The organism is Dysgonomonas gadei ATCC BAA-286 (assembly GCF_000213555.1).
Lineage (GTDB): Bacteria > Bacteroidota > Bacteroidia > Bacteroidales > Dysgonomonadaceae > Dysgonomonas > Dysgonomonas gadei.
This window is the reverse complement of record NZ_GL891990.1, coordinates 1-43,500: the sequence shown is the minus strand read 5'-3', so window position 1 is coordinate 43,500 and position 43,500 is coordinate 1. Positions and strand designations below refer to the sequence as shown.

Genomic DNA, 43,500 nt, shown 5'->3' with positions numbered 1-43,500 from the left:
CTCTCTCTCTCTCTCTCTCTCTCTCTCTCTCTCTCTCTCTCTCTCTCTCTCTCTCTCTCTCTCTCTCTAACAAAAATAGAGTTAATAGCCAAATTTTCAGAAAGAAAAGATGGCGTATAGTGTATTGTATCTTGTGAAAAATATGACATTTTTTGTCTTTATATCTAGAGAATATTTCGTAAAAGTACATTCAAAAAGAATATTAAACAAATTTTTGAACGAAAATGTTAAAAAAAACACCATTTAAGCCATAAGATTATATGGAAAGGAGACGCTACTCTATTTCTTTTAAATACAGCCTTCACAATATTATTATCCGAAAGATAAATTTATAATCTCCAGAAATCCAGATATTTCTTCGCCACTGTCACGTAATCGTGGTTCGTTTCAACAAATTGACGGCTCTTTCCCGATATCTCCGGAATATCTTTTTTGTTCAATACCAGCCATTCCAACTTATCAAACACATCGTCTTCGTGCGGATGTACGTTTACAATCGGCTGATTGGACGTGTCACCGTATAAGTCATAGATATATGGCTCTCCTCCGCCTACAACTACTTTTCCCTGAGCCATTGCCAATAATGCGTTCATCGCCGGAGTGTGCGAATATAGCTGGTCCAGCACCACATGTGCCTGTGACATCAGTTGCTGATATACATCATAGCTGACAGATTCTACCCGCGTAACGATTACTTTATCCGGATATTTGTCTTTGATTCTGTCCAATGCTTTCTCCATCACATCGGTACCTTTAAACTTCTCTCGGACCTTATTGATTCCGATAAAGAAGTTCACTTTTTCAGGTTCATCGGGTATCGGCTGAAATTCTATTTCCGCCGTGTTCATCGGTAGAGGAATATATCTCAGCTTACCGGAGAAGAAAGGTTCATACGCTTTATAATATTCATACAGGCAGGCTACAATCCCGTCCGCGTCTTTTGCCAATGCCCGGTTAAATGTTTCGAGCGGCGTGCCTATCCATTTATCGATGAACCGTTGATTGAAATCGACATTGATCGCTTTGCCATCTACAAAAAATTCAGAATAGTCGAATATCTTGTTTCCCAAGCATGCGCTTACCCAATACGAATCATCACCGAAAGCACCCATAAAGACTTTCTTATTGTTCTTTTTCAGCTTCTTATACAGGTAATTGTTGACCCGCACATTCTGGGTAGTAAAGCATGGATTTATAAGCTGCACAATGTCATAGCCTTTAAACTTCCTGAATTTACCAAGGACAGATATCATACTGGAAAGAGTATCTATTACCCCCGAACTCTTCCGGCTCAAGTCCACATCACGCGGATAATTTTTAAAGCCATCGCCATCCGAAGCTGTCAGCACCTCATGTCCTAATGAACGTAACCCTTCTGCCAAAGTCAAATGAGCACGACTGTATTCGCCTATCAAAAGAATCTTCATATAGTTTGTATTATATTTAGATGCAAAGATAGGGATTTTAGTTATGAGTTATGAGTTATAAATTATAGATTATGAGTTTTCGGAAGATTTGGCAACTAGCCGGTGATTACCAGATCTTTCTTTTTGATGATAAACGTGTATTTATCATCTATATACAATACCGGGATCAGTGCATCTTCGCGCCACGTAGAACTCCGCCTGTTCAGATCCCTGTTGGTATATGCCCTTATATAAAGATCGGAACCGGTTTCATCGTTATCGATCAGTATTGTTTTTTTCCTGAAGGGAGCATTATGATTGTTCAAAATATCATCCGTAGATATATCTTTTATTTCATCTGTAATATAGTATTTGTTATGCCTGTGACTGTCTTTTACAAATGCGGCATAGGTGTATCCGTCTTTTTCCCCGATAGGTTTGGCCAGACAGATAAGGAAGGAATCGGGCCTGTTAATCGCCGTTTTCTGAATATGCTTCTTCATGGCTTTCAGCAATATAGTACCTACTACGAAGAGTAATAAATATGGGATAATGTACCACGATACCAGCTTGTCGAGGTTAAATAAGTACAATATGCCAACCAACCCGACAAAGAGTAGGCATACAGGTGGTACCATCAGTATATTTTTCCACCATAGGGTACTATTCAGATAATTCTTCTTGAAACTATAATCTTTTTCGAGTTTTGCGTAATCATTCGGTTTCATATTGTAATTGCTTTGTTTTCAGATAATAATTAATTCCATGCAAAAATAGCCTTAAGTATAGTTCCATTTTGATTTTACATCCTTTTTTTTACCGGATTGTTACATTAAATTAATTTCCTTTCACAACTCTTAAGGTCTCAGGCCTTTTTATTGCTTTGGTAAGTATAACAACCAAAGAATGTTATAAACTAAAAGTATATCATTAAATACTTTCTTTTACTTATTTATTGCATGACAAAGTTAAATGCTTTGCCTGATTTTCTGTTGCTTAATGCTAATCAAATTGAGAAAAATGAAAACATACGGCAAAAAAAGACGTTATACTATCAGAAAAGAATTAATTTTACACCCGATTATCAAGAATAATGTATTATCCCTTTAAACACATATAAGCAGTACGGAGCAATGGATAATAACAATAACCCTACATATAATGCAGATGGACTGACCTATTCCAAGTTTAAGCGACTGGTGAAGGGCCTGACGGCAAACCTTACGGCCGAAGAACTGAAAAAACTTCGCTCGGTGGTGAAGAGAGCCATGTCGGAAAATGTCTATCAAAAGGATGAAAAGATAGGCAGTATAACAGATCTGACAGTAAGTACAAGTATTATACTGATGGAAGAACTGGGGCTAAAGAGCGCGTCTATAATCGCGCTGATTCTTTATCGTCCTGTTGTTCATAAAATAATTACAGATGCTGAAGTAAAAAAACTTTTTGGTCAGGATATTGCCGATATCGTTACCGGGCTGATAAAGGTAAATGCACTGGAAATGAACGAGTCGGCAATAGCATCGGACAATTATATAAAATTGCTGATCTCATTAGCTGAAGATATGCGGGTAATCCTTATCAAGATTGCCAGCCGCCTCCATAAAATAAGATGTGCCGAGAAGTACAGTGAACAGTACCGGCTGAAATTAGCGGTTGAGGTGTCGTATCTGTATACCCCTCTGGCTCATAAACTCGGTCTGTACAATATAAAAACCGAACTCGAAGACCTCTACCTGAAATACACCGACCGTGAGGCTTATGATTATATCCTCGGTAAATTGAGTGAGAGTAAGGACGCACGTGATAAATACATCGCGGAATTCATTGAACCCATAGACGCCAAACTGAAAGAAACAGGGCTGAAATATGATATAAAAGGACGTGTGAAATCCATTTCCTCCATTAATAATAAGCTGAAAAAACAGAAGATAGACTTCGAATCTATTTACGACCTTTTTGCCATCCGTATCATCCTTAATTCGGAGATGGAAAAGGAAAAAGCCGAATGCTGGCAAGTATATTCCATTGTGACGGATATGTACACCCCTAATCCAAAACGACTCAAAGACTGGCTGTCCATACCGAAAAGCAATGGTTACGAATCGTTGCACACCACAGTTATGGGACCCGAATCGCGCTGGGTAGAAGTGCAGATCAGGACTAAGAGGATGGATGAAATAGCCGAACGCGGACTTGCTGCCCACTGGAAATATAAGGGAGTGAAAAGCCAGTCGAAGATGGATGACTGGCTGACCAGCCTCAGGGAAATGCTGGAGAATAAGAATCTGGATTCGGGAGAGAAACTTGAGAATTTCAAATTAGATCTCTACGATGAGGAGATTTATGTATTCACGCCCAAAGGCGATTTGCACAAATTACCGTATGGGGCTACTATCCTCGATTTTGCCTTTGCCATCCACTCCCGCATAGGTTCTACCTGTGTATCGGGAAAAGTGAATGGAAAGAATGTATCTATCCGCCATAAGCTCAAGAACGGCGACCAGATAGAAATAGTTACTTCTCCTAACCAGTCGCCGAAACAGGACTGGCTGAACTTTGTCACTACCTCCAAAGCGAAAAATAAAATTCGCCAGAGCCTGAAAGAAGAGGCCAACAAACAGGTGGAGATAGCGAAGGAGATGCTCAAGCGCCGTGTAAAGAATCGTAAAATAGAAATCAACGAGTCTATAATGATGCGCATGATAAAGAAGCTCGGCTTTAAGACCATCACCGATTTTTATATAAAGATAGCGGAAGAAAGCCTCGATATAAATTCGGTGATAGACCAGTACGTGGAACTGGAGAAAAAAGAGACCGAACAACATGACAGGCATGAAGCCGTCAGCGCGGAAAATTACGTTCCCCAAAATCTGGAAATAGTAAAGGAGACGTTAAGCAAAGAGGAACTTATACTCGACAAAAACCTTACAGGTGTGGACTATAAGCTGGCCAAATGTTGTAATCCTATTTACGGGGATGACATATTCGGCTTTGTATCTTCGCAGGGAATTAAGATACACCGCAAGAACTGCCCGAATGCTCACGATATGTTCTCACGTTTCGCATACAGGGTTATCCCTGCCCGATGGTCGGGTAAATCAGGTTCTACCTATACGGTTATCTTACGTGTGATAGGAAATGACGACATTGGTATTATCAATAACCTGACATCTATAATTTCCAAGGAATCGGGTATCAATATGCGTTCTATCAGCATCGATTCCAACGATGGGCTATTTCACGGAAGTATATCGGTTATGTTGAATAATACGGATATGCTGAATGGATTGATTAAGAAACTGAGGACAGTAAAAGGAATAAAAGAAGTGAGCCGGTTGAGTTGATTTTTTGGAAAGAGAATGATATACATATTGTGGGGACGAATTGAAATTCGTCCCTACTTTTTTGAAAGAACTTTATCTATATTATTTAGCTGATAGTTCTTTGATGTATTGATTGGCTCCGCCCCCGACTTTAGCCTTGAATAGTGGGAATAAATAATGATAGAAAAAGTGTTACTTTTGTTACCTTTTGGGAAAAGCTGTAGGGGCGAATTGAATTGTAAATTGACGGAGTCAAAATCGACGAAGCCAAATATCTTTCGCCCATTGTCGATTCGGGCGAATATTTATTCGCCCCTACAAAAGACTGAAAAGATTGTTCCTTTTGTTACCTTTTAACAGTTGCAGGCTGTTTACTATCTCGGTAGCAGGTCTTTATACAGATAAACGTTTTTGTCTACATGGAAAATATATTTTCCATCTTCCACCGCTTTTTTTGCATCTTCGTCAGATACATCATAACCCATTATTTCAGAAATGATGAATATACTGTTCGAGTTGTTTATCAGTGAAGTTTCGGGATCTATATACCGTGTCACAATGGAATCGACAGGAACAGGGCTATTGTTGATAGTCACCAATGGCGTATCGAACAGATTGTGGTCCATCACCAACACTCCATGTCCTCCGCCTTCTACCAGTTCGGCATGATCGGAAAAGTAATAAAGGACAGACGAGCTGTCTTGCTTCATTATCTGATAGATAGAGCGCATCAGCCTGTCGGTATGGTGGATTGAGCGGTCATATTCTCTGGTCTTGGTTTTGCTGCCGGGCAATTCTCTTTCATCCACATCATCGTAACGCTCGCCATAGGGTACATGGCTGCCGTTGAGATGGATAACGAAGAACTGTTTTTTATCCGGCTTGTATGTTTCTTTCAGGTGGTCAAGCAATGTAAAATCTTCCCTTACGATAGCTTTCTCGTACATCGACTGAGATGCGTTTGCCGACACGAAGCCGATGTAACTGTCACTTTCGCCCAGCTTATCCTGGTTGGAGAGCCATATAGTCTCGTATCCCGCTTTATTGGCCATGTCGATAATATTGAAATTCTCGAAAAATGGCTTTATATCGTTTGGTGTGGAAAACGAAAGGATGATACGCAGGGCATCACGGGTAATGGATGCGGGAGAATATACATTGTAGTAATCCAGAACTTTTGGTTGAGCTAAAGCCAGGCTATCGAAAAAAGGGCTGGTCTTTTCTTTGTAACCATAAAGCGAATAGTGTGACCGGGAGGCGCTTTCTCCTATGATGAAGAATATCTTTTCGGGACTTTCTTTGCTTTCGTCGAAAGTGATTCCGGCAGGCATCCGTTTCTCCAGTTTCAGGAACTGTTTCATCTGGTATCTCTCGTGCTGATATGCGATAAATGTGGAAATGTCGATGTAAACAAGCGGAAAGTTGGCTGCGATAACGGCATTGGTCCCGATTACAGGAAATGTTTCTATAAAATTCTCCCATTTCAGGGATTTTACTTTCCAGTAACCGATAGCGGGCATTATTATAACCCAGTAACCGAGTAACAGGATGACAGATATTTTTCGCGAAAATTTGCTTTCTTTCAATTCCCTCTGCGACATCAGTATAAGGAAAGTACTTGCAGCCAGACATCCCAAGGCGACGAATATGGCTTCAGACATTACACCGACCGCTTCCGAAACATTTGTCTCCAGTACGGATGCCATTGTGCCTATCGACATCTGGTTGGAATATACAAAGGCAAAATAGGCATCGAACGAAACGATAATGGACAGTATGAGTGACAGCCACAGGGTATATCTGGTCTTAGCCAGAATATTGAGAACAAGGATGAACGATAATGCATTGATTAAAGCAGGCTTGCTGACTATGTACAGCGCCAGAACGGATATTGTACAGAAGTAAGCAAGACAGAGGATGGTAAACTTATATTTATAAAGAAAGTTGCCTGCCTGTTTTATATAATCAATGGATTTCGACATTCTTATCTTGAAAGAGTTGTGTTATTGCTTATTAATCAAGATACAAAGATAGTATTTAGTCAACGAGTTCAGATATATTGTCATTATTAAAATTTGCTTCATCACTGCCTTTTCCCTTTTTGAAAGGGTATAAGATAGCAGCAGCTATTCCATAAAAAATAAGCCAAAAGCTAGAGAATGACCTCAGACTTTCGGCATTATAAGAATGATATTCATTTTCAGTCAATACTTTCTCTATACTTCCATGATTATGCAATACATATTGTCCATCTATGATGTCGGGTACACCAATATATGCATTCTGGTGCAACCAAAAGCTCAAAAAACCATAAAAGAAACACAAAACGGCAAGTGTTGTAAGCCAAATGGGAGCTCGCCCAAAGATGACTTTTAGAAAATCCAAGGAAAAAAATGTTATTTCATCTTTAACTTTATTTTCTTTTATGGAATAGATTATAGCCGGGAACCATACGATAAATATAAAAATACTAAACAACCATATTTGGGAGAATCTGTCTTCGATGTCAATTCCTGCATATGATACTAAATGTATAATAAGGCTTATCAGCCACCCAATAACGGACATAAAAAAGAAAACTTTTCTCATCAGTATTATTTATTAAAGGTTGTTAGGTTGTGGGTGTAAATATATAATTTCTACGTAAAATAACGGGGGTTATTTACTTAATACTTCTTTGAGATTTTTTACAGCCTCTTTTATATTAATGCTTTCTTTCAGCAAAGTAATGAACTTACTGCCGACGATCGCCCCGCTGGCATTTGCCTGTGCTGCATCCAATGTCGCTTTGTTAGAAATGCCGAATCCGATAAGGCGCGGATTGCGCAGGTTCATGGAATTGATACGGCGGAAATAATCCTGTTTCTTTTCGTCAAAACTTTTTTGAGCGCCTGTAGTTGCAGCGGATGATACCATGTAGATAAAACTGTCGGTATGTTCATCTATCAGGCGGATGCGCTCTTCCGAAGTTTCAGGCGTGATAAGCATCACTATTTTGATATCGTATTTATCGGCAATGGGTTTGAATTCATTGATGTAATCATTGAAAGGGAGGTCGGGAATAATAGCCCCGTCTATACCGGTTTCTTTACATTGTTTGCAGAAGTTTTCAAATCCGTATTGCATAATGGGATTCAGGTAGCCCATCATAATAAGGGGGATATTCACCTCTTTGCGGATATCTATCAACTGGCTGAACAGGATTTTGAGCGTCATGCCATTCTTTAATGCTATTGTTCCGCTATCCTGAATCGTAGGGCCGTCGGCCATAGGGTCGGAGAACGGGATGCCGATTTCGATAAGGTCAATGCCGTTGGCTTCCAGTTCGCGGATAACATCGCAGGTGTCGTTCAGATTGGGAAATCCTGCTGTAAAGTATATGGATAATATGTCTTTCTGTTTCTTTTCGAATAATTGTTTGATCCTGTTCATAGTACTAATGCTTTTATAAATTGCTGTAATTGTGTTATATCTTTCAGTCCCGGCTCTGTCTCGAATTTGCTGTTGAGGTCGATTCCGTAGAACTTCGGGTGTTGTATTTTTTTTATGCTTTCAGTGTCTCCGGCGGAAATCCCTCCACTGAGGAAGAAATTGCGTTTGCCTGTATATGCATCCAGTATCTGCCAGTCGAATTTTAGTCCCGAGCCTCCATGTTGAGGTGTCTTTGTATCGAAGAGAAAATAACTGCACGCATCTTCATATACCTTTGTCTGGCCGAAGTCGGAGATGTCCGAAACATTGAAAGCCTTAATGACGGGTATCGTTTTATCCAGTTCTTTACAGAAAGCGGCAGATTCGGAGCCATGTAGCTGTACGAGGCCGAGATTGTACTTATTCACCTTCTCCATGATAAAATCAATGTCTGCATTGACGAATACACCTACACGCTGGATATGAGACGGCAATATATTTACATCGGCAAATGTCAGCCCATCGGCAAACCGTGGCGATTTATCATAGAATATCATTCCCATATAACAGACCGGAAGTTTGGACAAATCCCTTATATTACCGGGAAACTTCATCCCACAGACTTTTATCTTCATGCCAGTTGCTTTATAAAGTCTTCGAGAGCCTCGCCCGGATTACCGGTTTTCATAAAGTTCTCACCCATGAGGAATCCTTTATATCCGGCCTGCCGGAGATCAATTACTGTCTGAGGTTGTGAAATACCGCTTTCCGATATTTTGACAAACTCGCCGGGGATTTTATCTGCCAGGTTGAATGATATCTGCACATCAGTGGCGAAGGTGCCGAGGTTACGGTTGTTGACACCTACTACATCTACTTTGTCATTGATATGACCTAACTCCTGTTCGCTGTGTATTTCAAGTAATACATCGAGACCTAACTCCTTTGCTTTTACCGCCAGTTGTTTCGTTTCCTGTACAGTCAATGCCGAAGCAATGAGAAGTATCGCACTGGCTTCTGCCAGTCTTGCCTGATAAAGCTGATATTCATCGATCATAAAGTCTTTTCTCAGCAGAGGGGTTTGGGTTAATTCTCTTGCTTGTACCAGATCGGTGAGATTGCCTCCGAAGAAGTCCATGTCGGTGAGGACTGATATAGCACTCGCTCCGTTTTTTGAGTAAAGTGGAATAACATCGGAGATTTCAGCATCCTTAAATATCCAGTCGCGGGATGGGGAGCGGCGTTTAAATTCGGCGATGATCCCGGTCGGTGATTCTGCCAATGCACCCTTAAACGAGTTGATGCGGATATCTGCAATCTTTTTCTCCATTTCACCGATAGAAACCAGCATTTTTTGCCTGGCAACCTCTATCTTTTTGTTGGCGATTATTTTATCTAATATGTTGCTCATTTTATGTCTGTTTTACGTGGTTCAACCTTATCATATTTGAGTATCTTAATAGTCGAAGCTAATACAACTATACATATTCCGAACAGTCCTATCAATGCATAGGAATAGCGGAGGTTTGTAGCACTGGCAATATAACCGATAAGTGGCGGTCCCATGAGGAATCCGAGAAAGCTGACACTGGATACGATTGTCAGGGCAATACTTGTCGGTATCTTAGTCTTTTGTCCGGCAATGCTGTATATGGTAGGGACGATTCCGGCGGTTCCGAAACCGATAATCATAAATGCAATAATGGTAGTTATAAAATGAGGAAAAGCTACCGCAGTAAACAGACCGACAGATATAAGGATTCCTCCTGTTTGTATAACCCTTTTCCTTCCCCACTTCTGAGTTGCTTTATCTATCAGGAAACGACCCGATGCCATGGTTATCATATACGCGGCCAATCCTATTGGCGCCAGATGATTTGGAGTACCTACCACATCGATAAGATAAAGTCCGCTCCAGTCCGACATGGCTCCTTCTGCTGCCATTCCGCAAAATGCGACTATTCCTAACAGGAAAAGGAATGTTTCGGGTTTGTCTTTTTTCTTATTGGCTGCCTGCGCCGGGTCTTTTTCTTTCTTCAGGTCTGCCTGCAAAAACGGTCTGTTAATGATTAGCGTAATAAAGACAAGTAGTCCGATTATCGCAAAATGGTAGATAGGCAATAGTTTGAGTGAGGCCATCAGTAACCCGACACTGGCACCAGTGAGTCCGGCGAAACTCCATCCTCCGTGAAAGGATGCCATAATAGGTTTGTTGTAAGTCGTTTCCAGAGTTACCGCCTGCGTATTGACTGATATATTGCAGAAGTTTCCGAAGAAACCGAAAACAATAAGGCTGATAATCAGTGCATATTCACTGGCCGAGAATCCGATAAATAGCAGGGCTACTACATATCCTATAAGAGCTATAGGTAATATCTTCTTACTTCCGACTTTCGAAATAAGCAGGCCGGAAATTGTCATTCCGCATATTTGCCCTATTGGTATCATCAGCAAGATTGTGCCCCATGCTGCATCTCCCAGTCCTAATGTTGTTTTAATGTCGGGGATGCGGCTCGCCCAACTCGAGAAGCATAGTCCTGTGCAAAAATACAGGCAGAAGATTGCTATCCGTATGCGTCCTTTTGATATTGTTTGTTTGTTATCTTCCATTATTTACGAGCGATAAGCTCTATTTTGTTCAACCATTTTTCCCGCTGTTCGGGAGTCGATGTTTTTATTGTTGCCAGATAAGTAGTCCGGATATTCTTTATTCCGCAGAATGCTCCGATATCTTTCCTAATCATCTTTCCTCCAATGTCTTTTACAATCCATTTATAATAGAAGACAGGAGCGTCCATTGTACTGATTATTTCGGAAGTTTTTCCTGTAAACAGCTTTTTGGGAAACGGCGACTTTTCCTGATACTCGAATGTAAATCCCGGGAGGAAAATACGTTCTATAAACCCTTTCAGTAGAGCAGGAGGTGACGCCCACCATGTAGGGTAAATCCATACAATATGTTCTGCCCATTTTAGCTTTTCCCATGCTTCCAGCAAATCAGGCTCTAACTCTGTCCGCTTACGGTAACCATACATCAGTATAGGGTTAAAGATCATATCCGTAAGGATAATTTCTTTTACTTCATTACCTTTCTCTAAAGCGCCCTTTTTGTAGCTTTGGTGCAATCCGAAACAGAAACTTTCCTTGTCGGGATGGCCGTTAATTATCAGTACTTTTTTCATCTTAATAATATGACTGCTTTATTTCTTTATATAAAGAATCGAACTCGGCTAATTCCTCATTGATAAACGCATTTATCATAGCCCTGTACACTTTCTCTGCCACCACAGGGTTTAGTCCAGATTCTTCGGCCAGAGTTCTCACTTTGGATATTACGGAGCTTACCCTGTCTGGAGCAACAACATCCTGCGCCGATTGTTTGAACCGGGCAGCTTGTGATACAAATTTACTACGTTTTGCAATCAATCGGACCAGTTCCGCATCTATTTTATCAATGTTCATCCTTACTTCGTCGAGAGAGCAATGCCGGACTTCATTCTGTGATTTCATACCAAAACAGTTATGTATTTAACGACAGGAACTTCAAAAACGTTTCCTTTGTTTTTCCGCTCTCTAACGATTCGCGTGCCTCAGCAATTGCTACCCCGAAGGAAAGTTGCGGATTTATCGTTTGTATTGCTGTTGCCGCATTCGCTATCACGGCATTTGTCTGAGCTTTGGTTGCCGCGTTGCTGATAACATTGTCGAATATCTTGGAAGCATCTTCGGGAGTATTACCTCCATCCAGTTCCATCTCAAGGCAACGGTCAAATCCAGCCTGTTCGGGAGTATAGATTTTCTCTTCAAATTTATTGATTATCTTGAAATCCCCCGTTAGTGAAATCTCATCGTATCCGTCTAAACCATGTACGATAGAATAATCGACATCGGTCTGTTGGTACATATAAGAATACAGCCGCGCCATTTTCAGGTTGAAAACGCCCAATACCGTTCTTTTGGGCTTTATAGGGTTTACAACAGGTCCCAGCATGTTGAAGAATGTCCGTACTCCCAGTGCTTTGCGAACGGGCGCAACCACTTTCAGGGCATTGTTGAACAATGGGGCATGCATATAAGCGATATTGGTTTTATCGAGCGACTCTTCCAGCTTGCTGACATCGGCGGTGAATTTCACTCCGTGTTGTTCCATCACATTGGATGCGCCACTGACAGAGGTAGCCCCGTAGTTACCGTGCTTGGCCACCTTGTATCCTGCCCCGGCCGTAACGAAACAGGCAAGCGTGGATATATTAAAGGTGTTTTTGTTGTCGCCGCCCGTACCTACAATGTCTATCGGGTTGTATGCGGCCAGTGCGTCTACATTTGCCCGCAAATCCAGCAGTGCATCGGAAAATCCGAGGAATTCGTCTACACTGATGCTCCGCATAAGAAATACGCTGATAAACGCGGCAATCTGGGATTCATTATAGTTGCCTGCTGCCATATTGGTCAGTATTTCCTTTGCCTCGGTGCGGTTGAGGTACTGATGTTCGAAAAGCCTGTTGAGTATCTGTTTCATTTTGCTAGCTTTTAGCTATTAGCCAATAGCTGTTAGCTTATAATAAGAAACTAACGGCTAATGGTTAATAGCTTTATTTTCATACTAATTTTTCCAATGTATCCGTTGTTTTGGCAATTTCCTCGTCGCTCAACTCATGGTTAGATAATTCGCCATCGAAATAACGGTCATAAGAAGCCATATCGATAAGCCCATGCCCCGACAGGTTGAACAGGATTGTTCTTTGTCTGCCCTCTTCTTTTGCTTGCAATGCTTCCTGAATGGCCGCATAAATGGCATGAGAGGACTCAGGAGCCGGGATTATACCTTCCGATTTAGCGAATAATATGGCGGCCTCGAATGTATCGAGTTGCTTCACATCCACAGCCTCTATGTATCCGTCTTTTTTCAACTGGCTGACGATAGTTCCCGCCCCATGATAACGAAGTCCTCCGGCATGGATATTTGCAGGAGCAAAATTGTGGCCTAAAGTGTACATCGGCAGAAGAGGGGTATATCCTACTTCATCCCCAAAGTCGTACTCAAATTTACCACGGGTTAATTTCGGACATGACGCCGGTTCCGCCGCCACAAGACGGATATCTTTTCCTTCGGTGAGTTTATGACGCAAGAATGGAAACGTAATTCCGGAGAAGTTAGAACCGCCTCCAAAGCAGCCGATTACCACATCCGGATATTCTCCTGCCATTTCCATTTGCTTTTCCGCCTCCAGACCGATGATAGTCTGGTGAAGCGATACATGATTCAACACACTGCCTAAGGTATATCTGCAGTTTGGAGTATTTAAAGCCAGTTCTACCGCTTCGGAAATTGCAGTACCAAGACTACCCTGATAATTAGGGTTTTCTGTAATAATCTTACGTCCTGCTTTGGTACTCATGCTTGGCGATGCTATAACCTCCGCGCCATATGTCTGCATGATCGAACGGCGGTAAGGTTTTTGATGATAGCTTATCTTTACCATATAAACAGCCAGATCCAGACCAAAGTGATTTGCCGCATATGATAAGGCCGCGCCCCATTGCCCTGCGCCGGTTTCAGTTGTAATATTTGTTATCCCCTGCTCTTTACAGTAATATGCCTGTGCGATTGCCGAATTCAGTTTGTGTGAACCTACAGGGCTGACACTTTCATTCTTAAAATAGATATGAGCGGGAGTATCCAACGCCTTTTCCAAGCCATAGGCACGTACCAACGGAGTCGGACGGTAATTTTTATATAATTCCCTTATTGGTTCGGGGATCTCTATCCAACGGTCGGTATCGTTTAATTCCTGCTTGGCAAGTTCTGTCGCGAATATTGGTTCTAAGTCACTTACTTCTAACGGTTTTTTTGTTCCCGGGTGAAGTGGCGGCAGCGGCTTGTTTTTCATATCCGCTACAATATTATACCAGCTCCTTGGAATGTCATTTTCGCTTAAAAGGATTTTCTTGTTCATGATATGTTTCAGTTAGCAGTCGACAGTCAACAGTTAGCAGTATCGGTTAAATAATTAACTCGTTTACTCGTATCTTGTTTACTTGTCAACTTAATTTATAATTAGTTGTTTAAAAAATTCTTTACTATTATTTCTCCTGCGGGTGTCAGCACCGATTCGGGATGGAATTGAACTCCATGTATATCATATTCTTTATGGCGTAGTGCCATTATCTGTCCGTTATTATCTACGGCCGTAACTTCTATACAGCCGGGTAAGCCTTCCTTGTCGACAATCCATGAATGGTAGCGGCCTACTTCCAGTTCTCTGTCAAGTCCTTCGAATAAATAGTCGGGTTTTATCACCTCTATTTTTGTAGCAACCCCATGATAAACATCTTCCAGATTGGAAAGCTTCGCACCAAAGGCTTCTCCTATTGCCTGATGTCCCAAGCAAACACCAAGTATAGGTTTCTTTCCTGCATATTCTTTTATCAGAGGCAGAAGCAATCCGGCTTCGGATGGGATGCCGGGCCCGGGAGAAAGGATTATCTTGTCATACTTTGCAATATCTTCCAATGCAATTTTATCGTTTCTGTGTACATCCACATCAGTAAACCCCAGTTCTTTAACCAGATGAACAAGGTTATATGTGAATGAGTCGTAGTTGTCGAAGATGAGGATTGGGCCCCTCCTAGCCTCCCCTAAGGGGAGGGATTGATTAGATGGCTTCATAATATATATTTTTTTCATTTTTCTGTGCTTGCCTTGAATTCCCCCTTCGGGGGATTTAGGGGGCCTAATTCCTTAATTCTACTGCTGCTTTCACAGCTTTGGCCAATGCTCCCAGTTTATTTTTTACTTCCATGACTTCTGTTTCAGGGTTCGATTTGGAAACGATTCCTCCGCCCGCCTGATAATAAAGTGTATTATTCCGGCTGAGGAAAGTACGGATAGTGATGGCCTGGTTGAGGTCACCATTGAATCCGATATACCCGATACAGCCACCATAAACTCCACGCATTTGCTTTTCTATGTCGCGTATCAGTTGCATCGCTCTTACCTTAGGTGCGCCTGATAATGTTCCTGCGGGGAAAGTGTCTGCAAAAACAGAAATGTTATTCCTGTCATTGTCTACTATACCGCTCACACGGGAAACCAGATGGATAACATGTGAATAGAATTGTACATTTTTATAGAAATCCACTTTCACATCGTGGCAATTGCGGCTGAGGTCGTTGCGGGCAAGATCGACAAGCATGACATGTTCGGCATTTTCCTTTTCGTCTTTCAGCAGGTTTTCGGATAATATACGGTCTTTCTCATCGTCACCAGTGCGGAAATAAGTGCCTGCGATAGGGTCTATATAGGCTTTTCCTTTTGTTATTTTACAATGTGTCTCTGGTGAAGAGCCGAAGATACGGAAAGAACCGAAATCGAAGTAAAATAAATATGGGGAAGGATTAATCGAGCGTAAGGAACGATATACTTTAAAGTCATCTCCTGCAAATTTCTGCGTAAAGCAACGTGAAAGGACAATCTGGAACACATCCCCCCGTTTGCAATGGGCAATTCCTTTCCGTATCATTTCCTGATGTTGTTCGTCCGTAATCATCGATTGCTCGGAACCTATGGCCTCAAAGTTATATGACGCTATGTTATTATTCATTACAATAGCTTCTAGCTCAAGTGTCTTTTCTTCTGTTCCTTCCACAATATTCTCGACGATGGTCAATTCATTTTTCAGATGATTGATGACGAGGATGAAGCGATACAGAATATAATAAAACTCAGGAATATCTGCATTGTTCAGTTTCTTATTAACCGGGTCTACCGCTTCGAAGTAACGGATAGCATCGTATGAAGTGTATCCGAAGAATCCGTTTATATTCGTCTTGTTTTCACCCTGCACATCGAACTGACCTATAAAATCGTGAAATTTATCAGTTAGTTTTTGTCCTTCTGATAAAGTTTCCTCTTTTGTCGTATTATCAGGGTATGTATAAGTTATTTCATTATTGTCTACCTTGAAGCGGGCGATAGGACTAATCCCAATGAATGAAAAACTGTTTTCTCCTCCGTGATAGTCGGAACTTTCGAGTAAAGCCGATTCGGGATATATATCTCTAACCTTTAGGTATATGCCGACAGGTGTCTGCATGTCTGCAAGGAGGTTTTTGGTTTTGACTTGTATGTTGTATTTCATTTCTTTATTTTTTGTAGTTTATATACGTTTCCATATCCTTATCGCCACGTCCTGAGAGACAAAGCACAACAACATCTTCTGCTTTAAATTTCATTTTATCCAATGCGCCCAATGCATGTGCCGATTCTATTGCGGGAATGATTCCTTCCAGCCTTGTCAGTTCGAAGGCGGCCTCCATCGCTTCGTCGTCCGTTACGGCTAATACTTCCGAACGCCCTGTCTTTGCCAAATGTGCATGTATAGGACCGATACCCGGATAATCGAGTCCGGCGGAAATGGAATAAGGCTCTTCGATCTGCCCGTCTTCCGATTGCATTATCAGCGTTTTGCAACCATGTATGATACCTAGCTTTCCTAAATGGATAGTAGCAGCCGATTCACCCGAATCTATGCCTTTACCTGCAGCCTCGGCAAGTACGATTCTCACATCCGGTTCATCTATGAAATGGTAGATTGTCCCTGCGGCATTACTTCCTCCGCCAACGCATGCCATAACATAATCGGGTGTCTCGCGGCCTACCTTTTCAAGTAATTGCTTGCGGATTTCTTCACTGATAACAGATTGCAGGCGTGCTACCATATCGGGATAAGGGTGAGGGCCTATGGTAGAACCTATCACATAGTATGTATCGGAAGGGTTGGAACACCAGTCGCGGATGGCTTCATTGGTAGCATCTTTCAGAGTCATGTTGCCACTGGTTACAGGAACTACTTTTGCTCCCAGCATCTCCATTTTTTGTACATTCAGTTTTTGGCGTTCTACATCCGTAGCTCCCATATACACAATACATTCCAGATTCATCAGCGCACATACTGTTGCAGTGGCTACACCATGTTGTCCGGCTCCGGTTTCCGCAATGATACGGGTTTTGCCCATACGTTTCGCGATCAGGATTTGTCCTATCGCATTGTTTATTTTATGGGAACCTGTGTGATTAAGGTCTTCCCGTTTCAGGTATATTTTACAGCCATGTTTTTCGGAGAGTCTTTTCGCAAGGAAAAGGGGAGAAGGACGACCGGCATAATCCCTCAGCAAATCTTCATATTCCTTACGGAAAGAGGGATCATCAATTATTTCCAAGTATGAATTCTTTAATGTTTCCACATTGTCGTAAAGTATTTCGGGGATATAAGCTCCTCCGAAATCTCCATAAAAACCATTTGAGTCAACTGTAAATTTTTTCATTGTATATTTTGTTTTATTTTTCTTGTCATAAAAAAAGCCTATCGTGAGTTACGACAGGCTTTGTATCTTTATAAATTTTCATTTTAATACATACCGGATTGGCTCACGACTTTTTGAGTTGAGAGTGCCACCACCAATATGCATTTGTTGATTGAAAATTCATTCTACTTTCTTTTTGTTTTTGCAAAGATATAAAAAAAATGAAACTAACAAATAATCATTTATATTTTTTATCTTAGATGATTATTTAAAACTTCAAAAAACGGAAACCATGCGCTATTTAATTATTGCCCAATTATTTCTTTTTTCATTATTTATCCAATCCCAGAATATACCGTTAAAATTTAATCAAGACGGAAATTTTAAGATAGTACAGTTTACCGACATTCATTATCAAAAGAATAACCCGGCATCGGCCGTGGCTTTGGAATTAATACACGAGGTTCTTGTCGAAGAAAGACCTGATTTAGTGGTTTTTACAGGAGATGTAATTTATGCAAAGCCAGTGAAAGATGGTCTTGATGATATTTTTAATATTGTTGAGCAAAGTGAAATCCCGTGGGCTTACGTTTTTGGAAATCATGATGATGAGCATGGTATGTCGCGTCAGGAGTTGATGGACTTTGCAAGGGAAAAAACTTACTGTCTGGCCCAAGCCGGAGATAAATCGTTGAAGGGTGTAGGCAATTATATACTGGAAGTGAAGTCCTCGCATGAAAACAAGAATAGTGCAATCCTCTATTTCTTTGATTCAGGTGCATATACTCCTATAAAAGGCTTAGGTACTTACGATTGGTTTGCCTTTAACCAGATAGAATGGTATAGCAATCAAAGTGCCGCATATACAAAAGAGAACGGAGGAGCTCCTTATCCTGCACTGGCCTTTTTCCATATTCCACTAGCTGAATATCCTCAGATGAAGGCTGAAAAATATGATCAGTTAATAGGGAGTAAAGAAGAAAAAGAATGCAATGGCAAGTTAAATACGGGTATGTTTGCAGCCATGCGTCAGGCAGGGGATGTAATGGGTACATTTGTAGGTCACGACCATGATAATGATTACATCGGTAATTACCATGATATATATCTTGCATATGGCCGTTTCTCAGGAGGAAATACGGAGTACAATAATCTTGGAAAGAACGGATGCCGGGTGATAGAATTAAAGGAAGGCAAGCGGGAATTCTCTACTTATATCCGTCTGTTGGGGGGAGAAAAATTATATCCGGTAGAATATCCGGCAACCTTTGCCACAACGAAATAACAACCAGATTTATAGCAACTTGAAGGTATAGCCTTGCTCTTTCAGCCATTCTATGCTACGGGGCAGGGCATATTTCATATTCTTCTCGGCTTTTAATGAATCGTGGAATACTATTATAGAGCCGTCGCGGGTGTACCTTTTCACATTCTCCAATACCTTCTCAGGAGTCATCAACTTACTGTAATCCCGTGTTACGACATCCCACATAACGATTTTGTAGTATCTTCGTAAAGTGAAGAACTGCGGTATCCTCATATGTCCGTGAGGCGGGCGAAACAGGTCTGATTCAATATATTCCGATGCCAGCTTCGTATTTTCCAGATATCTCTTCGAGAACTTTCTGATACCCTGTATATGATTGAAAGTATGGTTGCCTACACGGTGGCCGCGGTCGAGTACCATCTTATAAATATCCGGATACTTCCTTACATTATCGCCAACACAGAAAAAAGTAGCCTTGATGTCGTACTTATCCAACAAGTCGAGTACCCACGGTGTGATTTCGGGTATTGGCCCGTCGTCAAACGTGAGATATATTGTCTTTTCACCTTCAACAGGTTTTCTCCAAAATGCTCCGGGAAAGAGCATACGGTATATAAATGGCGGTTGTTCTATAAACATGACGAACATATAGATAAAGGATTTCCGGGGTATTCCCGAAAATCCTTTATCTACCTTATTTTATTTGCTATAATATTTTTGTAAAAGCTCAGGTTTATATTTCTGCATCATTCCTCCGATACGTTCGATCTTAGCCTCCGCATCTTTGCGAAGGGCTGTATCGCTTTCGGTCATATACAAACCTCTCATCGAGATACGCATCAGATAGTCGAGCGGATGGCTTCTGTCACTAAAGCTAACCCGATTGCTCATGAACAGTTCAGCGTTGGCCATTACTTTTTCCAGATATGCTTCATATTTAGCCTTATCGTAACGTTGATATGTATCCAATATCTGGATTTCAGTGTTCACCAAGTCTCTGATCTCGGAGGTACAATTAATCATAAGGCTCTGCTTCATACTGGCATACCATTGCAGGCTACCATCGACCCGGTACAGAATTTCATCAATTACTTTCTGTGCTTTTTCCGGTTGCCCGAGTTCATAATATGCATCGGCGAATGAAACAGATTCTCCTCCACGAGGAACTGTATTAGCCGGAATTGCTTCCATACATCTATCCAAAGCCTGTAAAGCTTTGTCTTTCTTTCCTTCCATCAACAGGGCTGTAACCAAACGGTCAAACATCAGACGGAATGTACGGCACATGCGCAGGTTGTTTTCATCCAGATATACTTTCGGATTTTCGATGCCTCCCCATTTGTATTTGTTTACCATATTGTCAAACATCACTTCGGTATTTACCCCCGTGCTGTCTACAACTCCCGGTGTGATGCGGTAATTGATACCTTCGAGCATCGACTGGGTGGTAAGCCTTAATGGAGGTTCGCCAATGGTTACGGCATAATAGATAGGACGCTTCCAGTCATCCTTATTAATATTATACAACATGTCTATGATCATCATTTCCTGACGATATATGCCACCTTTATTATCGCCAAGATTGAATATAAATTCAGGTTTTGGTCTTGTTCCCAATGCATTCCAGTCTACTTTCGATTCATCGATTGGCATTCTGAAAGTGCTTGAAGGAACTATTATCCCATTCTCAACATACGGATTGCGCGGAGCGTAGTTATCCATCGTTTTCAGAATGTTCAGAACTTCGCTCACTTCCATTGTGTCTTTGAATGCCTGAGTATCATAATAGTCTGCGTAATTGACTCTTCCCGCCCATGCTGATGACTCTTTCGTATTTTGTAAGTCACGGGCCAACAGACGTTCTATATCACGTTTAGTGAATACATAAGCCGATTGTCCTTTATCCCCATGATAGCGGTCTTCTTCCCATTCTATCGGTAGTGGAGATGAATCATAAGCCTGACGGCGCATTTGATCCACATACCAGTCGGTTTGCAGGTAACTTAAGTTACATACACGCACATCGGTGCGGAATCCTTCTACTTCCTGAGCATACCACAGCGGGAATGTATCGTTATCTCCCATCGAAAACAGAATACTGTTCGGTTCGCAACCACGCAGGTAATTCATCCCGAAGTCACGCATTGTGTATCTGTCCGAACGGTCATGATCGTCCCAGTTCTGTCCCGCCATTTGTATAGGAACCAATACGGTAACTACAGTTGCTATGGCGGCGGCAGGAGTTTCCGGTAATACTTTCTTCAACAGACGCCAGAGAAATGCGACCCCGAATCCTATCCAGATACAGAACGCATAGAACGAGCCTGCATATGCATAGTCACGCTCCCGCGGTTCGATCGGTTGCTGGTTGAGGTATATGATAATGGCGATACCGGTCATAAAGAACAGCATGAATGTAACCAGGAATTGCTGCTCACCCTTTTTCCCTCTTGTCAATTGGAATGCTATACCCAGAATCCCGAGTATAAGAGGCAGCATATAGTATTTGTTATGTCCTTTGTTTTCTGCTATATCAGGAGGCAGATTGCCTTGAGGACCACGTCCGAGCAATTCATCCACAAAGCTGATTCCTGTTATCCAGTTTCCGTTACTAGGACCTCCGTGTCCTTGAATGTCATTCTGACGTCCGGAGAAGTTCCACATGAAATAGCGGAAGTACATAAAATCCAACTGGTAATCGAAGAAGAATTTCAGGTTCTCGAACATTGTCGGAGGTACGGAAGTATCTTTTATGTCCGCCCATATTTGATAGCCGAGCAGATGCCTGTCTTCGGTAGAATACATGCGGGGCAGCAACATTGTATTGGTATAACCATAAGTAGGGATAGTACCTGTTACCACATACTCGTCCTTTTGGTCTGGTGATTTTTTCACAACCTTATCAAAACTTTGTTTTTCACTCACAGGTGGTTCGAGGCGGCCATTGGCGTCTCTTTTTTCGGAAGAAGCATATGTCTTGCCATAAAACAATGGTCTGTCGCCATATTGTTCACGGTTGAGGTAACTGGCCAGTGTGAATACATTCTCGGGAGAGTTCTGATCCATCGGAGTATTGGCAATGGAGCGTATAGGAATAAGTGCAAACGACGAATATCCTATCAGGATTACCATCAGGCAAAGTATCGTCGTATTCAGAAATCTGAAATTGACTTTCTTGTAAAGAACAAAGAATGCTATAAGTCCGCCAAACAATACTATCCATAGCAGAATATTATCCCCGATAAAAGTAACGCCACTCAGAGCCATACAGATTATAAATGCCACTTTGGCTCTCCCCAGGCTGCCTTTGGCCGAAAGGGTCTCATAAAGTCCCCATATAATAGATATTACTATCAATAGTATATATGTAAGAGCTCCTGTGTTGTAAGAGAATCCGAATCCGTTTACGAATAGTTTTTCAAACCAACCACCTACTTTGGTAAAGCCCGGAATGATACCATACATCAGTATTACAACCAGAAACAGGGAGCCCGCCAAAGCTATTAATGTACCTTTAAGACTTACATTTTTCGATTTCTTAAAGTAATATACCAGTACAATGGCAGGGATACACAGCAGGTTGAGCAAATGGACACCGATAGACAATCCCATGGCATAAGCTATAATTACCAGCCATTTGTCAGACCCTTCCTTGTCCGCTCTGTTTTCCCACTTCAATATCAGCCAGAAAACCAGCGCGGTAAACATAGATGAATAGGCGTAAACTTCTCCTTCCACAGCCGAAAACCAGAATGTATCGGTAAACGTATATGTCAGAGCCCCGATAAGACCGCAACCGATGATAGCGATAAGCTGTCCTAAAGACATTTCCTGTTCGTTGTCCGTGTATATTAGTTTTTTAGCAAGGTGGGTTATTGTCCAGAAAAGGAACAGGATAGTAGCAGCACTTAGCAATGCCGACATACTGTTTACCATCATTGCCACCTGTGATGTATCAGAAGCGAACAACGTAAAGAACTTACCTGTAAGCATAAAGAAAGGTGCCCCAGGAGGGTGTCCCACCTCTAATTTAAAGGCTGACGTGATAAACTCGCCACAGTCCCAGAAACTGGCTGTAGGTTCGATGGTCATTAAATAAACAATAGCGGCTACAGCAAAACTGAACCAACCAAAGACGTTGTTTATCAGGTTATATCTCTTCATAGTTGAAACTGGTATATGATAATAATCGTTTATTAAACGGTTGTTTTTTATACATTTGGGTGCAAAGATAGTTAAAACACTGAAAGTATTGATTAGGCGTGCTTTGTTTTTGTTTGTCAAATTAAAAAACTTCTTAAAAAAAGGATAAGTTGCATAAGATGGGATATGGATTACTTTCATTATATTTGATAAATAATAATAAACCCAGTTTTTATGAAAAAGCATTTATTGGTAATATTAATGCTGGCTTCTTTAGGTTGTTTTGGACAACAAGACATAGCTGTTTCTGTAAAAATGAAAACGGTAGACGTATTATCATCTTCTAATAAAGTGCCGGATTTTACGCATTTATCTCATGCAAAGATCTTACCAGTAGGATACGCTGAAACGAAAAGAATAAAAGTCAAAAATCTTCCCAAGCCTGTATTTGTTATTGATGGTCTGGTAATAGATCGTGATAGCGTTTGCAGAGTAGATCCAAATACAATCAAATCTATATCTATAATAAAAAAGGAACAGGCTGGTATAGCTGGTTTGCTTTTTAAGGATTATATAATAATCACAACCAACTTTAATAAAAAAGAAACTTTGGAAGGCTTAAAAGAATATGAGGTTATTGTTTTCGATGCAGGTTACGAGGCATTCTTAGCCACACAAAAGCCAATAGAGTTTTATTCTCCATTTACACTCAAGGCGAGAAATGCAGTTATGACTTCGGAATGGAATACCCGGTGTAGCCTTCCGTCTATTTATGATTCTCGTATTTATGAGAGTAAGGTAGATTATAATTCAGAAATCGAGTATAATATGGAGGTCGAGTATAAGTTATATATGTTCTTTAAATATATGGAGAAGGAATATAATATTTCGTTAGCAGGAACAATGCTATAAATAAACGTTCAATTACATTAGTCGTTTTTCGAGACTCGGCATAATCAAAATTTATTGATACACCCTCGTTTATTTTCATTATTCGGACAGCACTCTTTCTTCTTCCAGTCCTTCATGCTCCGATATAATCTTTCGCCAGGTATCAGGAATAGGCATCGACGCCTGTGTGTGCGCATCGTATGTTACGAAAACAGATTTGCAACGGCATTTCACTTCTCCGTTTTTTACATTCCTTATTTGCTGGAGGAATACTCCGCTTTTATCTCCCAGTTTGGTGACTTTCGAGTCTACAACTATATTTTCCCTGTAGTATACAGGGGAAAGGAAATCAACTTCGATATGAGCGACCACAATCAGGCCGTCTGTCCAGCTGATATCGGATTTTCCTTTTACTGTCTCGAAATATGTAGTCTTGCCGAGGTCGAAATAACTGAAATACACATTGTTATTGATATGCCCTAAAGCATCTATGTCACTAAAGCGGATTTGAATAGGAAGTGTTTCTTTAAACGTTTCGGGTTTTATTTCTTTCATTTTAGAGTTTGTTTAAATTTTATAGCTGAACTTTTTTATAATTATTTTGAGATGTATTTTTTGATTTTTCCCTTGCGGATTTAGCGGGCTAAATCAAAAGGAAAAAGTAAAAAAGGCGCTCAAAAGAATATAAAAAAGCAGCTAAGATTTATTTAAGAGCCTTTAGAGAAATTTTCGCTAAAATTTAAACAGGCTCTTGATTTATCTGAATATGATATCATTTACTACATGCATACCCGCATGTTCATTCAATTTAGTTATAAGCCTGTCTTTTGCCATCATTAATTCGGAACGGAGAACGGATGAACTCAAAGACACATAAAGAACACCGTTTCGCAGGTAAATGTTTGTCGTATATGAATTAATCATCTTGCCAAGCAATCTCGGCCAGCCTGTAACAGCCCTGCTTTCGGCTAATTTTCTCTTTATAAATTGATTTTCCTCAAAATACTGCCTTAGCACTTCCCCTATACTTTCCGTATTCCGTTTTCTCATAGCGCAATATTCTTTTGGATTACTTCGCCTTTTTCTACTTCATACAGATGATAGTTGCTGTTTGTGCGTGAGAGTATTTCATCCAGATGCTCACGATTAGTGTCGGTTACGAATATCTGCCCGAAATCTTTATCCAGTACCAGTTTAATAATCTGCTCCACCCGGGACGAATCCAGTTTGTCGAAAATATCATCCAGCAATAATACAGGAGTAGTCTCAGTGGCTTTGTGCAGGAAGTCGAACTGCGCCAGCTTCAATGCCACTACATACGTTTTATTCTGTCCCTGCGAACCAACACGCTTAATAGAATAGCCGTCCATCTGCATATCCAGATCATCTTTATGTATGCCGGCAGTTGTATAACCTAAAATTTTATCCCTCTGCCTTCTTGATTTAAGCAATTCCGGGAAATCGGGATTTTCGAAATGGGATTCGTATTTCAGCTCCACCTTCTCGTTCGAAGAACAGATAAAATCATAAAACTTCTGGAATGTAGGAATAAATTTATCGATAAAATCCTTCCTCTTCCTATAGATAATCTTTCCCTCATTGGCCAGTTGCTCGTCCCAAAGGCCGAGAAGGGTGTCATCGACCGGGGCATCCACTTTCAGCAACGCATTCCTCTGTTGCAGAGCCTTGTTGTACCGGATAAGCGAGTACAGGTATTCTTTATCGAATTGCGAGAGGAACAAATCCATAAACTTGCGTCGCTCGTCACTACCTCCGTTTATCAGTTCCGTGTCGGAAGGCGAAACCATTACCAACGGCAATAAACCGATATGATCCGACAACCGTTCGTATTCTTTCTTATTTCGTTTGAATTGTTTTTTTTGTTTTCTGCGCAGGCTGCAAAAGAATTCTTCCTGTTTATCTCCGATTTCATACCAGCCTTGTATAACAGCAAATTCTGCATCGTGCAGTATATTCTGAGAGTCGATAGGGTTGTTGTGGCTTTTGCTGAACGACAGATAGTAGATCGCATCCAACAGATTGGTTTTTCCCATACCGTTACTTCCCAGGAAACAATTTATCTTGGGTGAAAGAGTAAGCTCGGCTTGCTCTATATTCTTATAGTTAAGTATGGATAAACGCTCTAATATCATGCATGCAAAAAATAATGGTTTTGCAAAAGTACAATTTTTTGCCGGAGGAGACAGCTTTTAAAGATAAGTAATTAGGGCAAACACACGAAAATTACTCTTTTTAAAAAAGTTTATCTATATAGTGAGCTAATCGCTGTTAGCCTATCGTTCTTTGAAGTATTGGAATAAGTAAGTGATGAGTTAGCCTCTGCGTTTTCGCGTAAAAATACTCTTAACTGAAACATGTGTTACCTTTGTTACCTTTTTGAAATAGGTACGAGTAGACAAGGCATGAGGTACGAGTTGTTAACCGTTAACTGAAAAAGGTGCTATTTTGGTAAAGACTGTAGGGGCGAATGTTTATTCGCCCGATACTCATTGTGGGCGAATGTTTATTCGCCCCTACAAAGCCATAAAACTGTTACCTTTGTTACCTTTTAACCAAACATAGTTAAAAGACATAAAAATAACAAGATGAAAGCAGTGAAAAAAGTGTCAGATGTGTCAGGTTTTAACAATACATGGTTAACTGATGTGAAAAACAATGAATGATTATAGTTATCAATTTCCCTTTACTCTAAATTCGTAACTATATATTCGCATATCTCTTTATTTTTTTATTCTTTTGTGATTTTATAGAATATTCACCGACTAACAAGGTAGAGTAATTTAAGCAAATTAATATAGATCAGAATGATGTATCTTGAAACGCAGGATATCGTAAAACAGTACGGAGACTATACCGCCCTTAACGGAGTAAGTGTGCAGGTACCCAAAGGCTGTATTTATGGATTACTGGGGCCGAATGGGGCCGGCAAATCGTCTCTTATCCGCATAATAAACAGAATAACAGCTCCCGATCAGGGAAAAGTCTTTATCAATGGCAGGGAATCTGTTGCCGATGACATTTTTAATATAGGTTACCTCCCCGAAGAAAGAGGCCTGTATAAGAAGATGAAAGTAGGGGAGCATATTATTTTCCTCGCCCGCCTGAGAGGTCTGTCTGTTGAAGATGCGCACGAGAAAACCCAGCATTGGCTTCGCAAGTTCGATATTCTGTCATGGGAAAACAAAAAGGTAGAAGAGTTATCGAAAGGGATGCAGCAAAAAATACAGTTCATTGCCACTGTAATACACGAACCTGAATTGTATATCCTTGACGAGCCTTTCAGCGGATTCGACCCGGTAAACGCAGAGTTGCTTAAAAATGAACTTCTCGAACTGAAAGCAAAGGGTAAGACAATTATCCTGTCCACCCATAATATGGAATCGGTGGAAGCGCTTTGTGACGAGATTTCCCTGATCAATAAATCGAAGGTTGTTTTGCAGGGTAATGTGAAAGAGATACGTGCGCAATATAGAAAACACATTTTCAAGCTCAATGTATCAGGCGATAGCTTCGATCTGGAATCTGTCCATTTTACCATATTGTCACAGTCTGTTGATAAAAGCTCAGTGGAAGTACGCATTCAGCGGAATGATGATGCGTCCAACTCCGATCTGCTACAGGAAGTTGCCCGGAAATACGAGATTATTTCTTTTGAGGAAGAATTGCCTTCCATGAATGATATTTTTATTCAAGCAGTAAGCAATAGATGAAGTTTAACAATATATTATCAAATCTAACCTGCGATTGTTGTTTTACAACAAAAGTAATAAACAGGTCTGCGACCTTCTCAAAACGAGCCGAATGAAAGCATTGAAATTAATTATAGCAAGAGAATTCTCTTCCAGGGTAAAGACAAAGGCTTTTATCCTGACCACATTATTGACCCCCTTCCTTTTTGCCGCAGTTGTTGCATTACCTACTATATTGATGATGCTCAGTGACAATGATGATATAAAGAAGGTCTATGTAATAGACAACACGGGATTATATTCCAACTTGTTCGAATCGTCTAAAAACTATGAGTTTGTACAGGTATCCGCTGCTGACAGCACTGCGACAGGTAAGGAAAAGGGTACAGCGTTGTTGCAAATAAACGGAGATTTGAATCAGAATCCCAACGCGGTTACATTCTTCTCGGAAAAACAACAACCTCCCCGCGAGCTGACTGCATACATAAACGATGTATTGACCGAAGCGGTAAGGAATAAAAAAATTGACGATTTTACCTCAGAGAGTAATCTTGAACCACAAGTAGTAACTAATTTGCAGGAAATACTGAAATCTAAAGATAAAATTCATATCTCTACTATCCGCTGGGATGAAACAGGGAAAGAAACGGAAACTCTTGGCGAAATAGCTACTGTTGCCGGAATGGCGCTCACCTTCTGTATGTTTTTCTTTATCATGATGTACGGTTCTATGGTGATGCAGAGTGTGGTAGAGGAAAAGAGCAACCGTATAATCGAAGTGATTATTTCTTCGGTTAAACCTTTCGACCTGATGATGGGTAAAATAATAGGAGTCGGGCTTGTGGGGCTTCTTCAACTGGTTGTATGGCTTGTTATAGGCGGAGGTGTAATGATTGCTATTCAGATGATCTTCGGTATCAACATGGATATGAGCGCCTCTGTGGACACGCAACAGGCAATGGCATTAATGAAAAGCAGCAATGTTGAGATGGCTTCTTTCCTTAACGGCTTTTTCAGCATCAACTGGGTACAGGTTGCAATATGTCTTGTCCTTTATTTTACAGGGGGATATCTCCTGTTCGCATCCTTGTTCGCCATGTTCGGTTCGGGTGCGAATGATTCGCAGGAGGCCCAGCAACTTATCATGCCTGTTATGATTATACTGATGGTAGCGTTTTATACAGGCTTCGCGGCCGCCCGCAATCCGGAAGGAGTTATGGCATTCTGGTGTTCATTGATACCATTTACGTCGCCTGTGGTAATGATGGTCCGCGCTCCGTTCGAGATACCTTTGTGGGAACTGGCATTGTCTGTTGCATTATTGTTTGCCACATCAGTCCTGATGGTAAAACTGGCAGCTAAAATATACCGTGTCGGAATACTGATGTATGGCAAGAAGGTTTCTTTTATGGAAATGCTGAAATGGCTGAAGTATAAATAATCTCCAGATGGCAACAGAAATATGCTACTTTATATCTTTACCCCCAACGAGAGATAGACACTATTGTTTCTAACTTTGAGATTGTCATTTAGCATATCTCTTTTCCATATTCGGGTAAAGCCCGTATCGGAGCCGATAATGAAAACGAATCTCGATAATTCGGCCTGTAATTCTATCCCCAGCCCTACATCGGGTCTGTTCCATAGCCCGTCACCGGCAAAAGTATTGCCTTTGTTACTTTCGGGAGTGCCGTCGAGCGTGGTCAATGTTGTCTTTCCCGCGACTCCGTAAGCGACATACGGCCCCATGGCAAAGCCGAAATGGGTATTGTTGGGGAAGTTGAACTTATATGTGAAATAGATGGGTAGCTGGATATACATCGCCTCCATTTTTGCTTCCATATTTCCTGCCGTTGTAGATAGCCTGTTCACTTTCGCTCCTTTGGTGGTAAAGCTAAGTCCTGTCTGTAAGTAAACATCATTACCCAGGGTAATATCGGCAATACCACCGAAGTTATATCCGAACCTGACTTTTCCGCTCTTGAACCCGTACTCATTTTTCCAGGCCGAAACATTGGAGAGGTTCATTCCTCCTCTTATCTGAAAGGTGATATACTTTTGTTTTTCTACAAAGAATTGTGCATTTGCATTGCTGCTTATCAGTATTATGATCGAAATAATCAGTAGTCTCAAGGATGTTTTCATAGGAATTCTTTTTCATTTATATAGTAACGATATAGTGCCTGTGTTATTATTCGTGCAATTACCACCTCAGGATGATCCGTTCTCCGAGAGCCTTTGCCAGTGCTTTTTTCACTTCTTCCAGTTCTTTTATCTGCTGCATCAGTTCTATGGCTGTATCCCAGTTTCCTTCTTTTTGCTTAACAGCCATTTCATCTTTTATCTCCTTTATCCTCTTGGTTATGTATGCATTCTTCAACTCTGTGACTATGCGCGGAACATCTTTCCTTAAATGCTTTTCTTCGGCAAGCGGGGTGTCTTCTTTCTTTGCATTTTCTCCGAATTGTTTGATATGCAGTTTGCTTAACTGATACCTGTCGCTAACCAGTTCGGCTGCTATCTTGCTAACCTGCGCATCGGTGTGTGCCAAAAAATAGCGGGCAGGAATAAACGTTTCATCTACCGATCGTTCTATCGCTTCTTCCAGCATCAGTGTATATAGAGGATTGGTAAACCAGAAGCCATCGCGCTGAAGATCGAATTTCACCCAGTCTATTACAGTAGTAGGCATGTCGCCCGTAACGGGATTTTCATCCCCTCCCTCCAGCATTATCTCCATACCGAAGCGAACTATATAGTAAAGGATAGCCAGTTCGAATTTGTCTATCGGAGTTTTCTTAACTACAGCTTTGCTGTGTATTATCGGCTGCGACAAGTCATTATGGACAGCCCGCATTTCTTCTTCCATTTTTTGCGGGGCTGTTTTTTCCAGATAAGCCAAACGCTTCTTCGTCACTTCCTGTACCAGAATACGCTCATCTACATCCAGCAGGATACTGCAATCTTTGATATAGACTGTACGTATAATATTGTCGGGTATAATGGAGATACTGTTTACTATATCGGAAATAAGGGCGGCGCGTTTGATGGGATCATTACCGGCTTCTTCCAGCAATAGCTTTGTCTTGAAACGCATGAAATCGACCTCGTTGGCCTTGATATAGTTTGTTAGCGATTCCGCATTTTGTTTCTTGGCAAAGGAGTCGGGATCTTCTCCGTCGGGCAATAATATCACTTTGATATTCATGCCATCTTCGAGGAGCAGGTCTATTCCCCGTAATGCCGCTTTTATCCCTGCGGCGTCACCATCATAAATAACCGTGACATTGTCCGTAAAGCGGTGAATCAGCCGTATTTGCCCGTTTGTCAATGCTGTCCCCGAAGATGCGACAACGTTTTCTATTCCTGCCTGATGCATGGAAATAACATCGGTATAGCCTTCCACCAGATAACAGCAGTCGGCCTTGGTTATGGCCTGCTTAGCGAAGAAAATACCGTATAGTTCATTCCCTTTATGGTATATCTCACTTTCGGGTGAATTGACATATTTACCTGTATTCTCAGCTTTTTTAAGTATACGTCCACCAAATGCAATTACTTTGCCCGATAGCGTGTGTACAGGGAACATGACACGGCCACGAAAACGATCGATCAGTTGGTTGTTGTGCTCGCTTTTTATAGCTAGTCCTGTTTTTACGAGGTAATCTTCTTTATATCCGTTTTTTAATGCTTCTTGAGAAAAAGCATCTCTCTGTTCGAGACTATAGCCTAACTGAAACTTTTCTATAATATCTTCTCTGAAACCACGCTCTTTGAAGTAGCTTAATCCGATGGATTTACCTTCGAGATGGTTGTGGAGAGTGTTGACGAAATAGTCCTGCGCATAATCGTTGAGGATAAAGAGGCTTTCACGTTCGTTATATGCTTGCTTTTGCTCATCGGTGAATTCGCGTTCCTGTATTTCTATATTATATTTCTTAGCCAGATATTTTAATGCTTCGTAATACGAGAGTTGCTCGTGCTTCATTATGAAGTGAACGGCCGTACCACCTTCGCCGCAGGCAAAGCATTTGCAAATGTTCTTGGCAGGGGAAACGTAAAACGATGGCGTTTTATCTGTATGGAAAGGGCATAAGCCCACAAAGTTTATCCCCCTTCGTTTGAGGGTGACAAACTGCGACACTACATCAACGATTTGAGCAGCGTCCATTATACGGTCTATTGTACCTTGGTCTATCATGATTTTTTACTGCTACGAAAGTAATAAAAATATCCCGATCAAGATATTTAATTTATGTGAATAGGAATCTTAATGGTTACTGTTAGACAAAAATTAAACAATGTATCTAAATATTTTTTGTACTTTTGTGCTTTCTTTTTAGAGTCTAAAAAATATAAAACGAAAAGTCGTGGCTAATACGAAGTATATATTTGTAACAGGAGGAGTTATATCTTCCTTAGGTAAAGGTATTATAGCCTCCTCGTTAGGTAAACTACTACAGGCAAGGGGTTATAAAGTGACAATCCAGAAACTGGACCCATACATCAACATCGATCCCGGAACTCTGAATCCATATGAACATGGAGAATGCTATGTGACTGTTGATGGCCACGAAGCAGACCTGGACCTTGGTCACTATGAGCGTTTCCTTAATCAGCCTACACATAAGGACAACAATATCACCACAGGACGTATCTATCAGAATGTGATAAACAAAGAACGGAAAGGTGATTATCTCGGAAAAACGGTGCAGATCGTGCCTCACATCACAGATGAGATAAAGCGTAACATCAAAATGCTGGGCACAAGATATGACTACGATTTTGTAATTACCGAAATCGGAGGCACAGTAGGCGACATAGAGTCGCTGCCTTTCATTGAGAGTGTACGTCAGCTACGTTGGGAGTTAGGCAAAAACTGCCTGTGCGTACATCTTACCTATGTGCCGTATATTGCAGCGGCAAAAGAGGTGAAAACAAAGCCTACACAGCATTCTGTGAAGCAGTTGCAGTCGGAAGGAGTGCAGCCCGATATGCTGGTTCTCCGTACCGAGCATCCGTTGAATAAAGACATACTGAAAAAGGTGGCATTGTTCTGTAATGTAGAAGTAGATGCCGTTGTGCAATCAGTAGATGTGCCTACAATATATGAAGTGCCATTGAATATGCAGGCGCAGAACATGGACGAAATCGTGTTGCGCAAACTGGGTATGCCTATCGGGGATAAACCGGTAATGCAGCCTTGGCGCGATTTCCTTGACAAGAAAAAACATGCCAAAGAGACGGTTCGTATCGCACTGGTCGGTAAATATGTCGAACTGCCGGATGCATACAAATCTATCAATGAATCGTTGTTGCAGGCAGCGATATACAATGATCGCAAGCTTGATTTGCATTTTATACTCTCTGACAAATTGACCGCAGACAATGTGGAAAAGATGCTTGGTTCCATGGATGGCATAGTTGTTGCTCCGGGATTTGGGCAGCGCGGTGTGGACGGGAAAATTCAGGCGTTGAAATATGCCCGTGAACACGATGTACCTACATTCGGCATCTGTCTGGGTATGCAATGTATGGTTATCGAATTTGCCCGCAATGTACTGGGACTTGAGGATGCTAACTCAACGGAGATGAATCCTCATACACCATTTAAAGTTATTGACCTGATGGAAGAACAAAAGAATATCACAAATATGGGTGGGACAATGCGTCTGGGAGCCTATAAGTGTGAGTTGGAAAAAGGTTCGCAGGTGTATAAAGCATATGGAAAGAAGCTGGTAGAGGAGCGTCATCGCCATCGTTTCGAATTCAACGGTGATTATAAGGAAGATTTCGAAAAGAATGGAATGAAGTGTACCGGAACAAATCCGGACATGGGACTGGTAGAGGTTGTGGAAATTCCCGGAAAGAAATGGTACCTGGGTGTACAGTTCCATCCTGAATACAACAGCACGGTAGTATCGCCTAACCCTTTGTTCATCAGCTTTATAAAAGCAGTAATTGACAATAAGAAAAAATAAGATTGAACGTTTTAAATAGCGGAAGCAGAAGCAAAATTTATTTTGATTATGCCGGGTCATGCAAAACGCCCAATAGAAATTGAAAGGAAAAATCGCAAATATTAAATTTATAAAAACTATAAATGGATAAGAATACGATTATCGGGTTTGTACTCATCGCTGCCGTAATCATTGGATTTACGTTACTGAGCAGACCTTCGGCGGAAGAACTTGCTAAGCAGAAAGAACAATATCGGAGAGACTCGATAGAATATGCGCAGACTAAAGAGCGGGAAAAAGAACTAAACAACCTGAAAGATACTGCAGCGGAAGTAAAGAATGAAAATCCGGTGGATGATTTCTTCGCGGCTCCCGTTCAGGAAGCAGATTCTGTTCTTGCAGTAATGGATTCAGTACAAATGGGTTCGCAGCAGGCAGAACAACTGATAACACTGGAAAACAGTAAGCTGAAAGTTGTTTTCTCTACTAAAGGGGGGAAGATGGTAAGTGCACAGTTGAAAGAATATTCCCGGTATGATGGAGATTCTTTGTACCTGTTCAATAACGATGCCGAATTTTCGCTTCAGTTAACCAATAAGCAAAATAAGGTACTTCATACCAATAATCTGATATTTACGCCAATCAAGGCAGAGGGAGACAATTCTCTTATCATGCGTTTTTCATATGCAGCAAACCAACATGTCGATTTTATCTATAAACTGGCAGAAGACGATTATATGCTGAAATATGATGTCAATCTGGTCGGGTTGCAACCGATGCTGGACAGAAACAAATCGGATGTGATAGAATTATACTGGGCGCAGAAGATGCGCAGACAGGAGAAAAGCGTAAAAAACGAACAGCGCTATTCGCACATCTATTATAAATATATAGGGGGTGATGTAAAAGAACTAAGCAGTGATAAAAGTGAACAACTGGAGGTGAAAGAACCTGCTAAATGGATTGCTTTCAAGAATCAGTTCTTTGCTCCGATACTGATTGCGGACGAGAAGATCGAAACAGCCCTTCTTGATTCTAAAGTTTTAGTAACTGATGAAAACAGCGAATACCTGAAAACAGTTGAAGCGACAATATATGCTCCGGCAACGGTAGATATGAATGCCGGAACCATAAGCGCCGGATTCACATACTATCTGGGACCTATGTCATTCACTTTGCTAAAAGGGTATGACAGCCATATAGACGATGTAAACAAACAACTCGATCTGGATAAGCTTGTACCACTGGGATGGACACTGTTCCGCTGGGTGAATCAATATTTTGTGATTCCGATCTTTAACTTGTTGAGAGGTACGGGAATGTCCATGGGTATTGTTATCCTGTTGCTTACTATAATTGTAAAACTGGTAATATCTCCACTCACATTCAAGTCATTCATGTCGTCGGCTAAGATGCGTGTATTACGCCCTCAGGTAGAGGAACTGGCTGCTAAATATCCGAAGCAGGAACAGGCTATGGAAAAACAACAGGCGACAATGGCTCTCTATAATAAGGCGGGGGTAAACCCGATGAGCGGGTGTATTCCGTTACTGTTGCAGATGCCGATATTGATTGCACTCTTCTCATTCTTCCCGAATGCGATAGAGCTTCGCGGGCAAAGCTTCCTTTGGGCTACCGATCTTTCCACATATGATGCTATCATTGAATGGAAAAACCATATTCCATTGATTGGTACACATATCAGTTTGTTCTGTATTCTGATGACGGTAACGAATATCATTTATACGAAATTCAATATGGAAATGACCAATACCGGACAGCAACAAATGCCGGGGATGAAGTGGATGATGTATCTGATGCCGTTGATTTTCCTTTTCATGTTGAATGATTACCCGTCGGGGCTTACATATTATTATTTCCTCTCGCTTTTGGTAACGATTTTATTAACAATCGGATTCCGGTATATAATAGATGAAGATAAGGTGTTGGCCAAGCTGGAAGCTAATAAAGCAAAACCGAAAAAGAAATCGGGTTTTATGGCTCGTTTAGCAGAGGCTCAGAAACTTCAGCAACAACAATTGAACGAAAAGAATAAGTCTAACAGTACCAAGAGAAAAAGGTAAGTCAGACACCAAAACATATAGAAGAAAAGGTTATTTCGGTTGAAGTAACCTTTTTTTATTTACTTTTGTGTGAATCCTATTGTTGAATATGAAGATTTGCTATCTTATATTAGCTCATAATAATTTCAGGCATTTAGACCGTTTGATAAATGCCCTGGATGGCACGGATTGTACCTTTTTTATTCATTTAGATAAGAAGGTAGTGCAGAAGTATTTTCCGCAATATAATAATGTGGAAGTAATTCCGGAGCGCACTGATATCAACTGGGGTGGATTTAATATGGTGGAAGCTACTCTGGCTCTGATGAAGCGAGGCCTGGAATATTCTCCCGGTGCAGATTATTATGTATTGATTAGTGGAGTAGATTATCCTATCCGGTCGAAGGAGTTCCTTTATCAACAGTTGGAAAAGGGAAAAGAATATATAGATATTGCTCCTGTACCGGTTCCATTTAAGCCAATAGAGCGTTATGGATATTACTATTTTGATTACGATCGCCGTAACCTGAAGCATTACAACCCTAAGTTTCTGGCGGAAGTATTACTTAAAAAGCTAAAAATAAAAAGGAAAGCACCGTTCAGGGTGTATGCCGGTACGCAATGGTTTGCCCTTACCCGCGAATGTGTGCAATATATTTTGACGACAGTAAGAGAGGATAAGCGATATACAGACTTCTTCCGCCATACATTAGTGCCGGACGAAGCCTTTTTTCAGACAATTATCGGAAACTCGCCGTTTCTGCAAAATACAGCCGCAAGCCTTACTTATACAGACTGGGAGGTTGCTGTCCCTCCGGCCACAATAGAAGAACGTCATATTGACTTTCTGGAAAACCATATCGAGTTCAATGATGAATACGGACAACGGTTCCCTTATTTTGCACGGAAGTTTAATGACGGCAGTGAAAAATTGCTGGAGGAAATACAAAACAGGTTATGGGGATCATCATTTATCCAAACTGGCTAACAGGTCTGCAATATAGCTTCGGGTGAAATCTTCCGGCTTCAATACGCTATTGTTCCATATTACAAGGTCGATATCTATTTTCACGATTCCGTTTTTTTTATCGGCCCCATTTCTCCCCATATCCTTTTCTATAGATTTCAATAAGCGGATGACTTCATCCATGTCCCTGTCTGTGTAGATAACAGCAAGCTGGTTCAGGAAATCGTTTCTGTAGATAGTGCCATAGGGCATGGTAACAGAAGAGTCTGAATAAGATATATCTGTAAATATATTATTCAGAAACTGATGACACAGGCTTAAATTTGATTCTCTGTCTTCGTTTGTACCGATACTGAGCAATGCTTTATTCATAACCGATGCAAATATACATTCAATTTCTTTAATCATATAAATATTTACTGCAATAACTTTTATATTTCATTCGACTACTATGGTAAACCCCAAATTATCCTAACTTGTAGCATCAATCAAAAGAGATATAAGCATTCATTAATTGTGCGTGACATGGAATAATTCAACGTTTTAAGTAGCGAGAGCAGAAGCAAAATGAATTTTGCTTCTGCCGAGTCACGAAAAACGACTAATGTAATTGAACGTTTCCATATATCAGCCAAAACATTTTAACGATTACCTACCTCTTAATACATAAATGTTAATTAACATCTGATTGCTTGATTTATTAAAGATATTGTCTACATTTGACATGTTGAAAAAACACATTTGAACCCATTCAGAACTACAATATAGTCTGAACCTCAAATACATAAAACCTTGAGTAATGTCTTTTATCATTATCATCCTAAGTCTGGCACTATTAATTGTGCTGATTTCATATTTCAAAATTAATGCATTTCTATCATTCCTGATAGTATCCATTCTTGCCGGAGTAGCATTAGGCATTCCATTAGAAAGCCTTCCTGTGTCGGTAAACAATGGCATAGGAACTATAATGAAAGACCTTACCTTGATTATCGTATTAGGCGCAATGCTGGGTAAACTTGTCGCAGAGAGTGGAGCCGCGCAAAAAATAGCTGATGTAATGGTCGCTGCTTTCGGCACGAAGCATATTCAATGGGGACTGATGATCACAGGTTTTATTGTAGGTATTCCTCTTTTCTACGGAATCGGGTTTGTACTCCTTGTCCCACTCATTTTTTCGATAGTGTATAAATACAAGCTGCCTGCTGTATATATTGGTTTACCAATGCTGGCAGCATTGTCCGTCACACACGGATTTCTTCCGCCCCACCCTTCACCTGTAGCATTAGTATCGATATTTAAAGCTGATATCGGGATGACTTTAATTTATGGCCTAGCCGTAGCCATTCCGGCAATCATTCTCGCAGGGCCTGTTTTTTCCAAGACACTAAAGAATATAAAATCCGGACCTGTAACCCTATTCGAGCAAAAAGAGACTACCGGAAATTTTAGAACACCGGGTAAAGCAAACAGTTTTATCAGTGCAACACTACCTGTATTCCTATTGATATTAGTAACGGTTATACCACTATGCTTCCCAAATATGAGTGTGGGAATAAAATCCTTTGTATCCTTTATCGGTGCTCCCTCACTAGTTATGTTGTTAGCGGTTATTGCAGCCACATACACTTTAGGTATCAGGCAAGGCAGAAGCATCAAAGAAGTAATGGATATATATGGCGATGCAGTGAAAGATATTGCTATGATACTGCTTATTATTGCCGGAGCAGGTATATTCAAACAGATTATGGAAGATAGTGGTGTGAGTACCGAACTGGCCAATAGTCTGGAACAATTACCTGTTCACCCGCTTATTCTGGGGTGGCTGATCGCAGCCATTATCAGGGGATGTGTCGGTTCTGCTACAGTAGCCGCCCTTACTGCTGCGGGGGTAATTATGCCGTTGGTTATCCAATCGGGAGTGAACCCGAATCTGATGGTATTGTCGTTGGGCGCAGGCAGTTTAATGTTTTCGCATGTGAATGATGCCGGATTCTGGATGTTCAAAGAATATTTCAACCTGAGTTTGAAAGATACGCTACGGTCATGGTCAGTAATGGAAGCCATTGTATCCATTGCCGGATTGATAGGTGTATTATTACTAAGTTTTATCATATAAGTAACAGAAAGTATTTAATGACATATTTTCAAATTATAACTACCTTTAGTAGTTGTACTTATCAAAACAACGTTTAAAGCAGTGAGAGCAGAGTCAAGTGTACTTGAACTATGCCGAATCGCGATAAACGACTAATGAATTGAATAAAAAGGTCTGCGACCTTAAAAAATATCAATAATTAAAAGAATAAATTATGAGTACTTACAATGCTGACGAACAATTTGAAAAATCAGGCCTGACACTTCCTCCGGCTCCGGCTCCCAAAGGAGTATACAAGCCTTGCATCATAGATGGAAAATATCTCTATCTGTCGGGACATGGCCCTGTACAGGATGACAAATCACTAATTATCGGACGGATAGGCAGAGAGCTTAGCCAGGAAGAAGGGAAACTGGCTGCACGCCAGGTAGGACTAACAATGTTATCTACGATCAAAACCAACCTTGGCAGCCTGAGTAAAGTGAAACGGGTGATAAAAATATTGGGAATGGTAAATTGCACTCCCGATTTTGAGTATCATCCATATATCATCAACGGATGTAGTGAACTCTTTGCTTCGGTATGGGGTGAAGAGAATGGGATAGGAACCAGAAGCGCTGTGGGGTTCGGTTCTTTACCGGATAATATTCCTGTTGAGATAGAGGCCTTGTTTGAATTATACTGATATATTTTTATCTATCTGATTTAGCCGATAGCCGTTATCTTTTAGCCGATAGCTCTTTGATAGAATTTATTGAAGGTTTAAAGATTGAAAAAGTAACAAATATAATAAAGCCTGCAAAGGTGTTACTTTTGTTACCTTTTGCGACTTGGTATCTTTACGAGAGACTTTTTAACCACGGAGTGAAAGGAGTTTCACGGAGTTTGTAAAGAAAAAGTGACAGTAGGAAAAAAGTAGAAAAATGTGTAAACTTTGTCTGGTTTTAACAATTTACATTTTAATAAATTATGGCCGATTGGTATAAAATAAACAACATAGAACAGATTGATTCCCCTGCCCTTGTGGTATATCCGGAACGGATTCAGGAGAATATAGACCTGGCAATACAAATAGCCAGAGGCACAAATAAACTCCGTCCTCATGTGAAAACAAATAAGATGAGGGAAGTTTGTGCCATCATGCTGAAATCGGGTATCACCAAATATAAATGTGCTACTATTGCCGAGGCGGAAATGTTGGCATTGGTGAATGCACCAGATGTATTGTTAGCATATCAGCCGGTAGGCCCCAAAATCGAACGTCTTATAGAATTGATAAAAGCATATCCCGATACACGGTTTTCCTGCCTTGTCGATAATGAAGAAAACGCTAAAGCCATCTCTGATTTATGCAGGGAAAACAATATCACACTGAATATCTTTATTGACCTTAACATAGGTATGGACAGAACAGGGATCAAGCCTGAGAAAGCTATAGATCTGGTCCAAGCTATTATAGATTTGCCCCGGATTCATATTGCAGGGTTACATGGCTATGACGGGCATATACATGATGAAGATACAGAGATACGATGCAAAAAAAGTGATATTTCATTTGCTTTAGCAGAAAAGGCCTATAAGGAAATTAAGCCCCTACTACCCCATCCTATCGCTCTGGTTATGGGGGGAACGCCAACATTCCCTATACATATACACCGTGAGAATTGCGAGTGTAGTCCGGGTACGTTTGTATTCTGGGACTGGGGATACAAACATATGCTTGAAGACTTGCCTTTCAAATATGCTGCAGTAGTTATCAGCAGGGTGATTTCGATTATTGACTCAACACATATATGTATCGATTTAGGGCATAAATCTGTTGCGGCCGAAAATCCATTACCGAGAGTCCATTTTTTGAATGCAAGTGAAGCTACACCTGTTGCCCAAAGCGAAGAGCATTTAGTATTAAATGTACCTGACAGTAATATATATCGTATCGGAACTGTCTTATACGGAATTCCGGTTCATATATGTCCTACTGTTGCTTTATACGACAAGGCATATGTGGTAGACCATAATGAGAAAATAGACGAGTGGAAAATAATAGCAAGAAACCGTTATATAAACTATTAAGGTCTCAGACCTTTTTATTATCCAGATTAATGGTAACAACTAATAGTTATCTAATTAAAATACATCATTAAATACATTCTGACTTAAATCTTAATAAAATGTCTAAACTATTTTTTGTAGATGCACATCTCGACCTTAGCATGAATGCTCTGGAATGGAACAGGGATTTACGCTGGCCGGTGGAAGAAATTAATATGAGCGAAGCAGGTATGACCGACAAGCCTGACAGATCAAGAGCGACAACAACATTACCCGAACTGAGGAAAGGAAATATCGGTCTGGTCGTAGCCACACAGATAGGGCGTGTTATAGAAAAGAACGGTTCTCTACCCGGTGCAGGCTGGCACTCTCCGGAACAGGCCTGGGCACAGACTCAAGGACAGTTAGCCTGGTACAAAGCCATGGAGGAAGAAGGGCAGATGGTGATGATAAGAGATAAAGAATCCCTGGAAAAACATCTGGATCTATGGATGAATGACGAACCGGACGACAATAAACCGATAGGTTATATTTTAAGCCTTGAAGGAGCAGATTCAATCGTAAATGTAAGCTATGTAGAAAGAGCCTACAACTACGGGCTGAGAGCTATCGGTCCGGCTCATTACGGTCCCGGAAGATATGCGAATGGCACAGATTCTTCAGGTCGTCTCAACCAAATGGGAATAGACTTATTGAAAGAAATGGACCGTTTGGGCATGATTCTCGATGCAACACACCTTAACGATGATGCATTCTGGCATGCACTAGAAATATATAAAGGAAATATTTGGGCTAGCCACAACAATTGCCGGGCATTTGTGAATCACAACCGCCAGTTTAGTGATGAGATGATTAAAGCGCTGATCGAACGCGGAGCTGTTATCGGAATAGCGCTGGATGCATGGATGATGGTTCCCAACTGGGTTCGTGGTGTCTCCACACCTGAGGGAATGAACTGCAATCTGGAAATAATGATAAATAATATAGACCGTGTTTGTCAGATAGCGGGAAATACTGATCACGCAGCAGTAGGAAGCGATCTCGATGGCGCTTTTGGCACGGAACAATGCCCGTATGATCTGAAAACAATTGCCGACTTACAGAAAATTCCACAGATGTTGAAAAACAGAGGATATAGTGATGACGATATTGAGAAAATAGCGTCTGGAAACTGGATTCGCTTTATAAAGAAAGCTCTGTAAAACATACAGAGAACGATAATCCATAAAAGACCTGAAAATTGAGATTCAGGTCTTTCATTATTGGACAGACAGGATATCCTGCTTATATTTTGTACTTTTGTCTAAGTTATCTAACACAATTAATTCACTTCATGATAAAAGCAATATTTTTTGACATAGACGGTACATTAGTAAGTTTCAAAACCCACCGCATGCCTGAGTCTACAGTCAAGGCAATTGAGGAGATCCGTAAAAAAGGGATAAAAGTATTCGTAGCCACGGGGCGACATTTTTCAGCAATCAACAATTTAGGAGATGTGTCCTTTGATGGTTATATTACAATGAATGGCTGTTATTGCCTTGCCGGGAAAGACAAGGTTATATTTAAACAAAGCATTCCTCAATCTGACATTGAAACTTTCATCGATTATCTGGAAAATATAGATCCATTTCCTTGTCTATTTGTTGAAGAGAATAAGCTATCTGTAAATATGGTGAATACAGATGTTCAATATTTATTCAAGCTCCTGAATTTTATAGAAATACCGACCAAACCATTAGAATACTACAGAGATAAAGAAGTATTCCAACTTACCGCATTCTTCACAAAAGAACAAGAAGAACAAGTCATGCAATCTTTACCTAACGGTAGTGCTATGCGTTGGTATCCCACATTTGCGGATGTAATATCAACAGGTATTGATAAGGGTGTAGGAATTGATCGGATCGGTGAATATTTTGGTTTTACAGCCAGCGAAACAATCGCTTTTGGCGATGGCGGCAATGATGTAGAAATGATTCGTCATGCCGGAATCGGAATAGTGATGGGAAATGCCGACGAATCCGTAAAAAGTATCGCAGATTATGTAACTGATTCTGTTGATAATGATGGTATATTAAAAGCATTGCAACACTTCGATATTATCTAAAAGTAAAACTCCATTGCATAAAAGACTAAGATTCTAAAAAGTGTATATTCTGGTTTCTATTTTATCTATACCCAGAATAAGCACTCATGTTGGTAGATTCTAGTTCTTTGAAATATTTCTTATTTTACGTTATTCTGCAAATTATATAGGGGATAATTAAATATTTGGTATATCCTGTCTAAATGATTTTTTAGATACATATCTGCTGTATCTAGATGCGGTATGCCTATTGCCTCACATACACAAACAAAAAAAGTCCCTCACTACTATAGTGAAGGACTTCTCTTCTTAAAACGGCGGTAACCTACTCTCCCACTTGCGCAGTACCATCGGCACGACCGGGCTTAACTTCTCTGTTCGGAATGGGAAGAGGTGGAGCCCCGGTGTTATAACCACCTGAATGCTTTTTATAGTGGATAGTTGATAGTGGACAATGTTTTATATGTAACTGTCAACTTTCAACTGTCAACTATATTGACTGATGTAAAAGAGCGAGTATCGTTAACTTATATTCCTAATATAGCAAACCTCTGGTTTGTTGTTCGGTGCCAGTTTTCTACGGTGAGTCTACTGGCACCATTGAAAGCGTCCGGGCAATTAGTACTACTCGGCTATGACATTGCTGCCTTTACACCTGTAGCCTATCTAGGTCGTAGTCTACAACCACCCTTAATGGATATCTTATCTTGAAGTCGGCTTCGTACTTAGATGCTTTCAGCACTTATCCAATCCGGACTTAGCTACCCGGCGATGCTCCTGGCGGAACAACCGGTAGACCAGGGGTCCGTCC

Annotated in this window: 36 protein-coding genes and 2 rRNA genes; 13 read left to right on the top strand and 25 right to left on the bottom strand. The window is 40.8% G+C overall.

What is annotated here, in order from left to right; all coding sequences use genetic code 11:
* Nucleotides 1-329 precede the first annotated feature (329 nt).
* Both HMPREF9455_RS18015 and HMPREF9455_RS18010 read right to left on the bottom strand, forming a co-directional pair.
* Entirely contained in the window at nucleotides 330-1,427 is a 1,098-nt protein-coding gene (locus HMPREF9455_RS18015) for a glycosyltransferase family protein (protein WP_006801177.1), read from the bottom strand.
* A gap of 95 nt (nucleotides 1,428-1,522) precedes the next feature.
* The gene (locus HMPREF9455_RS18010; RefSeq protein ID WP_006801176.1) at nucleotides 1,523-2,134 is read right to left on the bottom strand and encodes a hypothetical protein; all 612 of its coding nucleotides are present in this window, start codon (nucleotides 2,132-2,134) and stop codon (nucleotides 1,523-1,525) included.
* A 405-nt stretch (nucleotides 2,135-2,539) separates the two neighbouring features.
* Here HMPREF9455_RS18010 and HMPREF9455_RS18005 point away from each other — a divergent pair, with 405 nt between their 5' ends.
* Complete coding sequence (locus tag HMPREF9455_RS18005) at nucleotides 2,540-4,753, top strand: RelA/SpoT family protein (RefSeq protein WP_006801175.1); 2,214 nt, start codon at nucleotides 2,540-2,542, stop codon at nucleotides 4,751-4,753.
* Between the two features lie 353 nt (nucleotides 4,754-5,106).
* On the opposite strand, the gene HMPREF9455_RS18000 is transcribed toward HMPREF9455_RS18005, so the two are convergent.
* From HMPREF9455_RS18000 to trpB, 13 genes are all read right to left on the bottom strand, one after another.
* The gene (locus tag HMPREF9455_RS18000) at nucleotides 5,107-6,714 is read right to left on the bottom strand and encodes a phosphoethanolamine transferase family protein (protein WP_006801174.1); all 1,608 of its coding nucleotides are present in this window, start codon (nucleotides 6,712-6,714) and stop codon (nucleotides 5,107-5,109) included.
* A gap of 55 nt (nucleotides 6,715-6,769) precedes the next feature.
* On the bottom strand, nucleotides 6,770-7,321 hold the full coding sequence (locus HMPREF9455_RS17995) for a hypothetical protein (protein ID WP_006801173.1): 552 nt from the start codon (nucleotides 7,319-7,321) through the stop codon (nucleotides 6,770-6,772).
* A gap of 69 nt (nucleotides 7,322-7,390) precedes the next feature.
* A complete protein-coding gene (gene trpA, locus HMPREF9455_RS17990; protein ID WP_006801172.1) occupies nucleotides 7,391-8,164 on the bottom strand; it encodes a tryptophan synthase subunit alpha in 774 nt (257 codons plus the stop codon).
* Nucleotides 8,161-8,778: a phosphoribosylanthranilate isomerase gene (locus tag HMPREF9455_RS17985; protein ID WP_006801171.1), complete on the bottom strand. Its 618-nt coding sequence runs from the start codon at nucleotides 8,776-8,778 to the stop codon at nucleotides 8,161-8,163. The genes trpA and HMPREF9455_RS17985 overlap by 4 nt, the downstream gene beginning before the upstream one ends.
* Nucleotides 8,775-9,554: an indole-3-glycerol phosphate synthase TrpC gene (gene trpC, locus HMPREF9455_RS17980; RefSeq protein WP_006801170.1), complete on the bottom strand. Its 780-nt coding sequence runs from the start codon at nucleotides 9,552-9,554 to the stop codon at nucleotides 8,775-8,777. The genes HMPREF9455_RS17985 and trpC overlap by 4 nt, the downstream gene beginning before the upstream one ends.
* The gene (locus tag HMPREF9455_RS17975) at nucleotides 9,551-10,753 is read right to left on the bottom strand and encodes an MFS transporter (protein ID WP_006801169.1); all 1,203 of its coding nucleotides are present in this window, start codon (nucleotides 10,751-10,753) and stop codon (nucleotides 9,551-9,553) included. Before HMPREF9455_RS17975 ends, trpC begins: the two co-directional genes overlap by 4 nt.
* Entirely contained in the window at nucleotides 10,753-11,325 is a 573-nt protein-coding gene (locus HMPREF9455_RS17970) for an NAD(P)H-dependent oxidoreductase (RefSeq protein WP_006801168.1), read from the bottom strand. The genes HMPREF9455_RS17975 and HMPREF9455_RS17970 overlap by 1 nt, the downstream gene beginning before the upstream one ends.
* 1 nt (nucleotide 11,326) lies before the next feature.
* The gene (locus HMPREF9455_RS17965) at nucleotides 11,327-11,653 is read right to left on the bottom strand and encodes a chorismate mutase (protein WP_006801167.1); all 327 of its coding nucleotides are present in this window, start codon (nucleotides 11,651-11,653) and stop codon (nucleotides 11,327-11,329) included.
* Between the two features lie 10 nt (nucleotides 11,654-11,663).
* Nucleotides 11,664-12,662 carry an anthranilate phosphoribosyltransferase gene (gene trpD / locus HMPREF9455_RS17960; RefSeq protein ID WP_006801166.1) on the bottom strand — a complete coding sequence of 333 codons (999 nt, stop codon included), beginning with the start codon at nucleotides 12,660-12,662 and terminating at the stop codon, nucleotides 11,664-11,666.
* 79 nt (nucleotides 12,663-12,741) lie between these two features.
* On the bottom strand, nucleotides 12,742-14,103 hold the full coding sequence (locus HMPREF9455_RS17955) for a TrpB-like pyridoxal phosphate-dependent enzyme (RefSeq protein WP_185095966.1): 1,362 nt from the start codon (nucleotides 14,101-14,103) through the stop codon (nucleotides 12,742-12,744).
* Nucleotides 14,104-14,201: 98 nt separating this feature from the next.
* Entirely contained in the window at nucleotides 14,202-14,813 is a 612-nt protein-coding gene (locus HMPREF9455_RS17950; protein ID WP_006801164.1) for an anthranilate synthase component II, read from the bottom strand.
* 64 nt (nucleotides 14,814-14,877) lie between these two features.
* On the bottom strand, nucleotides 14,878-16,284 hold the full coding sequence (locus HMPREF9455_RS17945) for an anthranilate synthase component I family protein (RefSeq protein ID WP_006801163.1): 1,407 nt from the start codon (nucleotides 16,282-16,284) through the stop codon (nucleotides 14,878-14,880).
* A gap of 4 nt (nucleotides 16,285-16,288) precedes the next feature.
* A complete protein-coding gene (gene trpB / locus HMPREF9455_RS17940; RefSeq protein ID WP_006801162.1) occupies nucleotides 16,289-17,470 on the bottom strand; it encodes a tryptophan synthase subunit beta in 1,182 nt (393 codons plus the stop codon).
* A 271-nt stretch (nucleotides 17,471-17,741) separates the two neighbouring features.
* Here trpB and HMPREF9455_RS17935 point away from each other — a divergent pair, with 271 nt between their 5' ends.
* On the top strand, nucleotides 17,742-18,734 hold the full coding sequence (locus HMPREF9455_RS17935) for a metallophosphoesterase family protein (RefSeq protein WP_006801161.1): 993 nt from the start codon (nucleotides 17,742-17,744) through the stop codon (nucleotides 18,732-18,734).
* A 9-nt stretch (nucleotides 18,735-18,743) separates the two neighbouring features.
* Here the strand turns inward: HMPREF9455_RS17935 and HMPREF9455_RS17930 are convergent, their stop codons facing one another.
* Both HMPREF9455_RS17930 and HMPREF9455_RS17925 read right to left on the bottom strand, forming a co-directional pair.
* A complete protein-coding gene (locus HMPREF9455_RS17930; RefSeq protein WP_044216690.1) occupies nucleotides 18,744-19,355 on the bottom strand; it encodes a polysaccharide deacetylase family protein in 612 nt (203 codons plus the stop codon).
* A 60-nt stretch (nucleotides 19,356-19,415) separates the two neighbouring features.
* Entirely contained in the window at nucleotides 19,416-22,880 is a 3,465-nt protein-coding gene (locus tag HMPREF9455_RS17925) for a protein O-mannosyl-transferase family (RefSeq protein ID WP_044216717.1), read from the bottom strand.
* A 213-nt stretch (nucleotides 22,881-23,093) separates the two neighbouring features.
* On the opposite strand from HMPREF9455_RS17925, the gene HMPREF9455_RS20850 reads away from it, so the two are divergent.
* Nucleotides 23,094-23,771, top strand: a complete 678-nt coding sequence (locus tag HMPREF9455_RS20850; RefSeq protein ID WP_006801158.1) for a DUF6146 family protein — start codon at nucleotides 23,094-23,096, stop codon at nucleotides 23,769-23,771.
* 78 nt (nucleotides 23,772-23,849) lie between these two features.
* On the opposite strand, the gene HMPREF9455_RS17915 is transcribed toward HMPREF9455_RS20850, so the two are convergent.
* The 3 genes from HMPREF9455_RS17915 to recF form a co-directional block, all read right to left on the bottom strand.
* A complete protein-coding gene (locus HMPREF9455_RS17915) occupies nucleotides 23,850-24,305 on the bottom strand; it encodes an acyl-CoA thioesterase (protein WP_006801156.1) in 456 nt (151 codons plus the stop codon).
* A gap of 201 nt (nucleotides 24,306-24,506) precedes the next feature.
* On the bottom strand, nucleotides 24,507-24,800 hold the full coding sequence (locus HMPREF9455_RS17910; protein WP_006801155.1) for a DciA family protein: 294 nt from the start codon (nucleotides 24,798-24,800) through the stop codon (nucleotides 24,507-24,509).
* Nucleotides 24,797-25,903, bottom strand: a complete 1,107-nt coding sequence (gene recF, locus HMPREF9455_RS17905; RefSeq protein ID WP_006801154.1) for a DNA replication/repair protein RecF — start codon at nucleotides 25,901-25,903, stop codon at nucleotides 24,797-24,799. Before recF ends, HMPREF9455_RS17910 begins: the two co-directional genes overlap by 4 nt.
* 672 nt (nucleotides 25,904-26,575) lie before the next feature.
* On the opposite strand from recF, the gene HMPREF9455_RS17900 reads away from it, so the two are divergent.
* Together HMPREF9455_RS17900 and HMPREF9455_RS17895 are read left to right on the top strand one after the other, a co-directional pair.
* A complete protein-coding gene (locus HMPREF9455_RS17900) occupies nucleotides 26,576-27,481 on the top strand; it encodes an ABC transporter ATP-binding protein (protein WP_006801153.1) in 906 nt (301 codons plus the stop codon).
* A gap of 91 nt (nucleotides 27,482-27,572) precedes the next feature.
* Nucleotides 27,573-28,901, top strand: coding sequence for an ABC transporter permease (locus HMPREF9455_RS17895; protein ID WP_006801152.1), 1,329 nt, complete (start codon nucleotides 27,573-27,575; stop codon nucleotides 28,899-28,901).
* A gap of 29 nt (nucleotides 28,902-28,930) precedes the next feature.
* Here the strand turns inward: HMPREF9455_RS17895 and HMPREF9455_RS20845 are convergent, their stop codons facing one another.
* Together HMPREF9455_RS20845 and dnaG are read right to left on the bottom strand one after the other, a co-directional pair.
* Complete coding sequence (locus HMPREF9455_RS20845) at nucleotides 28,931-29,605, bottom strand: porin family protein (RefSeq protein WP_006801151.1); 675 nt, start codon at nucleotides 29,603-29,605, stop codon at nucleotides 28,931-28,933.
* Between the two features lie 58 nt (nucleotides 29,606-29,663).
* Nucleotides 29,664-31,661, bottom strand: a complete 1,998-nt coding sequence (gene dnaG, locus HMPREF9455_RS17885; RefSeq protein ID WP_006801150.1) for a DNA primase — start codon at nucleotides 31,659-31,661, stop codon at nucleotides 29,664-29,666.
* A 169-nt stretch (nucleotides 31,662-31,830) separates the two neighbouring features.
* Here dnaG and HMPREF9455_RS17880 point away from each other — a divergent pair, with 169 nt between their 5' ends.
* The 3 genes from HMPREF9455_RS17880 to HMPREF9455_RS17870 all read left to right on the top strand — a co-directional run bounded on the left by HMPREF9455_RS17880 (nucleotide 31,831) and on the right by HMPREF9455_RS17870 (nucleotide 36,471).
* Nucleotides 31,831-33,441, top strand: coding sequence for a CTP synthase (locus tag HMPREF9455_RS17880; protein WP_006801149.1), 1,611 nt, complete (start codon nucleotides 31,831-31,833; stop codon nucleotides 33,439-33,441).
* A gap of 122 nt (nucleotides 33,442-33,563) precedes the next feature.
* Nucleotides 33,564-35,504, top strand: a complete 1,941-nt coding sequence (gene yidC / locus HMPREF9455_RS17875; protein WP_006801148.1) for a membrane protein insertase YidC — start codon at nucleotides 33,564-33,566, stop codon at nucleotides 35,502-35,504.
* Nucleotides 35,505-35,592: 88 nt separating this feature from the next.
* Nucleotides 35,593-36,471 carry a beta-1,6-N-acetylglucosaminyltransferase gene (locus HMPREF9455_RS17870; protein ID WP_006801147.1) on the top strand — a complete coding sequence of 293 codons (879 nt, stop codon included), beginning with the start codon at nucleotides 35,593-35,595 and terminating at the stop codon, nucleotides 36,469-36,471.
* Here the strand turns inward: HMPREF9455_RS17870 and HMPREF9455_RS17865 are convergent.
* The gene (locus HMPREF9455_RS17865; RefSeq protein WP_006801146.1) at nucleotides 36,451-36,858 is read right to left on the bottom strand and encodes a 2-amino-4-hydroxy-6-hydroxymethyldihydropteridine diphosphokinase; all 408 of its coding nucleotides are present in this window, start codon (nucleotides 36,856-36,858) and stop codon (nucleotides 36,451-36,453) included. The two genes, HMPREF9455_RS17870 and HMPREF9455_RS17865, sit on opposite strands and share 21 nt — an antisense overlap.
* A gap of 391 nt (nucleotides 36,859-37,249) precedes the next feature.
* Between HMPREF9455_RS17865 and HMPREF9455_RS17860 the strand changes: the two genes are divergently transcribed.
* The 5 genes from HMPREF9455_RS17860 (at nucleotide 37,250) to HMPREF9455_RS17840 (ending at nucleotide 42,710) form a co-directional block, all read left to right on the top strand.
* Entirely contained in the window at nucleotides 37,250-38,569 is a 1,320-nt protein-coding gene (locus tag HMPREF9455_RS17860; RefSeq protein ID WP_006801145.1) for a gluconate:H+ symporter, read from the top strand.
* 193 nt (nucleotides 38,570-38,762) lie between these two features.
* A complete protein-coding gene (locus HMPREF9455_RS17855; protein WP_006801144.1) occupies nucleotides 38,763-39,233 on the top strand; it encodes a RidA family protein in 471 nt (156 codons plus the stop codon).
* A 284-nt stretch (nucleotides 39,234-39,517) separates the two neighbouring features.
* Complete coding sequence (locus tag HMPREF9455_RS17850) at nucleotides 39,518-40,621, top strand: D-TA family PLP-dependent enzyme (RefSeq protein WP_006801143.1); 1,104 nt, start codon at nucleotides 39,518-39,520, stop codon at nucleotides 40,619-40,621.
* A 98-nt stretch (nucleotides 40,622-40,719) separates the two neighbouring features.
* A complete protein-coding gene (locus tag HMPREF9455_RS17845) occupies nucleotides 40,720-41,802 on the top strand; it encodes a dipeptidase (protein ID WP_006801142.1) in 1,083 nt (360 codons plus the stop codon).
* 131 nt (nucleotides 41,803-41,933) lie between these two features.
* On the top strand, nucleotides 41,934-42,710 hold the full coding sequence (locus HMPREF9455_RS17840) for a Cof-type HAD-IIB family hydrolase (protein WP_006801141.1): 777 nt from the start codon (nucleotides 41,934-41,936) through the stop codon (nucleotides 42,708-42,710).
* A gap of 291 nt (nucleotides 42,711-43,001) precedes the next feature.
* Here the strand turns inward: HMPREF9455_RS17840 and rrf are convergent.
* Nucleotides 43,002-43,110, bottom strand: a 5S ribosomal RNA gene (rrf, locus tag HMPREF9455_RS17835).
* A 176-nt stretch (nucleotides 43,111-43,286) separates the two neighbouring features.
* Nucleotides 43,287-43,500 (bottom strand): 23S ribosomal RNA (locus HMPREF9455_RS17830); the annotation flags it as partial.

Bases quoted from the DNA above. Each gene is read 5' to 3' on its own strand.
- HMPREF9455_RS18015 (WP_006801177.1), bottom strand. From the start codon at position 1,427: ATGAAGATTCTTTTGATAGGCGAATACAGTCGTGCTCATTTGACTTTG.
- HMPREF9455_RS18010 (WP_006801176.1), bottom strand. From the start codon at position 2,134: ATGAAACCGAATGATTACGCAAAACTCGAAAAAGATTATAGTTTCAAG.
- HMPREF9455_RS18005 (WP_006801175.1), top strand. From the start codon at position 2,540: ATGGATAATAACAATAACCCTACATATAATGCAGATGGACTGACCTAT.
- HMPREF9455_RS18000 (WP_006801174.1), bottom strand. From the start codon at position 6,714: ATGTCGAAATCCATTGATTATATAAAACAGGCAGGCAACTTTCTTTAT.
- HMPREF9455_RS17995 (WP_006801173.1), bottom strand. From the start codon at position 7,321: ATGAGAAAAGTTTTCTTTTTTATGTCCGTTATTGGGTGGCTGATAAGC.
- trpA (WP_006801172.1), bottom strand. From the start codon at position 8,164: ATGAACAGGATCAAACAATTATTCGAAAAGAAACAGAAAGACATATTA.
- HMPREF9455_RS17985 (WP_006801171.1), bottom strand. From the start codon at position 8,778: ATGAAGATAAAAGTCTGTGGGATGAAGTTTCCCGGTAATATAAGGGAT.
- trpC (WP_006801170.1), bottom strand. From the start codon at position 9,554: ATGAGCAACATATTAGATAAAATAATCGCCAACAAAAAGATAGAGGTT.
- HMPREF9455_RS17975 (WP_006801169.1), bottom strand. From the start codon at position 10,753: ATGGAAGATAACAAACAAACAATATCAAAAGGACGCATACGGATAGCA.
- HMPREF9455_RS17970 (WP_006801168.1), bottom strand. From the start codon at position 11,325: ATGAAAAAAGTACTGATAATTAACGGCCATCCCGACAAGGAAAGTTTC.
- HMPREF9455_RS17965 (WP_006801167.1), bottom strand. From the start codon at position 11,653: ATGAAATCACAGAATGAAGTCCGGCATTGCTCTCTCGACGAAGTAAGG.
- trpD (WP_006801166.1), bottom strand. From the start codon at position 12,662: ATGAAACAGATACTCAACAGGCTTTTCGAACATCAGTACCTCAACCGC.
- HMPREF9455_RS17950 (WP_006801164.1), bottom strand. From the start codon at position 14,813: ATGAAGCCATCTAATCAATCCCTCCCCTTAGGGGAGGCTAGGAGGGGC.
- HMPREF9455_RS17945 (WP_006801163.1), bottom strand. From the start codon at position 16,284: ATGAAATACAACATACAAGTCAAAACCAAAAACCTCCTTGCAGACATG.
- trpB (WP_006801162.1), bottom strand. From the start codon at position 17,470: ATGAAAAAATTTACAGTTGACTCAAATGGTTTTTATGGAGATTTCGGA.
- HMPREF9455_RS17935 (WP_006801161.1), top strand. From the start codon at position 17,742: ATGCGCTATTTAATTATTGCCCAATTATTTCTTTTTTCATTATTTATC.
- HMPREF9455_RS17930 (WP_044216690.1), bottom strand. From the start codon at position 19,355: ATGTTTATAGAACAACCGCCATTTATATACCGTATGCTCTTTCCCGGA.
- HMPREF9455_RS17925 (WP_044216717.1), bottom strand. From the start codon at position 22,880: ATGAAGAGATATAACCTGATAAACAACGTCTTTGGTTGGTTCAGTTTT.
- HMPREF9455_RS20850 (WP_006801158.1), top strand. From the start codon at position 23,094: ATGAAAAAGCATTTATTGGTAATATTAATGCTGGCTTCTTTAGGTTGT.
- HMPREF9455_RS17915 (WP_006801156.1), bottom strand. From the start codon at position 24,305: ATGAAAGAAATAAAACCCGAAACGTTTAAAGAAACACTTCCTATTCAA.
- HMPREF9455_RS17910 (WP_006801155.1), bottom strand. From the start codon at position 24,800: ATGAGAAAACGGAATACGGAAAGTATAGGGGAAGTGCTAAGGCAGTAT.
- recF (WP_006801154.1), bottom strand. From the start codon at position 25,903: ATGATATTAGAGCGTTTATCCATACTTAACTATAAGAATATAGAGCAA.
- HMPREF9455_RS17900 (WP_006801153.1), top strand. From the start codon at position 26,576: ATGATGTATCTTGAAACGCAGGATATCGTAAAACAGTACGGAGACTAT.
- HMPREF9455_RS17895 (WP_006801152.1), top strand. From the start codon at position 27,573: ATGAAAGCATTGAAATTAATTATAGCAAGAGAATTCTCTTCCAGGGTA.
- HMPREF9455_RS20845 (WP_006801151.1), bottom strand. From the start codon at position 29,605: ATGAAAACATCCTTGAGACTACTGATTATTTCGATCATAATACTGATA.
- dnaG (WP_006801150.1), bottom strand. From the start codon at position 31,661: ATGATAGACCAAGGTACAATAGACCGTATAATGGACGCTGCTCAAATC.
- yidC (WP_006801148.1), top strand. From the start codon at position 33,564: ATGGATAAGAATACGATTATCGGGTTTGTACTCATCGCTGCCGTAATC.
- HMPREF9455_RS17870 (WP_006801147.1), top strand. From the start codon at position 35,593: ATGAAGATTTGCTATCTTATATTAGCTCATAATAATTTCAGGCATTTA.
- HMPREF9455_RS17865 (WP_006801146.1), bottom strand. From the start codon at position 36,858: ATGATTAAAGAAATTGAATGTATATTTGCATCGGTTATGAATAAAGCA.
- HMPREF9455_RS17860 (WP_006801145.1), top strand. From the start codon at position 37,250: ATGTCTTTTATCATTATCATCCTAAGTCTGGCACTATTAATTGTGCTG.
- HMPREF9455_RS17855 (WP_006801144.1), top strand. From the start codon at position 38,763: ATGAGTACTTACAATGCTGACGAACAATTTGAAAAATCAGGCCTGACA.
- HMPREF9455_RS17850 (WP_006801143.1), top strand. From the start codon at position 39,518: ATGGCCGATTGGTATAAAATAAACAACATAGAACAGATTGATTCCCCT.
- HMPREF9455_RS17845 (WP_006801142.1), top strand. From the start codon at position 40,720: ATGTCTAAACTATTTTTTGTAGATGCACATCTCGACCTTAGCATGAAT.
- HMPREF9455_RS17840 (WP_006801141.1), top strand. From the start codon at position 41,934: ATGATAAAAGCAATATTTTTTGACATAGACGGTACATTAGTAAGTTTC.